Annotated in this window: 36 protein-coding genes, 1 tRNA gene and 1 pseudogene; 32 read left to right on the forward strand and 6 right to left on the reverse strand. The window is 41.1% G+C overall.

Features of this window, described 5'->3' with window-relative positions; all coding sequences use genetic code 11:
• Positions 1-73 precede the first annotated feature (73 nt).
• Positions 74-159, forward strand: a tRNA-Leu gene (locus LRA01S_RS05655).
• Between the two features lie 244 nt (positions 160-403).
• On the opposite strand, the gene LRA01S_RS05660 is transcribed toward LRA01S_RS05655, so the two are convergent.
• Positions 404-1,594 carry an MFS transporter gene (locus LRA01S_RS05660; protein ID WP_061774645.1) on the reverse strand — a complete coding sequence of 397 codons (1,191 nt, stop codon included), beginning with the start codon at positions 1,592-1,594 and terminating at the stop codon, positions 404-406.
• An 18-nt stretch (positions 1,595-1,612) separates the two neighbouring features.
• On the reverse strand, positions 1,613-1,909 hold the full coding sequence (locus LRA01S_RS05665; protein ID WP_061774646.1) for a hypothetical protein: 297 nt from the start codon (positions 1,907-1,909) through the stop codon (positions 1,613-1,615).
• Positions 1,910-2,267: 358 nt separating this feature from the next.
• Between LRA01S_RS05665 and LRA01S_RS05670 the strand changes: the two genes are divergently transcribed.
• The 8 genes and pseudogenes from LRA01S_RS05670 (at position 2,268) to LRA01S_RS05710 (ending at position 10,375) form a co-directional block, all read left to right on the forward strand.
• Entirely contained in the window at positions 2,268-3,170 is a 903-nt protein-coding gene (locus tag LRA01S_RS05670) for a LysR family transcriptional regulator (protein ID WP_061774647.1), read from the forward strand.
• Between the two features lie 182 nt (positions 3,171-3,352).
• Positions 3,353-3,652, forward strand: a complete 300-nt coding sequence (locus tag LRA01S_RS05675; RefSeq protein WP_061774648.1) for a YbaB/EbfC family nucleoid-associated protein — start codon at positions 3,353-3,355, stop codon at positions 3,650-3,652.
• Between the two features lie 298 nt (positions 3,653-3,950).
• A complete protein-coding gene (locus tag LRA01S_RS05680) occupies positions 3,951-5,159 on the forward strand; it encodes a YdcF family protein (RefSeq protein ID WP_061774649.1) in 1,209 nt (402 codons plus the stop codon).
• Positions 5,160-5,360: 201 nt separating this feature from the next.
• A complete protein-coding gene (locus LRA01S_RS05685; protein ID WP_061774650.1) occupies positions 5,361-8,024 on the forward strand; it encodes a valine--tRNA ligase in 2,664 nt (887 codons plus the stop codon).
• Positions 8,025-8,193: 169 nt separating this feature from the next.
• Positions 8,194-9,313 (forward strand): annotated as a pseudogene (locus LRA01S_RS05695) (MDR family MFS transporter).
• A 128-nt stretch (positions 9,314-9,441) separates the two neighbouring features.
• Positions 9,442-9,609: a 50S ribosomal protein L32 gene (gene rpmF, locus LRA01S_RS05700; RefSeq protein ID WP_003138753.1), complete on the forward strand. Its 168-nt coding sequence runs from the start codon at positions 9,442-9,444 to the stop codon at positions 9,607-9,609.
• An 18-nt stretch (positions 9,610-9,627) separates the two neighbouring features.
• Positions 9,628-9,777: a 50S ribosomal protein L33 gene (rpmG, locus tag LRA01S_RS05705; RefSeq protein ID WP_003135293.1), complete on the forward strand. Its 150-nt coding sequence runs from the start codon at positions 9,628-9,630 to the stop codon at positions 9,775-9,777.
• 121 nt (positions 9,778-9,898) lie between these two features.
• Positions 9,899-10,375 (forward strand): hypothetical protein, encoded by a 477-nt coding sequence (locus tag LRA01S_RS05710; RefSeq protein ID WP_061774653.1) that lies wholly within the window; start codon positions 9,899-9,901, stop codon positions 10,373-10,375.
• Positions 10,376-11,261: 886 nt separating this feature from the next.
• Here LRA01S_RS05710 and LRA01S_RS05715 read toward each other — a convergent pair.
• On the reverse strand, positions 11,262-12,590 hold the full coding sequence (locus LRA01S_RS05715) for a hypothetical protein (RefSeq protein ID WP_061774654.1): 1,329 nt from the start codon (positions 12,588-12,590) through the stop codon (positions 11,262-11,264).
• A 663-nt stretch (positions 12,591-13,253) separates the two neighbouring features.
• Here LRA01S_RS05715 and LRA01S_RS05725 point away from each other — a divergent pair.
• From LRA01S_RS05725 to LRA01S_RS10775, 11 genes are all read left to right on the forward strand, one after another.
• Positions 13,254-14,972, forward strand: a complete 1,719-nt coding sequence (locus LRA01S_RS05725) for an ABC transporter ATP-binding protein (protein WP_061774656.1) — start codon at positions 13,254-13,256, stop codon at positions 14,970-14,972.
• Positions 14,965-16,722 carry an ABC transporter ATP-binding protein gene (locus LRA01S_RS05730; RefSeq protein WP_061774657.1) on the forward strand — a complete coding sequence of 586 codons (1,758 nt, stop codon included), beginning with the start codon at positions 14,965-14,967 and terminating at the stop codon, positions 16,720-16,722. Before LRA01S_RS05725 ends, LRA01S_RS05730 begins: the two co-directional genes overlap by 8 nt.
• A 76-nt stretch (positions 16,723-16,798) precedes the next feature.
• A complete protein-coding gene (locus tag LRA01S_RS05735) occupies positions 16,799-17,245 on the forward strand; it encodes a dUTP diphosphatase (RefSeq protein ID WP_061774658.1) in 447 nt (148 codons plus the stop codon).
• 1 nt (position 17,246) lies between these two features.
• Positions 17,247-18,608: a DNA repair protein RadA gene (radA, locus tag LRA01S_RS05740; RefSeq protein WP_061774659.1), complete on the forward strand. Its 1,362-nt coding sequence runs from the start codon at positions 17,247-17,249 to the stop codon at positions 18,606-18,608.
• Between the two features lie 228 nt (positions 18,609-18,836).
• A complete protein-coding gene (locus tag LRA01S_RS05745; protein ID WP_061774660.1) occupies positions 18,837-19,910 on the forward strand; it encodes a PIN/TRAM domain-containing protein in 1,074 nt (357 codons plus the stop codon).
• Positions 19,907-20,587: a 2-C-methyl-D-erythritol 4-phosphate cytidylyltransferase gene (ispD, locus tag LRA01S_RS05750; RefSeq protein ID WP_061774661.1), complete on the forward strand. Its 681-nt coding sequence runs from the start codon at positions 19,907-19,909 to the stop codon at positions 20,585-20,587. Before LRA01S_RS05745 ends, ispD begins: the two co-directional genes overlap by 4 nt.
• Positions 20,588-20,642: 55 nt before the next feature.
• On the forward strand, positions 20,643-21,404 hold the full coding sequence (locus LRA01S_RS05755) for a TIGR00266 family protein (RefSeq protein WP_061774662.1): 762 nt from the start codon (positions 20,643-20,645) through the stop codon (positions 21,402-21,404).
• Positions 21,391-21,873 carry a 2-C-methyl-D-erythritol 2,4-cyclodiphosphate synthase gene (gene ispF, locus LRA01S_RS05760; protein WP_061774663.1) on the forward strand — a complete coding sequence of 161 codons (483 nt, stop codon included), beginning with the start codon at positions 21,391-21,393 and terminating at the stop codon, positions 21,871-21,873. Before LRA01S_RS05755 ends, ispF begins: the two co-directional genes overlap by 14 nt.
• A gap of 144 nt (positions 21,874-22,017) precedes the next feature.
• The gene (gene gltX, locus LRA01S_RS05765; protein WP_061774664.1) at positions 22,018-23,466 is read left to right on the forward strand and encodes a glutamate--tRNA ligase; all 1,449 of its coding nucleotides are present in this window, start codon (positions 22,018-22,020) and stop codon (positions 23,464-23,466) included.
• 2 nt (positions 23,467-23,468) lie between these two features.
• Positions 23,469-23,957 (forward strand): GNAT family N-acetyltransferase, encoded by a 489-nt coding sequence (locus tag LRA01S_RS05770; protein ID WP_061774665.1) that lies wholly within the window; start codon positions 23,469-23,471, stop codon positions 23,955-23,957.
• A gap of 170 nt (positions 23,958-24,127) precedes the next feature.
• Positions 24,128-24,274, forward strand: coding sequence for a putative holin-like toxin (locus LRA01S_RS10775; protein WP_373279975.1), 147 nt, complete (start codon positions 24,128-24,130; stop codon positions 24,272-24,274).
• Between the two features lie 202 nt (positions 24,275-24,476).
• On the opposite strand, the gene LRA01S_RS05775 is transcribed toward LRA01S_RS10775, so the two are convergent.
• Both LRA01S_RS05775 and LRA01S_RS05780 read right to left on the reverse strand, forming a co-directional pair.
• Complete coding sequence (locus LRA01S_RS05775) at positions 24,477-25,199, reverse strand: gamma-glutamyl-gamma-aminobutyrate hydrolase family protein (protein WP_061774666.1); 723 nt, start codon at positions 25,197-25,199, stop codon at positions 24,477-24,479.
• Entirely contained in the window at positions 25,196-27,508 is a 2,313-nt protein-coding gene (locus LRA01S_RS05780) for a Xaa-Pro dipeptidyl-peptidase (RefSeq protein ID WP_061774667.1), read from the reverse strand. Before LRA01S_RS05780 ends, LRA01S_RS05775 begins: the two co-directional genes overlap by 4 nt.
• A gap of 270 nt (positions 27,509-27,778) precedes the next feature.
• Here LRA01S_RS05780 and gla point away from each other — a divergent pair, with 270 nt between their 5' ends.
• Positions 27,779-28,678, forward strand: coding sequence for an aquaglyceroporin Gla (gene gla, locus LRA01S_RS05785; protein WP_061774668.1), 900 nt, complete (start codon positions 27,779-27,781; stop codon positions 28,676-28,678).
• An 84-nt stretch (positions 28,679-28,762) separates the two neighbouring features.
• Here the strand turns inward: gla and LRA01S_RS05790 are convergent, their stop codons facing one another.
• Positions 28,763-29,473, reverse strand: a complete 711-nt coding sequence (locus LRA01S_RS05790; protein WP_061774669.1) for a CPBP family intramembrane glutamic endopeptidase — start codon at positions 29,471-29,473, stop codon at positions 28,763-28,765.
• 270 nt (positions 29,474-29,743) lie between these two features.
• On the opposite strand from LRA01S_RS05790, the gene LRA01S_RS05795 reads away from it, so the two are divergent.
• From LRA01S_RS05795 to LRA01S_RS11215, 11 genes are all read left to right on the forward strand, one after another.
• On the forward strand, positions 29,744-30,412 hold the full coding sequence (locus LRA01S_RS05795; RefSeq protein WP_061774670.1) for a CppA N-terminal domain-containing protein: 669 nt from the start codon (positions 29,744-29,746) through the stop codon (positions 30,410-30,412).
• Positions 30,397-31,413 (forward strand): serine hydrolase domain-containing protein, encoded by a 1,017-nt coding sequence (locus LRA01S_RS05800; protein WP_373279976.1) that lies wholly within the window; start codon positions 30,397-30,399, stop codon positions 31,411-31,413. Before LRA01S_RS05795 ends, LRA01S_RS05800 begins: the two co-directional genes overlap by 16 nt.
• 274 nt (positions 31,414-31,687) lie before the next feature.
• Positions 31,688-34,792 (forward strand): DEAD/DEAH box helicase, encoded by a 3,105-nt coding sequence (locus LRA01S_RS05805; protein ID WP_239519121.1) that lies wholly within the window; start codon positions 31,688-31,690, stop codon positions 34,790-34,792.
• A 135-nt stretch (positions 34,793-34,927) separates the two neighbouring features.
• Positions 34,928-35,539: a hypothetical protein gene (locus tag LRA01S_RS05810; protein ID WP_061774672.1), complete on the forward strand. Its 612-nt coding sequence runs from the start codon at positions 34,928-34,930 to the stop codon at positions 35,537-35,539.
• A 268-nt stretch (positions 35,540-35,807) separates the two neighbouring features.
• Positions 35,808-37,142 (forward strand): UDP-N-acetylmuramate--L-alanine ligase, encoded by a 1,335-nt coding sequence (murC, locus tag LRA01S_RS05815; RefSeq protein ID WP_061774673.1) that lies wholly within the window; start codon positions 35,808-35,810, stop codon positions 37,140-37,142.
• A 100-nt stretch (positions 37,143-37,242) separates the two neighbouring features.
• The gene (locus LRA01S_RS05820) at positions 37,243-37,731 is read left to right on the forward strand and encodes a GNAT family N-acetyltransferase (RefSeq protein WP_061774674.1); all 489 of its coding nucleotides are present in this window, start codon (positions 37,243-37,245) and stop codon (positions 37,729-37,731) included.
• 161 nt (positions 37,732-37,892) lie between these two features.
• Positions 37,893-38,828: a class I SAM-dependent methyltransferase gene (locus LRA01S_RS05825; protein WP_061774675.1), complete on the forward strand. Its 936-nt coding sequence runs from the start codon at positions 37,893-37,895 to the stop codon at positions 38,826-38,828.
• 308 nt (positions 38,829-39,136) lie between these two features.
• Positions 39,137-40,330: an acetate kinase gene (locus LRA01S_RS05830; RefSeq protein ID WP_061774676.1), complete on the forward strand. Its 1,194-nt coding sequence runs from the start codon at positions 39,137-39,139 to the stop codon at positions 40,328-40,330.
• A 239-nt stretch (positions 40,331-40,569) separates the two neighbouring features.
• A complete protein-coding gene (gene pyrH / locus LRA01S_RS05835) occupies positions 40,570-41,289 on the forward strand; it encodes a UMP kinase (protein ID WP_061774677.1) in 720 nt (239 codons plus the stop codon).
• A 30-nt stretch (positions 41,290-41,319) separates the two neighbouring features.
• A complete protein-coding gene (gene frr / locus LRA01S_RS05840) occupies positions 41,320-41,877 on the forward strand; it encodes a ribosome recycling factor (protein ID WP_061774678.1) in 558 nt (185 codons plus the stop codon).
• 166 nt (positions 41,878-42,043) lie between these two features.
• A partial coding sequence (locus LRA01S_RS11215) for an FmdB family zinc ribbon protein (RefSeq protein ID WP_218003135.1) occupies positions 42,044-42,283 on the forward strand: 240 nt, incomplete at its 3' end.

The following is a 42,283-nucleotide window of genomic DNA, read 5'->3' on the forward strand; positions in this document are numbered from 1 at the left end:
AAAAACGTCAATATTTTTCAAAAAACTCTTGACGAGTGTCAGCTACTTTGATATACTAATAAAGTACTGTTTCGCGGAGATGGCGGAATTGGCAGACGCGCAGGATTAAGGATCCTGTGACCTACTTTGGTCGTGAGGGTTCAAGTCCCTTTCTCCGCACTAATAACCGAGCCTAGCGCTCGGTTTTTTTGTGTTTTAGGGTTCATATCAGAATTTTTTCACCGATTTCGCATTGTTTTACCAAAAGAATACCGATTTGGTATTATCTCTTGCAACATGATCATGCTACTTTACAATGTATCAAAAAGCTATACAAAAATAGCCTATGGTCAATTCCAATTAATATTGAAGATTGCTCATAGCCTTTTTTTGAGGACTTTTGTCCTAGCGTCTTGATAGTATCTTATAGTGCTGCTTTGACAGCTTTCTTAGACGTATAAATTTTGTAAAGTACCATACAAATGATTGGTAAAATACTTGCAACTAAGTAGATATTTTGGAAAGATAGGAAAGTTCTTAATTCCCCTAATACATAAGGACCGATACCCAAACCAAGGTCTAGCCCAATAAAATAAGTAGAGAGGGCGACGCTGATCCGATGCTCGTCTTTAACAGTCTTTAAAGAAACGGCTTGTCCATTTGACATGAAAGTACCGTAGCCTAGACCAATGACGCCACCTGAGATTAGGAGCAACCAACTGCTGGTTGTCATGCTCAGTAAAATGAGACCGGCACTTAAAAATAAGTAGCTAGGATACATGACAAATTTTTCGCCAAGATTATCAAATATTTTGCCTGAAAGTGGTCGAGTAAAGGTGATGACCAAGGCATAAACAACGAAAAATAAAGAGCTGACCTGTACTAAATCAATGACTTTAACATAGGATGATAGGAAAGCGAGGACACTTGAGTAAGAAAGTCCCATTAAGAAGGCCATAAAGGCAATAAATAATGCTTTTTTTTCAATGAAGCTATCGAAAGAACTTTTATTAAGTGCTTTGATGTGTTCTTCTGAAAGTTTCACGTTTTTAACTGGGAATAAATAGCACATTATTGTGATAATCAAAACGAGGACAATTGAAAAAGCGACAATAAAGTGAAAATCGGTTGTATTTAATAGAATCAAACCAAGAAAAGGGCCAATCGCTGCAGCTAAACTTGTACTCAAGCCATAGTAGTTAATGCCTTCACCATGTCGCGCTTTTGGAATATAAGCTGTGACAATGGTATTTGTCGCAGTTGATAAAGCACCATAGCCAAAACCATTTAAAAATCTGACAAGATAGAGCACTGGAATGACTGGGACGTAAAGGTAGGCAATTGTTGTAAGCAAATAAAACAAGGCGCCATATCTTAAGGTAGCTTTCCTGCCGATTAATTCTAGTTTTTTACCAATGAGTAATCGCGCAAGTAGTGTGCCGATAATATAAATACCAGATGCTAATCCAGCTTGACCTAGGGAGGCATGCAAGTTACTTTGTGCGATCACAGCAATGATGACCATTAAAAGGTAGTAGACTAAGTAGACAATAAAGTTAATAAAAGTAATCGCGATGAAGCCTTTGTTAAATAATTTTTCATTCGTGTTATTCAATGGTTGGTAGACCTCTTCCTAGACGTTCGTTGACATATGACCATTTAAGTCATGCAATTTTTGAATTTGGCAAGCCACTTGGGCATAATTTTCAGGATAGCGATCGCTTAATTCATTGATAAACAAATCTCTGACTTCCATGAAAGAAGTTGCGAAGTTAGAGAGTTCAGCATCTTCATCAATGGCGTATTTTAATTTAAGGAAGAGCAAGTTTTGATAAGCGTCATTCAAGAAAACCAATGATTTTTCTTTTTCAAAACGTGCATTGTAGGCAGTATCTAAACGGTTAATAATTTCATTTGTCCAGTTATTCATGTGTAGAGCTCTCTTTCTTTTTTATCGCCATTTTTAGTATCAGAAGCATTAGGCTTGAAATTCTAAAAACGGTTGGTGCGTGTAGGCGTAAAATGAGTCGATTGACTTATTTTTTTAGACAGTTGTATCAACTGTCGACCCTTTATTTAAGTATGGTATGATGATGACCTGATAGCTACTCATTTGCTCCCCCAGAATTAAAATATTGATTACATGTCATAGTGTATCGCTTGAAGTAGTTTATAGTCAACTCGAATAGCTATCATATAATTTGCTTATAACCTATAAATTTTACAAAAAATTAAGCTAACATATTTTCTATAATATGCTAGAATGTAAAACAAGGGGAAAAGCCAAAATGAATTTAAGAGATTTCGAGTACTTTAGTTTTCTGGGTGATGTGCTGTCGTTTACACTAGTCGCCAAAAAATTTAATGTCAGTCAACCGAGTGTTAGTTATGCCGTTAAAAGGCTAGAAGAGTACTACGGTTGTAACTTAATAGAAAAGAGTTCTCTCCATCGCTCGATTCTCTTAACTAGGGAAGGGAAAATTCTGAAAAAACAACTGAAGAGTATTTTGGAAGAATTTAAGATGATTGAAAAAGCCATTGAACATGCGAAACAGCAAAAAGTCTATGTTGGTTTTCCGTCATTAATCAAAACAAGAGTTTTCTCTAAACTCTTTAAGACGGAAGATAATGTTGATTTCATTTCAAATTTTGAATTGATTTCAGGAAGTTCAACGGATTTACTCAGTAAGTTATTATCAGGTCAACTGGAACTCAGTTTACTTGGGAGTGTGACGCCCATCCAACATCCTGATTTGAATGTCAAATTACTCTACAGCTATGAGTTTAAAATTTATGTTTCGGAAGATAATCCCTTAGCTCAAAAATCTCAAATTACATTTGAAGAAGCACTGGCCTATCCGTTTATTTTATTGGAAGACGGCTTGTCGCATACCAAAGCCTTTGATCACTTAAATGATAAGCATCACGGGAAAGCCAAGGTCTTAGTCCATTTTTCTGATATTAATACAATAGGCCAACTCGTCAAATCAAATGTTGGCATTACGCTGATGACGCCTTATCTACCCTTTCAAAATATGAAAGGACTCGTTGAAATCTCATTAGTCTCAGAAGATCGAGAAATGTTCTATGTGCAATATGCTTTCTTGAAAAAATCGGTCATCAATGATAATTTCACCAAACTCATTCAAGTATTGGATAATCTGTCGAATAAAGATGGCTTGCTTTATTAATCCTTTGTTTTATTGATGTTTGTAGATTTACAAGCTATGTCTAACTACAAATTAAAGATAGAAAATGCTATAATTGAAATAGTGAGCTCGCTTCTATTGTTTATTTTATATAGTAGGTAATAGGAGGCGATAAAAATATATAAAGCCATCAAGGCGCGTGAATGAAGGAGATATAGATTACGATGATGAATATGCAAAAAATGATGAAACAAGCCCAAGACTTGCAAAAAAATATGAAAATTGCGCAAGCTGAAATTGAAGCGACAACTTTCTACGGGACATCTGCGCAAGACTTGGTTAAGGTTGCCTTCACAGGTGACCGTAAAATGACGCAGATTGACATTGCTTCAGACTTGATTGATCCAGAAGATGCAGAAACCTTGTCAGACATGATCACACAAGCTGTCAACGCTGCCTTGGTTGACATTGATAAAACAACTGAACAAAAACTTGGTAAATTCACTAAAGGATTGCCTTTCTGATCAAAAATTGATAGAATAAAGGAAACGAGAAGAGTTTCATGAGACCGCGTTTATCAAGAGAGTGGGAGGAAGCTGAAAATCCTACAAACGTCCTCATGATTGTTGCTTCTTGACAATCGTATACTCAATAGTTAAATGAGTATAAATAAAAAAATTGAGTGTCCAGACATATGATGTCTGGGAATTTAGGTGGTACCACGTGAAAGCGCCCTAATCATAATAGATTAGGGCGCTTTTTGTCCGCGCTCGGACAGTCACCATCGCCATCAACACGTTTACTTGATAGAAAGGCATCAGCATGGTTATCATCCCAGACCTTCTTTTAATTTTGGCACTTATCATTTATCTGGTTCTAGTTCGCATCAAAAAAGTCAGATTTCGTTTGACTGCGCTCGCCCTATGGTTAGGAGCAGTTCTGTTGGTCGACACAGTCATCACCTACAGCAAAATAGATCTAGGTGCCTTTTTCACCTTCATGCTAGTCTTGGTTCTAGGATCCTGGTTGATCTCTTATCTCATCATTCACAAAGATAAACGCCGCTTACTTACAGGCTATGTCTTTAATTTGAGTATCGTCATCACCATCGGTTACATCGTTATCCTCTGCTTTCCCTTCTCCACACCGCTCCCAATCATCCTTACCTTTGTCATTGGGATTATGGCCTTCGTCCTTATGTCCTTTGGCGGCTATGCCTTGATCATTTACCTCCTTTGGAACGCCCGCACCGTCTGGAAAAAAGAAAGTCGCTCGCTTGGTAACATGCTGACCCTTTTACTGGGCATCGCAGGCCTTCTCTTGATCCTTTTCCAACATTTCTTGCTCAAAGATGGCAGCATTTTCGCCTACATCTACATGGTGATTGCCATCTTCCTCATCTATTATTTCTTCAGCTTCATGACCATCCTCACCAGCAGCCTCCTCTTTAATCACCTCAAACCCAAGTTCGATCAAGATTATCTGATCGTCCTAGGCGCGGGGCTGATTAACGGCGAGACCGTCACGCCCTTGCTTGCAGGTAGAATAGATGCAGCCTTGACGTTTGCAAAGGAACAGCTTGCAAGAACAGGGAAACAGCCACTGCTCATCATGAGTGGGGGGCAAGGTCAAGACGAAAAACTGCCAGAGGCGGTAGGTATGGAAAACTATGCCTTATCACAAGGCATGCTGAAGTCTGAGATTATCACGGAAGAAAACAGTAAAACGACCCTACAAAATTTGCAGTTTTCAAAAGCCCTAATGGACGAAAGAAGCCAAGGCAAGCCGTATCATAGTACCTTTGTCAGTAATGATTACCACATCTTTAGAGCGGGTCTATTTGCTAAAAAAGTCGGTCTAAAGAGTGAGGGATTAGGCAGTAGAACAGCCAGATATTTCCTCCCCAATGCTTTCATCCGCGAATTTGTCGCCATCATCCTCATGCACAAAAAACGACATATTGCCTTTACCGTGCTGCTTTTGATATTGATTGCTGCGGTTATTGTGATTAATGTTAAGTTTGTGGGGTAGGTGATAAAAATCATTAACGGTCAACAGGAAATTTGAAATATTTCTATCCATTATTTTCACTTGAGTGAAAGTAATGTCAATAATTGTTTTCTATTTTCACTCAACTGAAAATAGTATCAATATTTCGGTGGTATTTTCACTGAATTGAAAATAATATAAAATAATTTAAAGCTATAAAAAACAAAGAAACAGGAGTATAACATGACAGAACTATCAACAAAATTCAACCCAACAGAAGTAGAAGCAGGTCGCTACGATAAATGGCTCGCAGCTGACGTCTTCAAACCAAGTGGCGATAAAAAAGCCAAACCCTACAGTATCGTCATCCCACCACCAAATGTCACAGGTAAACTTCACCTCGGACACGCTTGGGATACAACGCTTCAAGATATCATCATCCGTGCCAAACGCATGCAAGGCTATGACACACTTTGGTTACCAGGGATGGACCATGCTGGCATTGCCACACAAGCTAAAGTTGAAGAACGTTTGCGTGAGCAAGGTATTTCACGCTATGATCTCGGTCGTGAAAAATTCCTAGAAAAAGTCTGGGAATGGAAAGACGAATATGCCGCAACGATCAAAGAACAATGGGGCAAAATGGGGCTATCGCTTGATTATTCACGCGAACGTTTCACCCTAGATGAAGGCCTATCAAAAGCGGTTAAAAAAGTTTTTGTTAAACTTTACGAAAAAGGCTTTATCTACCGTGGTGAATTCATCATCAACTGGGATCCAGCAGCCCGCACAGCGCTTTCAGATATCGAAGTTATCCACCAAGATGTCGAAGGTGCGTTCTACCACATCACTTATCCTTTGACAGATGGTTCAGGCAATGTTGAAATCGCAACAACACGTCCAGAAACCTTGCTCGGCGATGTGGCAGTCATTGTCAATGCCAAAGATGAACGCTACCAAGATATCATCGGTAAAACTGTGACCGTACCTTTTGTTAACCGCGAAATCCCAGTCCTCACAGATGAACACGCGGACATGGAAAAAGGCACAGGTGTTGTAAAAATTACACCAGCGCATGACCCCAACGACTTTGATGTTGTTGAACGCCTCAACGCTCAAGGTCATAACTTGCCAATGATTAATGTCATGAACGATGACGGCACAATGAATGAACTTGCGGCAGAATTTGCGGACATGGACCGCTTTGAAGCGCGCAAACAAATCGTTGCCAAACTTGATGAGATGGGTCAACTCGTTAAAATCGAGAAAATGGTCCACAGTGTCGGTCACTCTGAGCGTTCAGGTGCCGTTGTGGAACCACGTCTATCAACGCAATGGTTTGTTAAAATGGATGAGCTGGCTAAAAATGCCATCGCTAACCAAAAAACAGATAACGCGGTTGAATTCTTCCCACCACGCTTCAATGACACTTTCACACAATGGATGGAAAACGTTCATGACTGGGTGATCTCACGTCAACTCTGGTGGGGACATCAAATCCCTGCTTGGTATAACGCAGACGGCGAGATGTACGTCGGTGAAACAGCACCAGAAGGTGACGGTTGGACACAGGATTCTGACGTTTTGGATACATGGTTCTCATCAGCTTTATGGCCGTTTTCAACCATGGGGTGGCCAGATGAGGAAGCCGAAGACTTCAAGCGTTACTTCCCAACGTCAACTCTCGTTACGGGATATGATATCATCTTCTTCTGGGTCAGCCGCATGATTTTCCAAAGTTTGGAATTTACAAACGAACGCCCATTTAAAGACGTTCTCATCCACGGTTTGATTCGGGATGAAGAAGGCCGTAAAATGTCGAAATCGCTAGGTAACGGCATTGACCCCATGGACGTTATCGAAAAATATGGTGCTGATGCCTTGCGTTGGTTCTTGTCAAATGGTTCTGCCCCGGGTCAAGACGTCCGCTTTTCTTACGAAAAAATGGATGCTGCTTGGAATTTCATTAACAAAATCTGGAACATTTCGCGCTACATCATCATGAACAAGGAAACACTCAGCGCAGCAGATACCTATGCCAATGTTGATAAAGTAGCGCAAAAAACAGCAGGCAATGTGACGGATCGTTGGATCTTGACCAAACTCAATGAAACGATTGACCATGTCACGAAAAACTTTGATAAGTTTGAATTTGGTGAAGCAGGCCGTGCCCTCTATAACTTCATTTGGGAAGACTTCGCCAACTGGTATGTTGAATTGACAAAAGAAGTCCTTTACAGTGAAGATGAGGCAGAAAAAGATGTGACACGTAGCGTCCTTGTCTATGTCCTAGACCAAATCTTGCGTCTTCTCCACCCAATCATGCCATTTGTGACCGAAGAAATTTCGGAAAACCTTGGCTTGATTGAGGGGAGCCTAGTCGTTGCGGCCTATCCAGAAGTTCGTCCAGAATTTTCAGATGAAGCAGCCGTTCGTGGTGTAGAAGTCTTGAAAGACATCATCAAGTCAGTTCGAAATATCCGTGCTGAAGTGAATACAGCACCAAGCAAAGCCGTGCCAATGCTGATCAAGACAGAAAACGCTGAAATCAAAGCCTTCTTGAAAGAAAATAGCAACTATTTGACACGTTTCACAAATCCTGAAACCTTAGAGATTTCAGCTGACATCACAGCACCAGCGCAAGCCATGACTGCGGTTCTATCAAACGTTGAAATTTACTTGCCACTTGCAGGATTGATCAACATCACAGATGAAATTGCCCGTTTGACAAAAGAATTAGCCAAATGGCAAAAAGAATTGGACATGGTCTCACGTAAACTCTCTAACGAGAAATTCGTTGCCAATGCCAAACCAGAAGTTGTCGAAAAAGAAAAAGCTAAACAAGCCGATTATCAAACAAAATTCGATACAACACATGCACGGATTGCTGAGCTTGAAAAACTATAAGATACCAGAAAAAAGCCGACAAATAAGGCTTTTTTTGCTATAATTAAGCAATAACTTTAGGAATAGGAAGTTTTTCATGACAACATTTATGCGACTCAATCGGACGCTCAAACTCCGGATTCTCATGACTTTTATCGGGGTTTTGGGCTACAGCACCGTCGGATCGAGTATGACGATTTACTACAATCATTATCTAGGTGGGGCGATTACGGGTGTACTCCTCATTATTTCAAGTGTCTCTAGTTTTTTTATCGGTCTTTATGGTGGTCATTTGGCAGATCGGCATGGTAGGCGACCAATTCTCCTTATCGGCTCGACAATCTCAGTAGCGGGCGCCTTAATTGCGGTGTTCTCAAATAGTCCGATCTTCCAAAATCCTTGGACAACATTTGTTGGTTTTTTTTCTTTTAAATTTTGGTTTTTCTTTTGAATCTGCGGCAGATAACGCCATGATCATAGATGTCTCGGATGAAAGCAACCGAAAATATGTCTACAGTCTGAGTTACTGGATCATCAACGTCTCGACTACCTTTGGGGCAGCACTCAGTGGCTGGCTGTTCAGAGATTACTTGTTTGAGTTGCTTTTAGGTTTGCTAATCGCGCAACTGATTAATGGCAGTATCAAGTATTTCTTAATCAGCGAGAGTTTCGTGCCAGCACCCAAAGCCAAAAAAGAACGCGAAAGTTTCATTCAAAACTATGGCGTCGTGGCACGGGATAAAATCTTCCTCTTGTTTATCGGCGCTGTCATCTTAAACAAGGTGATTTTTGGCAATATTGACTTCTATCTTCCAGTTCACTTGTCAGACAGTTTCAAAACAACGACGATTTTTGGCTTTGAAATTTATGGCCAGAGAATGTTGACCATATTTGTCATGTTAAATACCCTCATCATAATCTTCAGCATGACCTTTGTCAACCAACTCACCACCAAGTGGTCGGAGCGAAGAAGCCTCACCACCGGAGCCTTATTACAAGGGCTAGGATTTGCTGCCGGCTTTTTAATGAACAGCTTCATATCGCTTATCTTAGCATCCATTGTCATGACGATTGGTGAGATGATCCTCGTGCCATCCTCGCAAAGCCTGCGCGCCGACCTGATGAACGAGGAGAAAATCGGGACTTACTCAGGCTTCGTGACCATCACAGATCCGATCGGAAGCGTTCTGTCTGGCAGTCTGGTCAGTTTTTCGGTTTACATTCATCACACGGGCGTCGCCGTGGTCATGGTCGTGGTGACGGTATTGCTGGTTTTATGCTTTAATCAAGTGATGAAGATGAAAACTTAGGCTGAAATCGCGTCAAGTAAAAATACTTGACAAAAATGCTTGATTTCTTGTCTAGACTTTGATAGAATAGATAAGTATTGAGAAATCAAGGCAACATTATCTAATAAAACCAAAGGAGATTTAAGACAATGGCAGTACCTGCACGTCACACATCGAAATCTAAGAAAAACAAACGTCGTACGCACTATAAAATGACAGCACCAACAGTTTCATTTGATGAAACAACTGGTGATTACAGCCGCGGCCACCGTGTATCCCTCAAAGGATATTACAAAGGTAAAAAAGTTACAAAATAATAGAAAGGACAAACTAAGATGCGCGTAAATATTACTCTTGAACACAAAGAATCTGGCGAACGTTTGTACCTGACTCAAAAAAACAAACGTAACAACCCTGACCGTCTTGAACTTAAAAAATACTCTCCAAAATTGCGTAAACACGTTATTTTTAAGGAAGTTAAATAATTCAACATTGAAAAAGCCCTAGAAACTCATGTTTCTAAGGTTTTTTCTTTGTGAATAACATATGGCAATCAATAACCGTTACGTACGTGGAGATGAACGGAAAGGTAAGGATAAGTAACGCATGGGTAAACTACTAGAAGACATTAAGCAGTCTTTAGAAAACGAACGAGACTTTAATAAAACTATAAATATTTTGAAACCTCTTGATGATGAGGTGTTACGAGAAGCGTTAATTTGGTTAGCAATAGATTCGCAAAACATGAGTTACTACTTCTTAATTTTACAACTTATTCAAGAAAATAAGACATGGACACATCATTTAACTGCTTCAAGAGTATTAAGTGTAAGTCTCGTATCATTTGAGGGAGCTGAAAATATTGCTTTGAATCATTTAAGGCGTGCAATAGAACTTGATAATGACAATGTTGAACTAAAACTAGAATTAGTGTCATTTTTTGAATCTCCCGAAAAATTGGTATCAGAAGAAGAAGTTAAATTCATTATAAAAAATTATTATAGATTTGCTTCAAAAGATTTGCAAGAACGTATAGATAATATAGTAAAAAGAAGAAATTGGGAATCAAATAATTTGTTGTAAGATATTTTGGATAGATTTTTAAAAGCAAAGTGATTATGATGTGGCTTTGTTTTTTTGTTTCATGCTAATAAATCACAGCTTAAAAGTAACTTTTGAAAAGTAAATTATTCCTTGATATAATCAATATAGCCTATTAAATGAGTAGTAGAAAAAAATTTTTTTCTGTTTTCGGCATTTTTGTAGAGCTTATCATGGAGAATGAATAACATATTTACCACATATCAAACTTGGTATAAGTGATATTTGGTAATTATTGATGATTATATACTTTTCCAGATATGCCGTAATAGCAACGGTTTGAACAGTTATGAAAAATGATAATCAGCACAGCTTCTTTAAGGAAGTTAAATAAGACTTAGAAATAGTAACCGATTGGTTGCTATTTTTTATTGCTTTCCTAACACTCCTGAAATCAGTTGTAACATTTCGAATATATCGCCTATTTTCTAGTTTTACGGTGCGAATCAAACGTTTAATAAAATAGAATTTTTTAGTTATAATTATTTTTTATTGCGGCACTATTCCTAATCACTTTTTACAAAAGACTTAAAAAGCAAAAATAAACGATGCCAAGACGCATTTGACTTATCTATAAAATGAGGTTGGGACAAAAGTCCACAAAAAATAGACTATGAGCAATCTTCAATATTAATTGAAATTGGTCATAGTCTATTTCTATATAGTTTTTTGATACTTTGTAAAATAGCATCATCAAGTTGTGATAAACAATTCGAAATTGGTTAAAAAATCACTGATTTTATACCAAATCGGTATTCTTTCTGGGAAACAGTATGAAAAAAGAGAAGAGCATACTGGCAGTCTTGATTCTATTGCCCAGTTTGCTTTTCTCTTTTAGAGACTGAAGACTTTTATCCCAGACTATTTTTTAGTGTTTCTTTGGCCGTAAATAAACAGCAGCATAAATCAAAATAAGCAAGATAATAAGCGACGTTGCAATCAGATTCCACGACGTCATCAGTTGCATACTTCTCAGTGTGGGAACCGGCGTACTAGTGATGACAAAGAAACTTCTGATAGAAAAGCCATCCTGAAGAATAATGAATGACCCCAAAAGCATTAAGAGAAACTGATGCAAAATGCTCCCGATATTCTGCAAGCTATATTTAACCCAAATCCTTTTATCTTCAGAAATAGTAGCAATCCCCTCATACTGCGCAGTAGTCCAGGCATTTAAAGCCCCCTTAAACGTACTCGTCAAAAGGACACCCACTGGGAATAGAGGCGTAAACGCAATAACACCTAATCCCAGCACGACACCTAATAAAGCATATTGCATCACGTTTCTACCCAACAAAGTCCTAACCCTAGCTGCAAGAATGATCCCCAAAATGTAGGGCAAGTAAAACTGCAGAAACAACTGCTTATGACCATAATACCCAGCAGCATATAAAGAACAGAATAAAAACAAATAGTTACCCACAGCCCCATTGAGATAAGTTAGGTAAGTTAACTTAGATGCTATCTTTCTATGAATCTTATCCTTGAAAATGCTAGAGACAATCATGTATAGGATAATTAGGAAAAAGAAGCCGTAGATGAAATAGTCAAATTCTACATTATTAAAGAGAAGACGACTAGCCCTTAAAAAGAAAATTAAGCAAGAAAAGATAGCAAAGAGAACAAGATATTTGTAAGATACGCCTTCTAAATCATCTGTCTCAACTTGGTAATCAGTCAGCTGATCCATGTTACGGAAAGAAAATAAATAGAGGATGCCATATAAAAGGAAGAACCCTAAGTATTTAAAAGGAGCCGGAAAGAATAGAACGCAACCAATCAACAGAAACATCCCAAGTAAAAGTGGCAGATGAGTCTGTGTTAACCGATGATTCTTTTTGAGAAAGTAAGTGATTGACGTGTTAGACATCGGTAGCCAAGCACCGCTTAAGCCTAATAAAAACCCAGAGATGATATATAAAGGAAAATAAAGTGATCCCAATGCTCCAAGTAAACACCCTAGCGCACCGCAGCAGAGTGAAAATTTTAATAGCGTGTAACTATTAAAGCTAGTCTTAATCCCCCTGATTAAGAAAATACCTGTCATTCTGAAAGTGTAAAATAAAACAAAAGGTAGAACAGCAAGAAGCGAACCTTTGCTAGCGATTTGGATAAAAATCATAAATGGCAGCACGACAATGGTGCTATTGATGATTGAGAGTGCAGATTTTCCGATTTTATTCAGTTGATTAGTCATTTTTCCCCCATAAAAAATTTTGTTGTAAAGCATCAGTTAGCACCATTATAATGCAAAAGTGATTAAAAAGACAGGAGTAACAGTATTAAAAGTTAAATAGAAAGTGATTTTAAGCTATGTAAGATGATATCATTTTCCTGTTTTGAAAAATATGGTATAGACTAAATAAAAAATAATTTTTTTATGGAATATTTAGCAATTACATAAGCTATAAGTAAAAAATAGTATAAATTGGTATATCTTTAACGAATTCGTGAGCTATCATATCAAGTAAAGTAGGAAAAAACTGATGCATATATTGACACTAAATCCATCTTTAGTTTTCGCTGCTGAACTTGTAGCTTTCACAACCATAGCCACTAACCTACAACATAATTCATATCAAAAGTTCCTGATAACTGAGTTTTTCGAAAGTCGGTTTTTTTTGCTTTTCAAAACTCAATTTTTGTATTTAGAAAGAGAGACTTGTGGTGATGGGCTGTTTCAGGATGGCTTATGATATCCTGAAAATATGAGGGATAGCTGCTGATTTGCTGTCAGCTTTTTCTATTGTATGCAGTGGTTTGGGAGAGTTTAGGGCATTAAATTCACAGAAAACTTTTTTGCTATCCACTAGTAATTGAGCTACAATAGAGGTAATTAGGAAAAGATAGGGGAATTTTTTTGATACATTTATTGCGTTATGCAAAGGCATACCGAAAGCAGATTATTTTGGGTCCCTTTTTCAAATTTTTAGAAGCCGCCTTTGAATTGGTGTTGCCATTATTCATGGCGCGCTTGATTGACCAAGGGGTGAGGGCCGGGCATCAGGCGACCGTTTGGCAGATGACCGGCTGGATGGTGGCTATGTCAGTCATCGGGATGATCTGTGCGGTGATCTGCCAGTACTATGCCTCAATCGCATCACAAGGTTTCGGTACTGAGCTCCGCACCCAGCTCATGAAAAAAATCAATCAACTGTCTCATCAAGACCTGAACCAGTTCGGGACAGATACCTTGATTACACGCCTAACCAGTGACATCAACCAGCTTCAGCTCGCCTTAGCCATGCTGATTCGTTTGGTTGTTCGGGCACCATTTTTGAGTATCGGCTCTGTCATCATGGCCTTTTATATTGATTGGCAAACAGGCTTGCTCTACCTCATTTTGCTACCAATTTTTTGCATCATCTTGTTTTTCATCGTGCGCTACAGTGTGCCACTCTATAAACGCGTCCAAGAAAAGTTAGACCAGCTCAATGAACTGGTCAACCAAAACCTTAGCGGGGTGCGCGTCATTCGTGCCTTTGCCCGCCGAAAAGAAGAGGTCAAACGTTTCGATGACGCAACCGATGATCTGGCAAATGTCTACCAACGCGTGACCAATCTGTCGGCCTTGCTGTCGCCTGCAACGACACTAGTCATGAACCTCGGCATTGTCGCCCTGATCTACATCGGCGGTTTCAAGGTCAATACTGGTAACTTAGCACCAGGTGAAGTCCTCGCCCTCATCAACTACATGAACCAAATGCTCCTCGCCTTGATCGTCGTCTCAAACTTGGTCGTCATCTTCACACGCGCCGCCGCCTCTGCCGCACGCGTCAACCAAGTCTTCGACACGACACCTTCATTAACCCAACCTGATCAAGCCCAAACCGCACCTAGTCAGCCAGACTTCATCCGCTTTGAAAACGTCGACTTCCGCTACGATGCAAACGGTGGTCTGGCTCTACAAGACATCAGTTTCAACCTCCAACCAGGCGAATTCCTCGGCATCACCGGTCCAACCGGTAGTGGTAAATCCACCTTGACCCAGCTCATCCCTCGTTTTTACGACGTAGCTGCAGGGCGGATTACGGTCAATGGTTTAGATGTTCAAGCATGGGACTTGGCGGCTTTACGCCACCAAATAGCTTTCGTTCCGCAGACCGCAGTCCTCTTTCATGGCACGATCCGTGAGAACTTGCAGTGGGGAAAAGCAGATGCAACAGATGAAGGCTGTTTCCAAGCCTTGGAGACAGCTCAGTGTCGAGAATTTGTCGAAAAACTACCAGAAGGCTTGGATACCATGGTCATGGAAAATGGTAAAAACTTCTCAGGTGGTCAACGCCAACGTTTAACCATTGCCCGGGCCTTGATCCGCAAACCACATCTTTTGATTTTAGATGATTCGCTTTCTGCCTTGGACTATCAGACAGATTTGGACTTGCGTCAAGCATTAGCACGTGATTTAGATAGTGCGATGATCATTATTTCTCAGCGTGTTCGCTCGATTCAGCAAGCTAAAGAAATCTTAGTCTTAGACAGCGGCCGCTTAGTTGGCAAAGGGACTCACGAAGCGCTTCTTTTAAGTTCATCAGAATATCAAGCGATTGTTGCATCACAGGAGGAGGAACATGACTAAATCAAAACAAACAGCCTCATGGCGTTTCTTCTTACCTTACTTACTTGCCTTTCGCCTAGAGCTCATCTTGTCCATCATTTTTGGCTTAGTCAGTGGGATCACCGTCGTTTTGATGACTTATTATATCGGCCTTAGCGTCGATCAGATGGTCCATCGTGGACAAGTTAATTTTCCGATTTTGAGACACATCTTAGTCTTGCTCGTCGGTGTCTTAATCGTAACAGTCATCAGCCAATGGCTCATCCAGCGCCTCAGTAATCGCCTGGCCTATCGGTCGGTTGCTGTCCTGCGAAAGGATGCTTATGAACACCTGAACCAGTTACCACTACGCTATTATGATCAAACCGCTCATGGCAATATCGTCAGCCGTTTCACGAATGATATGGATAATATCTCAGTCGCAAGTGCTGCCGTCTTTAATCAACTCTTCTCAGGGATCACCGTGGTCATTGTGGCCTTAGTCTTTATGCTCTATCTCAGTCCGATTTTAACCTTGGTTGTCTTGATTTCAACACCGATTATTTTCTTGGTCTCATGGCTCGTTGCGCGAGCATCACAGCAAGACTTTGTGAGTCAACAACAGATTATCGGAGACATTTCGGGTTATATCACGGAAATGATCGGCAACCAGAAAACGGTTAAGGCTTTTCAACGAGAAACAGCCAATCAAGCCCAATTTGAGGACTTGAACCAAGACCTCTATGTCAAAGGTCAGAAAGCACAGTTTTCTTCTGCTTTGACCAATCCCCTGTCACGTTTTGTAGACCATTTGGCCTATCTGTCAGTGGGCTGTGTCGGTGGTCTCATGGCGCTCAACGGCTCAACCGCAGTCACGATTGGTGTCATCTCTAGTTTTACCATCTATGCCAGTCAGTTTTCTAAGCCTTTCATCGAGATCTCAGGGATTACGACACAGATTCAGACTGCATTTGCTGGCTTGAGACGGACTCAGGAACTCATGGATCAGCCGATTGAAACACAGGACGCTCCCGATGCGCATGTCTTAACGCACGCCAAGGGTGACATTGATTTTCAAGATGTTAGCTTTGGTTATAATCCTGGTCAAGCTTTGATTACTGACTTCTCACTCAAGGTAGCACCGGGTGAGATGATCGCTATTGTCGGAAAAACAGGGGCCGGTAAATCGACGTTGATCAACCTTTTGATGCGTTTTTACGATGTGGATAAGGGTGCGATTTTAATAGATGGAACTGATATTCGTGACATGACGCGCGATAGCTTGCGCCAAAGTTTTGGCATGGTTTTACAAGAAACCTGGTTATTTGGTAGTTCACTGCGTGCCAATCTCTGCTATGGTCGTGAAGATGCGACAGATGAAGAAATCTACACCGCCTTGAAAGAAGCACACATGTACGACTTCGTCATGCGTTTGCCAGATAAGTTAGAGACACAAGTTGGGGCCCACGCTCTCAAGATTTCTGAAGGTCAGCGTCAGCTTTTAACCATTGCCAGAACCATGATCAGCCAACCAGATATGCTGATTTTGGACGAAGCGACAAGTTCCGTGGATACTTTGACGGAGCAAAAGATTTCGCAGGCTTTCTTAAAGATGATGACGAGACGCACCAGTTTTGTCATTGCCCACCGCCTGTCAACGATTAAAAATGCCGACAAGATTTTAGTCCTCAATCAAGGTCAAATTGTCGAAATTGGCAGTCACGATCAACTGATGGCGCAACAGGGCTACTACTACCAGTTGCAACAAGCCCAGTTCGCCAAGTCAAATTGATAGCGAAACAAGTCTGAGATTTTTCTCGGCTTTTTTCGTATAATAGAATATAGACATTATAAATATTGGAGAAATCATGAAAACAAGAGGATTTGAACTGGTCACAGCCTATGAAAACGCAGGCATTGACCTTCCCGCTAGAAGCACCGCACATGCAGCAGGCTACGACTTCATCGCAGCAGAAACGATCAGCCTAAACCCAGGCGAGATTAAACTCATCCCGACTGGTATTAAAGCCTATATGCAGGCAGGAGAAGTACTTTATCTCTACGACCGCTCATCAAATCCGCGCAAAAAAGGTTTGGTATTGATCAATAGTGTTGGCGTTATTGACGGCGATTACTACGGCAATTCTGACAACGAAGGCCACATCTTCGCTCAAATGAAAAATATCACCGACCAAGTCGTTGAAGTTGCCAAAGGTGAACGCATCGTCCAAGGTGTTTTTGCACCATTTCTCTTAGCAGATGCGGACAGTGCTGAAGGCACACGCATCGGTGGCTTTGGTAGCACAGGGGCATAAGATGGCGAAAGCAAAATCAAAATTCGTCTGCCAATCCTGTGGGTATCAGTCGCCCAAATATCTGGGGCGCTGTCCTAATTGTGGCGCCTGGAACTCTTTTGTCGAAGAAATTGAAGCCAAAGAGGTCAAAAATGCGCGCGTGACCCTGACTGGGGAGAAAACGCGACCTGTTAAGCTAGGAGAAGTCGAAAGTCTAGATACACCCCGTGTTTTGACAGAGATGGGCGAGTTTAACCGCGTTCTTGGCGGTGGTGTTGTACCGGGTAGCTTGATTCTTATCGGTGGTGATCCAGGGATTGGGAAGTCAACCATTCTCTTACAAGTTTCTGTGCAGCTGGCAAATCTCGGGCGTGTCCTTTATGTGTCAGGCGAGGAATCAGCCCAACAAATCAAGATGCGAGCTGAACGTTTGGGTGATTTGGATTCTGATTTCTACCTCTATGCAGAAAATAATATGCAAAATATCCGAGCTGAAATTGAAAAATTGCAGCCAGATTTTCTGGTCATTGACTCCATCCAAACCGTCATGAGCCCCGAAATTACAGGCGTACAAGGCTCGGTCAGTCAAGTTCGAGAAGTGACCGCAGAACTACTCCAAATCGCAAAAACCAATAATATTGCTACCTTTATCGTCGGTCACGTCACCAAGGAAGGCAGCCTTGCCGGCCCGAGAATGCTAGAGCATATGGTAGATACGGTGCTTTATTTTGAAGGGGAGCGCCAGCATACTTTTCGGATTCTTCGTGCGGTGAAAAACCGGTTCGGCTCAACCAATGAAATCGGAATTTTTGAGATGCAATCTCAAGGACTGGTCGAAGTGACCAATCCCAGCGAGATTTTCTTGGAGGAACGTTTAGAAGGTGCAACTGGCTCAGCTATTGTTGTTTCAATGGAAGGGACCAGACCTATTTTGGTAGAAATCCAATCGCTTGTCACACCAACGATTTTTGGTAATGCTAGACGGACAACCTCAGGTCTTGATTTTAATCGCGTCAGCTTGATTATGGCAGTGCTTGAAAAACGTGCCAATCTATTGCTCCAAAATCAAGACGCCTACCTCAAATCAGCTGGTGGTGTCAAATTAGATGAACCAGCCATTGATTTAGCCATTGCGGTTGCCATTGTTTCAAGTTATAAAGAAAAACCGACAGCACCAGATGTCGCCTTTATCGGTGAAATTGGCTTGACAGGCGAAATTCGCAGGGTCAACCGCATCGAGAGTCGAATCAATGAAGCAGCTAAACTGGGCTTTAAAAAACTTTATGCCCCTAAAAATTCCTTGGCTGGTTTAGAAATCCCACCATCTATAGAAGTCATTGGTGTCACGACTTTAGCCGAAGTCTTGCAGAAGGTCTTTTCTTAAACAAGGTATTTTTAAGCTAAGTATGATAAAATAAGGATGTGTCCCATTTGGCGACACGTCTTTATTTTTCTAGTATGGTAGCGCAACCAATTTATCATACGTACGCACTTGAGTTTCGGCTCCTTGAGACTAGGAAAATTGAAAGTTCACAGGAACATTGTTCATAGCTGTTTTTCCTATTTTTCATAGTCTCAAAGTAGTCGCCTCAACATCTTAAAGGAGGAATGTATGAAAAGAATCATCATTCACGCCTTGATGGCTATTGTCGGCGCAACGCTTGGCAATACGTTTCTACCCGAATTTTGGGTACTCATCCATCAAAGGCAATTTGAAAACAACGCAGTAGTCAATAGTTTAATTGGCGCAATTATTTTTCTGATTTTTTCTTTTATATTTATCAGACTACTGTTGAATTTTGTCGAAAAAATTGACCAAACGATTGCAACCATCAATATTCCAAAAATCACATGGGGATTTTTGGGTGGTGTGATTGGTCTTGTTATTGGCGCCATTGCAAGTATTCCGCTGTGGATTTTACGGACACCGATTTTATCAACGATCATTCCGTTTTTATTGATGATGTTGACTATTTATGTTGGTTATAGTATTTCTTCAAAACGAGAAGCTGATATTTTCAAATTTTTCAGTCGGAAAAAAGCAGCGGTAACTGAAAAACCGGAAAAACATGATAAAAGAGACAAGCGTAAAAATAAAAATTACGCTAAATTATTGGATACCAGTGTCCTGATTGACGGTCGGATTTTCGATATTCTTAAAACAGGCTTTTTGGATGGCGAAATCATCGTTCCAAATTTTGTCTTGTTAGAGTTGCAACTACTGTCTGACAGTAATGATAATTTAAAACGTGCCAAAGGTCGCAGAGGCCTTGATTTAGTCAATGACATGAAAGAAATTGCCAAGGTTACAGTGACAAGCAAGGACTATTCTGATATTCATGAAGTGGATACCAAGCTTTTGCGTTATGCGTCTGAAACTGGTGCAGCACTGGTTACTAATGATTTCAATCTCAATAAAGTCGCTGAAATCCAGGGTGTTCAGGTTTTGAATATCAACGATTTGGCAAATGCAGTGAAGCCGCAGTTGATCGTCGGTGATACACTTGACATTCAAATAGTGAAAAAAGGGACGGAGCGTCGTCAAGGAATTGGTTATCTGCCGGACGGTACGATGATTGTCGTGGAAGAAACAGCTGATTTGATTGATAAAACGGTTAGAATCGAAGTGACTAAGTCGCTTCAAACCTCAGCTGGTCGTATGATCTTCGGAGAACTAGCACGATGATCGGGCAGGTTCACAAAGCATATAGTGCCGTGCTTTTGGCTGCTGGTTCAGGCAGTCGAATGGCAGCTGATCGTAATAAAATTTTTTTGACACTAGCAGACAAAGCGATTTTTCAATATGCGCTAGATTTATTTTTGTCAGACTCAGATTGCAAGCAAGTGATTTTGGTCGGGAAAACTGAAGAAAAAGCCTACTTTACGGATTTTTTGTCAGACCGCGTGTGCTTTGTTGTAGGCGGTGTTGAACGACAAGATTCAGTTAGACATGCACTTGCGCATGTTTCGGAGGCTGCGGTCATGATTCATGACGGGGCACGCCCATTTGTCACGCTATCTGAGTTGGCTGCCCTAAAAGCCCATAATAATGCGATCTTAGCTGTACCTGTCAAGGATACAATTAAGCAAGTAGATGCTGACAGAAACATTAGTCAGACAGTGCCACGCGATAATCTTTGGGGCGCACAAACACCTCAATTTTTCGAAACCAGTCTCATCCAAGAGGTGCATCAAATCGCTCATTCGAAAGGCTTTCTGGGCACTGACGATGCCAGTTTGGTCGAGGTCTTTTCAGAAATGCCTGTGACCATTGTCCCAGGGTCTTATGAAAACATCAAAATCACGACGCCGGAAGATTTGATTTTTGGGCAAGCGATTTTGGACAATCGGTCTAAGGCCTGACGTATTTGAGAAATACTTTTGCTAGAATATAATCAAAAGATTGGAGTGGAAGATTATGCCTGATAACAAAATGAAGTACACCATTGACAGCAATATGCAATTTCCGATGATTGAAATTGCACTGGAAACAGGAGAGTTTGCCTACATTCAGCGTGGCAGTATGATTTATCATAATGCTGCGGTTACGCTGACGTCTGAGCTGAATGCCAAAGGTAGCGGAATTGGCAAGTTGTTCAAAGCGGCGGGTCGCGCCATGACATCTGGTGAGAGCGTCTTTATTACCAAAGCGGTGTCAAGCAATGACAACGGTATTATCGCACTTGCACCTTCAACACCTGGTCAAGTTATGCCCTTAGACCTTGGAGCTAAACAGTACCGACTAAATGACGGTGCCTTTCTAGCACTTGATGGTAGCGCTCAGTATACCATGGAGCGTCAAAGTGTCGGGAAAGCTTTCTTCGGTGGTCAAGGGGGTCTGTTTGTGATGACCACCAACGGTATTGGCACACTTCTAGTCAATGCCTTTGGTAGCATCAAAAAAATTGAGCTCCAAAGTCAAGAAATCACAATCGACAATGCCCATGTTGTCGCCTGGTCAGATACCTTGGATTACAATATTCACCTAGAGAATGGTTTCGTCCAGTCCATCGGAACAGGCGAAGGCATCGTCAACACCTTCCAAGGTACTGGTGAAATCTACGTGCAAAGTCTCAACATTGAAACTTTTGCCAACATCATGAAAAATTATATCGTAACAGACGGACGCTCAAGTTCATCTGGCAACCCGCTAGGAGGACTATTTGATGCCCTCACTTAAAATCGGTCATGGCTATGACGTTCACCAACTTGTAACAGGTCGTGAGTTGATTATTGGCGGTGTGAACATCTCGCATGAGACTGGGCTTCTAGGCCATTCGGATGCAGATGTGCTTTTACACGCCATCACGGATGCTATCATTGGGGCATTGGGTATGGGTGATATTGGTCATGCTTTTCCGGATACTAATCCAGAAACGGAAGGCATCGCTTCAACGCAAATCCTAGCTGACATCTATCAAAAAATGGTCGAAAAAGGCTATGAAATTGGCAATATTGACGCCACGATCTTAGCAGAGGCTCCAAAAATGGCACCACATTTACAAGAGATGAAACAAAATATCACCAGAATTTTACAGACAGATATTACCAATATCAATATCAAAGCAACAACAACTGAAAAACTAGGTTTTGTCGGTCGTCGTGAAGGCATGGCTTGTGAAGCGGTCGTCTTAATTAGTCAAGTTTAGCATCTTGAGTTAGAGCCAATAAAATGAGGAAAGCGCAGTAAGAAAGTTAGCGCTTTTTTTAATATTTTGGTAAAATAGGAATGACGATTGAAACAAAAGTTTATAAACCAATTCTGGTTTATAAGTTAGATTAAGGACGTAAAAATGACAAACAAAATTCGTGTGCGTTACGCACCATCACCTACTGGCTTATTGCACATCGGAAATGCGCGGACTGCACTTTTTAACTACTTGTATGCCCGTCATCATGGTGGCGATTTTATCATCCGTATCGAAGATACAGACCGTAAACGCCACGTTGAAGATGGCGAGCGTTCGCAGCTCGATAACTTGCGTTGGCTTGGGATTGACTGGGATGAATCACCTGAAACACATGAGAATTACCGTCAATCTGAACGCTTGTCACTTTATCAAACCTATATCGATGAACTACTCGCATCAGGTAAGGCTTATAAATCATACAAAACAGAAGAAGAAATCGCAGCTGATCGTGAAGCACAAGAAGCTAAAGGTCTACCGCCAGTTTACATCAGCGAATACGCTGGTTTGACTGAAGCTGAAATCGCTGATTACATGGCGCAGCGTGAAGCTGACGGCATTGTGCCAACGGTTCGGATCAGAGTACCAGAAGGTTCTATCTACAAATGGCATGACATCGTTAAAGGCGATATCGAGTTTGAAGGTAAGAACATCGGTGGTGACTGGGTTATTCAAAAACGTGATGGTTATCCAACTTATAACTTCGCAGTTGTTGTTGACGATCACGATATGCAAATTTCTCATGTCATTCGTGGGGATGACCATATTGCCAACACACCAAAACAATTAATGATTTACGAAGCGCTCGGTTGGGATGTGCCTGAATTTGGTCACATGACCTTGATCATCAACTCTGAAACTGGTAAAAAATTATCTAAGCGCGATACCAATACCCTGCAATTTATCGAAGACTATCGTAAAAAAGGTTACTTATCAGAAGCCGTTTTCAACTTTATCGCTTTGTTAGGTTGGAATCCTGGTGGTGAAGAAGAGATCTTCTCTCAAGCCCAATTGATTGACTTGTTCGATGAAAATCGTTTGTCTAAATCGCCTGCAGCATTTGACCAGAAGAAACTGGACTGGTTGGATAACGACTACATCAAACATGCCGATTTGGATAAAATCTTTGACATGGCGAAACCATTCTTAGAAGCTGCTGGTCGTTTGGATGACAAGTCGAAACATTTGGTTGAGCTTTACCAACCTCAGTTAAAATCAGTAGATGAAATCGTGCCCTTAACGGATCTCTTTTATGCTGAGTTCCCATCACTTTCTGATGCTGCAAAAGAAGTTTTAGCTACTGAGACTGCACCCATTGTCATCAAAGCCTTTAAAGAAAAACTTGAAGGTTTGGCGGATGTGGATTATGTTAAAGACAACATTTTCCCGCTGATCAAGGAAGTGCAAAAAGAAACAGGTATCAAGGGGAAAAATCTCTTCATGCCGATCCGAATCGCCGTTTCCGGTGAAATGCATGGTCCTGAGTTGCCAGATACGATTTACCTTCTAGGCAAGGAAAAAGCTGTGAATCACTTGGCACAGTTTATCAAATAAAAATGTTTCAGTATCTATTGATTGAAACTGATGAAAAATATCCTGAGATTTTGGCACTCTATGAGCGCAATCAGGATTTTTTTGCATTGAGTCAGAGCAGTGCCGTGACTTTAGCACAAGTTGATGCCGATGTGCATGCGGGACCAGAAAATCTTGCACCAGAAAATAAGAAATATTTCTTGATTACGGATGACAATGAGACGCCGATTGCCGTTCTGGACTATGCGCTGGGTTATCCTGATGACCAAACGGTGTTCATTGGTTTACTTATCGTGGATAAGATTTTTCGGGGGCAAGGGTTAGGACATAAAATTGTAGCGGAGCAGTTGGGTCATTTTCGCAGTATCGGGATGCGCAAAGTTCGAATAGCCGTCCTTGATAATAATCCTGCAGGTCTTACTTTTTGGCAAGGACTAGGTTTTGAAATTATTGAAAAGAATAAACACTCAACTGATGGTGATTTGGTTCACGTTTTGAGTTATACTTTATAAAATGCTCTTGTAGAGCTTGTGCAGTTTTTCTATATTTTATATTCTAGTAAAATCAAAAACGGTCTTTGTGAAAACAGAGACCGTTTTTGATTTGCAGTGGCGAACGTTTATTTATAAATGATTAGCTTTTATGAAAAAATGTTTTTAATCTAACATTATAGTTTAAGATAGTGGCTGTCTTGAAAAGAGATGCTTGTTTGTCAGAATTTGAAACAATTCAAGTCTTATTTAGCTTTGGTATGTTTACCATTGCTTTGATTGGCTTAGTTGTGAAACTGCATAATCATGACGAAAAAAATAACCGTCTCTCACTTTAACGTAAGTTTGACAGTTATCCTTTAACTATTTATCAGCTACCGTCTTAAACGGTACTACTGGAAGCGCGTGCTTTTTTAGACTTTGATTATAGCAAGCAGCAAAATATTTGTCAAATTATCAGAATTGCTATTATTCTGGATCCAATTGACTGACGATATGTTAAGATACGTTAAAGAAAGGTAAGGTTAATTTTTCTTTGATTTAAAGCGAATTGACAAAAAAGTCAAAAATCGCACGTTCATTAGGAATCGTACCCCAAGTCCCTTCTGGATGCCATTGGACACCTAGTAAACGTTTGGCTTTGCTTTCGACAGCCTCGATAACGCCATCACTAGCTTTGGCAATGGTTGTCAAGTCATCAGCCAACCGATCAATCATCTGATGATGATAAGAGTTGACATGGTACGTTTCAGGTAGAAAGTTAAGACTTGAGGTTGGATCAACTTCAATAAAGTGTGATGTAAATTGAGATTTAGTCGGAGCTTGCAAGTGTTTTAAGGTAGCAGTTTCTGGATTATGATAGAGACTAACGTCCTGATGCAAGGTACCACCGAGCGCCACGTTAAGTAACTGATGCCCACGACAAACACCGAGTAAAGCTTTTTCTTGCTTGATGACTTCGTGGATAGCTGTAATCTCAAAGCGATCACGCTCTGGGTTGATTGTACTCAGCAAGGGATGAGGATCCTGACCATAAAAGAGCGGGGCAACATCTTCACCACCCGTCAAGAGAACCTTATCCACCAACTTGATAATGTCAGGAAGCTTATCCAAGTCACGATCAATCGGGATCATGATGACATTAGCCCCCACACTTTGTAGGGCGTCGATAAAAGCAGTCCGTGTATAAGTTACAGGAAATTGATGAAAGGGCAGCTCAGGTGTACTTAAAAACTGAGAGCCCAGAATGCCGATAGTGGTCATATATTAATTCTTTCTTTTTTCGTTTTGGGAATATAAAGGCGTGATTTCTCAAGATTAATGGCATAGCTAACCTCACGATTATCACGAACCGTATGCTCAAAGTCCGTGCTATAAAGCGCAAGGCGTAGTGTATCACCAGCCTGAAAATCATAAATCGTTGGCTGCAAACGCAACTCAACTCGGAACCAGTCATCTGCGACAACCGAATTAACCTCCGTCAGTTGCTGACGATTCTGCAAATTCATGAAGCCCTTGGTCACCACTTGATAAGGTTTATCCACCAAAGTCAGATCACGCAAATCATCCAACATAAAGTTCCGCCCGCGGTCAATGGTCTTGGGCTCAAGCATCGTGCTGACATCCGTCAGACGTTTCTTGGGACCAAAATCTAAAATCTGCGCCGATAAAATCCCTTTTGTATCATTGAGTTTCAGCCGCAAATCAAGTACGATCTGACCATTGACCTGTAAATCTTCAGGAAGATGAATATCAATGACAGCAGCGTTTGCCTTATCTTCAAACAAATCAGCTTTAAAGGTTTGGAAATGCTTGCTGTAAGCATCGAAACGTTCAGCAGGATAGTGATTCTCAAACTGATCAACTTCACCCGTAAAACCAAGGGGTAAGACTTCAATATCATGTCCGCCAAATTCAGCCAGACTTTCAAATGATTGTGCGACATTGTTTTTCTGCCAAATGACAGGTGGTAAATCAAGGGTCAGGTCACGGTCTAAGAGCTTAGCTGAAAAATAAGCATTGATGGTTTCAGAAAAATCAATGGACTGCCAGTTATTCATGTAGATATGGCTACCTTGATGTAGAAAAGCATGTTTGGTCACGTGTTCAGGGAGGGCATGCCAAAAGTTAAAGGCGTGTGACGGCGTCACGTTGAAATCTTGTAAGCCATGGACGATGAGGATGTCAGCCTTGACCTTGTCAACATGTGGTAGGTAATTTCTAGCGTGCCAGTAGTCATTATAATCGCCAGAGGTTCGATCTAGCGCCTGGCTCATGTCAGTGAGCCGAGTTTGGTAGGCTGGATTATTGACCAAGAAATCTGCGGCATCGAGGTTTCGCGAGTAAGTGAGCTCCGCTAGGACGTCGAGATCTTCTCCAGGATAGCCACCAGGGCTACGGACGAGGCCGTTTTCGCGGTAGTAGTCATACCAGCTCGTGATGCCGGCTTCTGCTAGGATGACGTCTAGGCCTGCGACACCAGTCGTTGCGGCGCCATAAGCGAGCGTGCCAAGATAGGATTTTCCGGTCATAGCCACGTGTCCATTGGCCCAATCGGCGGTTAGCCGGTGTGTCTTTTGACGGGTTGTAAAGGCACGCGTGCGACCGTTTAGCCAGTCGATAACTGCAGTTACGCCCGCGATCTGCTGGTAATCCCCAGACGTTTGGAAACCGTCAGAGTTTCTCGTCCCGACACTTGCGACATAAATCGAAGCAAAACCGCGGGCGAGGAAGTAGTCGTTAAGGGAATAAGTCCAAGTATGGGTGAAGTGCTCGGTAGCTCGGTTGTTTTCAGCAAGTGGTACTTCAGTAGCTGGATAATCAGGGAACGTGAGGCTTGGCTCAGCCAGTTCGATCCTGTTAAGGGGTTTCTCAACTAAGTCAAGGTTCATGTCATGTAGCTTATCGTCGTTGGCCTTGATATTAGTGCCAAAATGATAAGGGCTAGCCGTCATAACTGCGGGCAATTTACCGTCAAATTGTGGTCGGATGATCTCGACTTTGATCAGATCATAGTGACCACGATTTTGTGTGTCAACCGGACTTTCGACATAGACCACCTCACGGATAAGTTGGCTCGTGTCAAAGGTTGCTAGGCTCTTATCATTGAAAAAATGGTAGTGGTTATCAAGCGGTAGCAAACCTTCTGACACCCAATGTTCGACTAAGGTCATGCCAGTCTGGCGTCGGGAATTCATGACGAGATAGATAGCAGATATCAGGTGTTCTGTAGATAGCTCAGCAGATAAGTCAGTTAACGGTAAGTTGACGGACTTGGCAAAAGGAATCGCATCAGTCAGTTGAAAATCAAAAATGGCCACAAAATCAAGCAGCTGTAAACTAATGGCATAAAAAATATCCCAAGTTAAAGGTGTCTCAGAATCCAGAAAGTCACAGACCGTCTCTTGGTCAGTGGCAGCTAAACTTGTCATCGCAATCGGCGCAGTTTGAAGCCAATTTTTAAGATTAGATTTGGCAGAAAGTGCGGTATCAAATTTAAAACCAAGGCCAGCCAAATCGCTCAGCACTTGATCAAATGGTTTATCAATAATAGAAAAGTGATTGAATTGCATCGTATCTCCTTAATAAGCATATTGCATCGTTCAGTTTGTCTGAGTCAAACAAGCGTTCTATAAAATTATAGCAAAAAGGTCAATCAAAAGGTCTTAAACGAACCTTAAACTTTCATGAAAATGTTCAGTATGACTTTACACGTCTTGTATTTTCTGATAAACTTATAAGGTACTTATCATTAACAATTGAGTTTTTGAATTTTGAGGCTTTTTTTTTAAACCTCAGATCAGTTGGCTCAATCAACTTAACAAAGGAGATTACGCACAAAAATGGACGTATCATGGATGACAAAATACCTTGCTGAATTCCTCGGAACAGCAATTCTCATTATTCTCGGTAACGGCGCGGTCGCAAACGTTGACCTCAAAGGAACTAAAGGATTCGCTTCAGGTTGGATGACCATTGCTTGGGGTTATGGTTGTGGGGTGATGATCCCTGCTTTGATGTTTGGTAATGTTTCAGGTAACCACATCAATCCAGCCTTCACGCTTGGTCTTGCCGTTTCAGGCTTCTTCCCATGGGCACACGTGGCGCAATATATCGTGGCACAAATTCTTGGGGCAATCGTTGGTCAAGCAGTTATCGTAATGGTTTACCGCCCTTACTACTTGAAAACAACAAACTCAAATCATATTCTTGGGACTTTCTCAACAATTGATAACGTTGATGATGGGACTGCGACTTCACGTCGTGGCGCAACGATCAATGGTTTCTTAAATGAGTTCTTTGGATCATTTGTACTTTTCTTCGCAGCGCTTGGTTTGACTAAAAACTTCTTTGGTGCTGAAATTATTCCTGCTATTGACAAATTATTGGCAGCACAAGGTGCTAAAGGCGCTGCAACAAAAGTTGCGGACATGGATATTGCAACTAAAGTACAACAAGGGATTGTCGGTTTAACAACTGGTAATGCTGGTTCACTTGCAGTTGCTCACTTGGCACTTGGTTTCCTTGTGATGACACTTGTTGCCTCACTTGGTGGTGCTACAGGTCCAGGTCTTAATCCAGCGCGTGACCTTGGTCCACGTATCCTTCATGCTATCCTTCCAAAATCAATTCTTGGCGAAAGCAAGTCTGATTCTAAATGGTGGTATGCTTGGGTTCCTGTCTTGGCACCAATCTTGGCTGGTATTTCTGCCATCGCTTTGTTCAAAATCATTTTCATATAAGCTGTTAATGTCTAACTGACAACGCATGCAAAAAATCCCTGGTCATATCAATTTGACCAGGGATTTTTGAATCATAACAAGTAATTACTTAAGAAGGAAAAAGCCAATCATGCCCAAGGCATTCCAGAGAAAATGGACGGACATATTGAGATAGAAATTACGATATTTGGCATATAGACCGGTAAGAACGAGACTCATCAGACCATAGGTCATGAAGCTTGCAAAGTCTGTTGGACCATGTGCTGCAGTAAAGAGTGCCCAGGCAAAAATAGCGGCAAGCTTAGGCCATTTATTAAAGAGGAGTTCAAATGGACCTACTCGGAAGATCAGCTCTTCAAAAAATCCAGCAGACGTTGTCATAATGACAAAGACAAGTGGTGGTAGCACTTTACCGATGCTGTTAATGATATCTTGATTTTCAGTACCATTGGTCCCAGTTAAGTTCATGATCATGCCTGAAATTAATGCAGAAACAAACATCAGTCCGAAGCCAGCAGCGATTTTCCCGAGCTGGAAGTAGCGCCAGTTAATTTTGGGTATTAGATGATATCTGAGTGCCCAGATGTATGAGAGCCAGACACAAGCGGCAAAGAGTAGGAGGAAGAGGCCGATTTTCCAGAGCTCGAAATGGCCTTGTCGATTCATCGTGATGGCCGGTAAAGCTGAAGAGGCTTGCCAGAGTACCAAAGCCCAGATGAAGGTGAGTCGTGTTTTCCAAGTCTGACCGGGTGTTTCATGTGGCGGTAATAGAGGCTGTTGCTTGGCAGTATTTTGAGCGATTTCTAAATAATTCATGTTTACAAGATACCATATTTTAAAATTTTTCACAATGATTTGCCTAAAATAGTCGTACCGGCGTGAGATATGGTTAAAGTAGAAATAGCAAAAACTTTGTTTCTGGTCGTCACCCATCAGTTAATTACCGTAAAAAATGGTAAATTTTTGTAAAATGGGGCAGAGTTGACTATAATAGAGATAACAAAAAATACTTAAAACCAAAATTGCCTCTGACTTAATGTCTGAAATGACCTTAATGACGTGAGAAAGATAAGAAAAAGAGAGAAAATGAAGACAGTTTTTGATAATATCAAGAGAGCCGTACCAGTCATCCGCGTCAACAATCGTGATTTAAATCTGGCATTTTATAAAGAAACATTGGGACTAAAAGTGATCTCAGAAGAAAATGCTTTGGCTATGCTCGGTAGCAAATCAGCTAAAACACGCACTGATACCAGATTGATTTTGGAAGAATCTCCAAGTATGCGGACACGTGCAGTAGATGGCGTAAAAAAATTGCGCAAAATCGTGATTGAAAGCCCAGAATTTACAGAAGGGTTTGAAGCGACATCACCAGAAGGCGATGTCTTTGAGATTGTACCAAGCCAGTCTGACACACAGGATATTAAGATTACTGAGATTCAACTTAATACTAGCAACTTAAAGGATGTTTTGGCTTTTTATGTTGAAGGTTTTGGTTTGAATGAAAAAAATCAGATTGTTCAATTTCCCTTTGGTCAAATCTCGTATTTTGAAGCGCAAGGCTCTGATTTGTTAACCAATCCAGAAGAAGTCTGGGATATTGAGATCATTGAATTTGAAGTGGCGCCAGAAGTCGATTTGCACCATATTGCGACGCAATTAGATGACTTAGGACTAGCCTATTATGTTGATAAAAAAGGCAAAATTTTGACCTTAACAGATGGTCAGAATCTAGAAATATGGTTTATGAAATGATTGACGCGATGCCGGACAATCCTATTGAACTTGTAAAAGCTTATGTCGCATCTGGAATTTTTCCAGGTGCTTCTTTTGCGATTGTCAACGGCTCGGATGTGCAAAAACATGTTTATGGTTATAACCGCTTGAAGCCTGAGCCGGTTCTGTTACAAGCTGATATGGCTTATGATCTAGCTAGTGTCTCGAAGGTGGTCGGCACGGGTACCCTGATGATTAACTTAATCTTGTCGGGGAAAGTCGGACTTGACGACTTGTTAACGACTCAATATCCTGAATTTGAAGGGTCAGGTGGGGCCTCCCTAACTATTCGCCAACTTTTGACGCACACCTCAGGGATTGATCCCTTTATCAAAAATCGTAACACACTGCCTTATGACGCGCTTCGGGCAGCTCTTAATCAAGTCACCGTCACAGCAGATAAAACCTTCCATTATACAGATGTAAATTTTATTTTACTAGGCTTCATGTTAGAGACTATTTACGCTCAAGACTTAGCAGATATTCTACAAGAACAGGTCTTCACGCCTTTCAAAATGATCCATACAGGATTTACAGCACTCGACAGGACAGTAGCAACAGCCTGGGATCTCCCTCAGGGCCTTGTTCATGATCCTAAAGCCCAGATATTACGACGACACACAGGATCAGCTGGACTTTTTTCGGATTTAGATGACTTGGTTGCCTTTGCTCAGGCCTATTTTGCCCATCCCGCCTATCTTGCTCTGCTGCAAGACTATGCACATGCTGACAAACCTCGCAGCCTAGCTTGGGATTTGATCGACCTTGAAACGCCCTCAAAATCAAGGCAAACCCATTTTGGACAATGGTTACTGCACACAGGCTACACAGGTACTTTTATTTTGTTAAACTTGAAGACGCAACAAGCCGTGATTTTTCTGTCCAATCGCGTCCATTTACGGGATGAACGCAAGCAATGGATCAAGGATCGAGATGTTTTAATCCAAGCTTTTTTAAATATGATGAAAGACTTTGAATGAACGGACAGTCGCGAATGACCCTGATTGGTCGGAGCGTAAGCAGAGGTCAAGTTGTAAGAGTTCACGAAAGTGAAATCTTGTAAGACATAGAAAATCTCTGAAATTTTCTAGAAAATATGGTATAATAGTGCCAAAATTTAAGCGCATTTGGCAAAAAAATAATAACAAAAGAAGCAAGAAAATCATGCCAATGCCGACTAAAATAAAGATAGGAAGTTTTGAGTATTAGCCTTTTGAGAAATGCTTTGAAGATGGGACAAATGATATGAGTCGAATGATGCCAGCACGCATCCGTGCTGAAGGTGCGGAACTTTTTGATAAAGGGCTGATGACCGATGTGTCTGTCAGTGAAATGAAACTTTCGGCTGATGTTGATGGTGAGCAAGTCGTTTATGACTTAGATGGTCAAAACGACTTGTGTTTTTGTGATGTCTTCCAACGCAATAAACGTTACTGTCGCCATATTGCGGCGGTCGAAGAATATCTAAAAAAAGCGGATACTGAGGCAGTTGAGGAAGAGAAGAAAGCTTATGAAGCTGAAGTCGAAAAATCAAAAGAATTGCAAGCATCTGCTGATTTTTTAGCTAAAGTCAACGATGATAAATGGGCAAATCAATTAGAGAAATTGACCTTAGAAGTCGAAGTTTCAGATCCCAAGTTGATGGAGTCCTTTTACTATAGTGGTAATTTTTTGGCCTTTACTTTAAAGATTCGTTTGACAAATATGTCTAGGGCCTACATTATTAAAGATATTCCACATTTTATTATGCTGCTCAGAAAAGGTGGTACTTATCTGATTGGGAGCTCACACTATGTAACCCTGATGCTGTCACATTTTGATAAGGTGAGTCAAAATTTTTTAAATTACCTATTAAAAATCACGCCAAGCCAGGAAGAAATGACTTTGACGAACCTGTTTCGTAAGTTGGGTCGATATTTTGTGCCTCATGCTGGTCTATTACCTGAGCTATTAGCCTTGACTGAAACCATGGATTTTTCGATGAAAATTTCTGAGAAGTCGGTCAAATATTTCAGCGTTTTGCCATTAGATGATGAAGGTGACTTGTATCAGTTCGAGGTTAAACCTCTGGATGATGTCATTGAATTAACGATCAAAGAGATGCCACATCAAACTTTCTTTGAGGGAGAAATCATCTATCGTGATCATGTTTTTTATCAGCTGGATGCTGAGCAGTTGGAGATTTTAAATCTCTTATCCAAGTTACCAAAGGCTTCAGATGGTATGAAAATGATCCATTTTGATTATGATGACAAAGATAAATTAGCTCAGGCTTTACAAATTTTCGAAAAATTGGGTTATGTTGACGCACCTGATGCTTTCAAAATTCGCCCTTTTAAACCTCGATTTAGCTTTGACTTGGACCGTTTCTTAACCTTGCAGATTGCTTTTGACTATGGTGATTTTCAGATTACGAGTTTTAGAGATCTAGATACTCTTGATTTTTCACGGCATTTACGTCTAGAGAAATGTATTTTTGATTTGCTCAAACGTTCTGGCTTTTCAGTTGGCTTTGAAACGCAAGTTAACCAACCAAAAGGTGAGGAAATCTATGCTTTTTTCACTGAAATCCTCCCACAATTTGCTAAATTAGGTGAAGTTACCCTGTCACCAAGCGTCCAAGAACTACAAATCACAGAGAATTTTGATATTGATATTGATCAAAATGGTGGCTTGCTAGAAATTAATTTTAGCTTGCCCCATGTTCCTGAGCAAGAATTTTCAAAACTCGTTGCACGACTACAGGAAAATGCGGGTTACTATGTGACTGAATCGGGTCAGCTCATTTTACTAGACGAGCAATTCGATTCTGTTAAACAAGTCTTGAATGATATGTCAGATGCGGTTCAGGTCGGTGCAGGTAAAATTGCTGTTCCAACTTTTAAAACTTTCCAACTCTCTAAAATTTTTGGAGATCAGGATGGGGTCTCATTTTCAACAAAATTTGAAGCCTTGTATGATAATTTGACTAATCCACACGCTTTTCCTTATGAAAAACCAGAACAGATTAAAGCGACTTTACGCCCCTATCAAGAAGATGGGGTGCGTTGGATGAGTATGCTCAGTAGTTATCATATGGGCGGTGTTCTTGCGGATGATATGGGACTGGGTAAAACTTTACAGTCAATCACTTATCTTGCAAGCAATCTGGCTCAAAGTGACATTGCCTTGATTGTCTCACCGTCAAGTTTGATTTATAACTGGTCAAGTGAGTTTGCGAAATTTGCGCCAGACCTTGAAGTTGTCGTTGTTGACGGTACCAAACAAGAGCGTTCAGCGTTATTAGGCAATTCTAAAACACAGATTTTTATCACCAGTTACGGTAGCTTTTTGAAAGATGTGAACACCTATCAAGAACTACAGTTGAATTATTTACTGATTGATGAAGCGCAAACGGTTAAAAACTTTAACTCTAAGACTAACAAAGCCCTATCTCAGCTTAAGGTGGATCATATCTTTGCCTTATCAGGTACACCAATTGAAAATCGGGTCGATGAGATTTGGGCGATTTTCCAAATTATTATGCCAGGTATCTTAGGGGACCGTAAGAAATTTCGTAAGCTGAAGCACGATGCGATTTCACGCATGATTCAGCCGTTTGTCATGCGTCGCCGTAAGGAAGATGTCCTTCTGGAATTACCAGATAAGCTGGAAATGATTCAGTATAGTGAACTTGAGGAGTCTCAAAAAATTATCTATCTGGCGCAACTTGAAGCCATTCAAAATCGTGTGAGAAATATGAACGACTATGAATTTTCACGTTCTAAGATAGAGATTCTTGCTGGGATTACGCGTTTACGCCAAATCTGTGATACGCCAGCCCTATTTATGTCAGATTACACTGGTACATCTGGCAAACTCAAAAGTCTGGCAGAGCTCTTGCAGCAAATCAAGGATGCTGGCCACCGACCACTCATTTTTTCACAGTTTCGAAAAATGTTTCCACATATTGAAAAACAATTGGAGGAAGCTGGGATTTCTAGCTACCAGTTGACAGGATCAACGCCGATTAAAGATCGGATGAAAATGGTCAAGGCTTTTAATGCGGGATCGCGTGATGCGTTTTTGATTTCACTCAAGGCTGGCGGGACCGGTCTGAACTTAACGTCTGCTGATGTCGTCATTTTGGTAGACTTGTGGTGGAATCCGTCAGTTGAAGAGCAAGCGATCTCACGTGCTCACCGCATGGGGCAAACCAAAACGGTGGAAGTGATTCGCTTGATTACACGTGGCACGATTGAGGAAAAAATCATGGCGCTGCAAGATAGCAAGCGTGATATGGTGTCAACGGTCTTGGATGGTGGTGCGGATGATAGCACGATTTCTAAGGATGAAATGAAGTCGATTTTGGGGATTTAAAGGCGACAAATTCGCATAAGTCGAGATTATTCCTCAAATTTTTGGTACAATGTAAATGGTATCTCTTGTCGAGCGATAGATTAGCCGACAGATGCTATAAAACATTCTTTAACTCAAGTGAAAGTAAGGCCAAGTATGGAAAATTCGTATCCTAAAAATAAAATTACATTTCCGATTATGCCCGATGATGCGGTGTTAATACCAGATAATCGGGTGATCATGACCAATCAACAACTTTTAACCAAAAATCCTGATGCGGCGGTCGAGCGTTTCGAGTCGTCTGCTGGGAACAAAACAAATCATGCGACTGCTTCATCAAGCTTGATATCAGATGCTACAAACGAAGGGGAACAAGCGAGTTCCTTTGAGACACGTCTTCAAACACCAACGGTTAATGGCAAACGCCCATTGAGCAAAAATTTCAAGGCGACAGCAGATACAATGCCAATTAAGAAAAAATCAAGCTTGGTTGAGGATGCGAGGAAGCGTGCGCGTGAAAATGCGGTGGCACCTAAACCTGTCAAACCCTATGTCAATCCATTGGAGCGCGCATCGTCAGATGAACTAGGGATCAAAGGTCTGGCTAATAAAAAAGTGGCTCAAACGCAACACTCATTAGGCAAACCAGTCTCAGGTTTTGACAAAACAGCAGCACGTGAGTCAAATGGGTCTTTATTCGACGAACCAAAACAAGACTATTTTGCTAGTAAACATCAGCACCGTGAGGGGTTTGATACAGTTGATTAAGTCAGAGGTATCAAAACAGACACAAGCATGACAAATCGTTATCGTTAGAAAATGATACTGAAGGCGATACGACGACGTCGTAAACTTTTGTAGAAAATGAAGATGATGGTGTTCCTGTTTAGGTTCGCAAATTATCTATTTTCCTAAAAAGTTAGTCTGAAGTTCAAATAGAAAGGAATAGAGTTTCGTTAGGTTTAGAGGTGTTGGGGATTTCAAGAAAATTCTCATCATCTGTACCATTGCCCAACCCAACTTAAAGAGTAGACAAATGTCACAAAAAACTTATCATTTTATCGGAATCAAAGGGTCTGGTATGTCAGCACTTGCCCTTATGCTCCACCAAATGGGTCACAAAGTCCAAGGGTCTGATTCGACAGATTACTACTTTACGCAGCGTGGTCTAGAATTAGCGGGTATTCCGCTCCTACCATTTGATACGAAAAATATCACACCAGATGTTGAAATCATTGTCGGTAATGCTTTCCGAGATGACAACAATGTCGAAGTGGCTTACGCCAATAAAAATGGCTACAATTATGTTCGCTACCATGAATTCCTCGGCCAATTTATGACTAACTTCACATCAATCGGCGTAGCAGGTGCTCATGGTAAAACATCAACAACTGGTCTTTTGGCTCACGTCATGCGTCATGTGACAGATACCTCTTATCTGATTGGCGATGGGACAGGTCGTGGATCAGCAGATTCTAAATTCTTTGTTTTCGAGTCTGATGAGTATGAACGTCATTTCCTACCTTACCATCCTGAATATAGCATTATTACCAACGTCGATTTCGATCATCCTGACTATTTTACAGGAATTGATGATGTCTTTGATGCTTTTCAAACCTATGCTAACCAAGTTACCAAAGGCGTGTTCGTTTACGGTGATGATAAATACCTTCAAAAATTAACGGCTAATGTACCAATTTATCGTTACGGTTTCTCTGACAGCGATGACTATATTGCAAAAGACGTGACACGGACGACCAGCGGTTCAAAATTCACGGCTTATTTCCACGACGAAAAAATCGGAGAATTTGTTGTGCCAACATATGGTAAGCATAATATCTTGAATGCCTTGGCTGTTGTTGCCGTAACTCACCAAGACGGTTTTGATGCTAAAGAAATTGCTAAGTACATGGCGACGTTTGGTGGCGTTAAGCGCCGATTCACAGAAAAACGGATTGACGATCAAGTCATTATTGATGATTTTGCCCACCACCCGACTGAAATTGAAGCAACAGTGGACGCAGCGCGTCAAAAATATCCGGATAAAGAAATTGTCGCTGTCTTCCAGCCCCATACTTTCACACGGACAATCGCCCTGATTGATGAATTTGCGACAAGCTTGAACCAGGCTGATGCTGTTTACTTAGCACAGATTTATGGGTCAGCACGTGAAGTCGATCACGGTGATGTTAAGGTTGAAGACCTAGCTGTGAAAATTGAAAAACCAGCTAAAGTGATTACCGTGGATAATGTTTCACCCTTGCTTGACCATGATAATGCAGTCTACGTCTTCATGGGTGCTGGTGATATTCAAAAGTATGAGTATGCCTTTGAATCACTTTTGTCACAATTGACAAGTAATGTTCAATAGACTCAAATCAACTCAAATCAAAAAAGACAAACGCCAATTTTATATGAAATTGGCGTTTGTCTTCACAATCAATCTATCGTAAAGGGGATGAGAATAGACAATGAAAATCAGACAAGTTATACCAGCAGACTTAGAAGCTGCTTATAAGATAGAAGCCAGCAATTTCTCACCAGAAGAAGCTGCCAGTTATGAGGCGGTCAAATCACGAATTGCTAAAATTCCAGACACGTTTTTAGTGGCAGAAATTGACGGTCAAGTTGCGGGTTATATTGAAGGACCAGCGGTCAATGTCCGCCATTTAACAGATGATCTGTTTCAAACAGTTGTAGAAAATCCAGCAACAGGTGGCTATATTGCGGTTACCAGTTTATCTGTGGCAGAAGACTTTAAAGGCCAAGCTGTTGGAACGAAATTAATCGCAGCCTTGAAAGACTTAGCGCGCGAGCAAAAGCGTGATGGCATTACCTTAACTTGCCATGATTATTTGATTTCCTATTATGAAAAAAATGGCTTTACTAACGATGGTCAATCACAATCTACACATGGTGGTGCCGTCTGGTATGATATGGTTTGGGAAAATAAAGCTTAAACTAGAGAAAACTCGTAGGCTATCCATGCCTACGAGTTTTCTTTAAGGGAGTTATTATGAAAAAATATTTTAGGAATGGCTTAAGTATAACCAAGTAAACTTAAACGAGCCTTAAAGCAAAGCTTGAAATTCGAATTCAGGAATGTGGTATAATAAAAGCTATGAATATGGAAAAAATAGAAACGGCATTTGGCCTATTATTAGCCAACGTTCAGCAACTTGAAACACGCTTGGCAACACATTTTTACGATGCCTTGATTGAGCAAAATGTGAGCTATCTCGGTAAAGCTGTATCAGAAGACTTGCAGCAACGCAATGAGCAGTTGCGTGCGCTCAATTTGACAAAACAAGAGTGGCAAAAGGTCTATCAGTTTGCCTTGATTAAGGGTGCTAAGGACATGCACCTGCAAGCCAATCATCAGTTAACACCGGATGCAATTGGGTATATCATCAATTTCATGATTGAGACCTTATCTACCGAAACTAACTTGTCTATTTTGGAATTAGGGGCTGGGACAGGTAATTTAGCCGAGACATTATTGACTAGCATGTCAGATAAAGCACTAACCTATACTGGCTTTGAAGTTGATGATTTAATGATTGACCTGTCGGCTAGCATTGCCGATGTCATGCAAACTTCAGCCCAATTTTTGCAGATTGATGCTGTGCGCCCTCAGGTTATCGAACCTGTGGATCTGTTATTGTCAGATTTACCGGTAGGCTATTATCCAGATGATGCGATTGCGCAACGTTCAGTTGTTGGCAGTCAGAGTGAGCATACCTACGCCCATCACTTGCTGATGGCGCAAGGATTCAAATATCTAAAAGCAGATGGTTATGCGATTTTTATTGCACCGAGTGATTTGTTGTCTAGTCCGCAATCCGATTTATTAAAAAAATGGTTGCAGGATTATGCCAGCGTCGCTGCTGTGATTACTTTACCAGAAGACATTGTCACTGAAAATCATACTAAGGCAATCTTTGTTTTACAAAAGTCTGCACAAGGTAAAGCACCCTTTGTTTTTCCTTTGATAAGTCTAACCAATCCTGAAATTGTGCGGTCTTTCATGACGCAATTTCGTCAGAATATGATATAATTTAAGGGAAAACGTTTTCAACACGGGCGTTTTAGCGGGCAACAAACGATATCTGAATGTGTTACTTTAATACCTTTTGGGGAAAGATGTTTAGTTGTATAAGAAAATACTACTAATACAGTCGCCTCAACATCTTAAACTAATTGAGTTTCGGCTCCTTGGTGTTAGGAAAATAGATAAAAAGTACGCAGACACTATCGTGTCTTTACGTCTTTTTCCTAATTCACTCCTGCGATTACTCGTCGCGGAAAAGAATTCTACACACCAAAACAGTCGCCTCAACATCTTAATCTAGGAGAGAATGGAAAATGTCAAAAACAATTGCGATTAATGCCGGTAGCTCAAGCCTTAAATGGCAGCTTTATCAAATGCCAGAAGAAACAGTAATAGCTAAAGGCCTGATTGAGCGGATTGGCTTGCCGGAGTCAGTTTCGACAGTTAGTTTTGAAGGCGATAAACATGTTACCGTTAAAAACATTCACAATCATACAGAAGCTGTCGCGATTCTGATGAATGACCTCAAAGCCTTGAACATCATTGCGCACTTTTCAGAAATCACTGGCACGGGTCATCGTGTCGTTGCAGGTGGTGAGTTGTTCAAGGAATCAGTTTTGATCACCAATGATGTTGCAAACCAAATCGAAGCCTTATCTGATTTGGCACCCCTCCACAATCCGGCCAATGCTGCAGGGATCTATGCTTTCTGTGCCTTATTGCCAGAAGCGACTCACGTGGCTGTCTTTGATACCGCTTTTCATACGACCATGCCTGCGGTTGCTTACCGTTACCCTATGCCAAACGAATACTACGAAAAATATGCAGTTCGCAAGTATGGCGCGCACGGTACTAGCCATATGTACGTGTCACAAAAAGCGGCTGAATATCTTGGTAAAGCACCCGAAGACCTTAAACTCATCACTGCGCATATCGGTAATGGTGTGAGTTTGACAGCCATTGATGGTGGAGAGTCAGTTGATACTTCAATGGGCTTCACACCACTTGCAGGTGTGATGATGGGCACACGGACTGGTGAGTTAGATGCCTCAACCATTCCCTATATTATGGCTAAAACGGGGATCACGGACGTTGCTGAAGTCATTGATACTTTTAATAAAAAGTCTGGCTTAGCAGGCATTTCTGATATTTCATCAGATATGCGTGATATTATTTCTGCTCGTGAAGCGGGTGATGAAAAAGCAATCTTAGCTTTTGATATGTTTGTTAACCGGATTCAAAAATTTATCGGACAATATTTAGCAGTGCTGAATGGCGCGGATGCCCTTATTTTTACTGCTGGGATTGGTGAAAACTCTGGTCCTGTTCGTCAAGCGATTGTTGATGGTTTGTCATGGTTTGGCTTAGACATTGATGAAAGCAAAAACGTTGTGGGTGCGGATGGTATCATCTCAACACCAAATGCCAAGGTGAAAGTACTTGTCATTCCTACGGATGAAGAACTTGTCATCGCGCGTGACGTTGAAAAATTTAAGGCAAAAGCCTAGTCATAAATGAAAACTTCCTTGACACAAATGATATTCAAGGGAGTTTTTATTGTTATCAAACACAATAAACTTCCTTTACCAATGATTGAATAGTCCTGAAAGATATCATGTTAAGAGTTGGCACCATCAAATCAACTTGAAATTAACTTAGAAATCCGACGGAGATTTTTTAAAATTCATCAATTTTGTGGTAAAATGGATAAGATAAAGTATGAAACGAACAGTATGAAAGGTGAATTATGTCTCAAGTAAAATATAAACGCGTCCTCATCAAACTTTCCGGAGAAGCATTAGCTGGTGAACGTGGTGTCGGCATTGATATTGCGACGGTTGAGGAAATCGCTGGTGAACTGAAAGAAGTTCATGATTTAGGGATTGAAATTGCCTTGGTCATTGGTGGTGGTAATCTGTGGCGTGGTGAAGAAGCTGCAGCAGCAGGGATGGAACGTGTACCTGCTGATTATACAGGGATGTTAGGAACAGTCATGAATGCCCTTGTCATGGCAGATGCCCTTGAGCGTGCCGGTGTGACAACACGTGTTCAAACAGCGATTAATATGCAACAGTTGGCTGAACCTTATGTTCGTGGTCGGGCCTTGCGCCATCTTGAAAAAGAACGCATCGTAATCTTCGCTGCAGGGACTGGATCGCCTTATTTTTCAACGGATACGACGGCTGCGCTCAGAGCAGCTGAAATTGATGCGGAGGCCATTCTCATGGCTAAAAATGGGGTTGATGGCGTTTATAATGACGATCCACGTACCAATACTGCAGCAATCAAGTTCGAGGAGTTGACGCATATTGAGGTGTTAAAACAAGGCTTGAAGATTATGGATTCAACAGCTTCGAGTTTGTCGATGGATAACAATATCGACCTTGTCGTCTTTAATCTCAATGAAACTGGTAACATCAAACGTGTTGTTTTGGGCGAACATATCGGAACAACCGTTTCAAATTAATTTTAAAAGAAATATAAAAGGAAGACTATCATGACAAATGACATCGTAAAAACAGCGCAAGACCGTATGAAACAATCTATTGAAAGTTTGCAACGTGAATTTGGTAGCATCCGTGCTGGCCGTGCTAATGCGAGCTTGCTTGACCGGATCACTGTGGAGTATTACGGGGCACCAACACCGTTGAACCAATTGGCTGGGATTTCTGTTCCGGAAGCGCGCGTGCTTTTGATCACTCCATTTGATAAAACGGTGATTAAAGATATCGAAGCGGCGCTAAACGCAAGTGATTTAGGGATTAATCCCCAATCTGACGGCAATGTGATTCGTTTGGTGATTCCAGCGCTGACTGAAGAACGTCGGAAAGATTTGGCAAAAGAAGTTAAGAAAACAGCTGAAGGTGGCAAAGTAGCCATTCGTAATATCCGTAAAGATGCCATGAATGATGCCAAAAAATCTGAAAAAGCCAAAGAAATTACTGAAGATGAGTTGAAGACACTTGAAAAAGACATTCAAAAAGTGACAGATGCTGCTGTTAAAGAGATCGATCAGCACACTGCCAATAAAGAAGAAGAACTTTTGACTGTTTAATGGTATAAACAAACATCAGGCGTTGACTTGACGCTTGAATGCCTACCTTAATTTTGAGGCTCTATAATAAATCGTGTGGGAAAATTTCCCACACGATTTTTTTGCATAAAAAAATCCTTCCTTCTATAATGTGAGTTACTACGCAACACAAAACGGAAGGAAAGACATGTTTAATTATATCTTAAGTCATTACCATTTACAAGAAAAAGATTGGTTATTTTCAGATCCCTCCCCTGTTCAAGTCGGTCATCACTTTGAACTTAAGGTTAAGCTAAGTCAACCAGCGACTCAGTGTCCAAGATGCCAAGGGATAAACTTTCATAGGCACGGTACCACACCGCACCCAAGAAAGGTACAGCTGACAGAATATATGGGATTACCGTGCTTTCTGATGATCACAATTGAG

The organism is Pseudolactococcus raffinolactis NBRC 100932, assembly GCF_001591765.1.
Lineage (GTDB): Bacteria > Bacillota > Bacilli > Lactobacillales > Streptococcaceae > Pseudolactococcus > Pseudolactococcus raffinolactis.

What these genes read in the sequence shown, in the direction of transcription:
- LRA01S_RS05810 (WP_061774672.1), top strand. Translation starts at nt 34,928, where the DNA reads ATGGAAAATTCGTATCCTAAAAATAAAATTACATTTCCGATTATGCCC.
- LRA01S_RS05805 (WP_239519121.1), top strand. Translation starts at nt 31,688, where the DNA reads ATGATGCCAGCACGCATCCGTGCTGAAGGTGCGGAACTTTTTGATAAA.
- LRA01S_RS05775 (WP_061774666.1), bottom strand. Translation starts at nt 25,199, where the DNA reads ATGACCACTATCGGCATTCTGGGCTCTCAGTTTTTAAGTACACCTGAG.
- rpmF (WP_003138753.1), top strand. Translation starts at nt 9,442, where the DNA reads ATGGCAGTACCTGCACGTCACACATCGAAATCTAAGAAAAACAAACGT.
- LRA01S_RS05685 (WP_061774650.1), top strand. Translation starts at nt 5,361, where the DNA reads ATGACAGAACTATCAACAAAATTCAACCCAACAGAAGTAGAAGCAGGT.
- LRA01S_RS05675 (WP_061774648.1), top strand. Translation starts at nt 3,353, where the DNA reads ATGATGAATATGCAAAAAATGATGAAACAAGCCCAAGACTTGCAAAAA.
- LRA01S_RS05790 (WP_061774669.1), bottom strand. Translation starts at nt 29,473, where the DNA reads ATGAATTATTTAGAAATCGCTCAAAATACTGCCAAGCAACAGCCTCTA.
- LRA01S_RS05665 (WP_061774646.1), bottom strand. Translation starts at nt 1,909, where the DNA reads ATGAATAACTGGACAAATGAAATTATTAACCGTTTAGATACTGCCTAC.
- LRA01S_RS05710 (WP_061774653.1), top strand. Translation starts at nt 9,899, where the DNA reads ATGGGTAAACTACTAGAAGACATTAAGCAGTCTTTAGAAAACGAACGA.
- LRA01S_RS05715 (WP_061774654.1), bottom strand. Translation starts at nt 12,590, where the DNA reads ATGACTAATCAACTGAATAAAATCGGAAAATCTGCACTCTCAATCATC.
- LRA01S_RS05670 (WP_061774647.1), top strand. Translation starts at nt 2,268, where the DNA reads ATGAATTTAAGAGATTTCGAGTACTTTAGTTTTCTGGGTGATGTGCTG.
- ispF (WP_061774663.1), top strand. Translation starts at nt 21,391, where the DNA reads ATGCCCTCACTTAAAATCGGTCATGGCTATGACGTTCACCAACTTGTA.
- rpmG (WP_003135293.1), top strand. Translation starts at nt 9,628, where the DNA reads ATGCGCGTAAATATTACTCTTGAACACAAAGAATCTGGCGAACGTTTG.
- gla (WP_061774668.1), top strand. Translation starts at nt 27,779, where the DNA reads ATGGACGTATCATGGATGACAAAATACCTTGCTGAATTCCTCGGAACA.
- LRA01S_RS05800 (WP_373279976.1), top strand. Translation starts at nt 30,397, where the DNA reads ATGGTTTATGAAATGATTGACGCGATGCCGGACAATCCTATTGAACTT.
- LRA01S_RS05770 (WP_061774665.1), top strand. Translation starts at nt 23,469, where the DNA reads ATGTTTCAGTATCTATTGATTGAAACTGATGAAAAATATCCTGAGATT.
- LRA01S_RS05745 (WP_061774660.1), top strand. Translation starts at nt 18,837, where the DNA reads ATGAAAAGAATCATCATTCACGCCTTGATGGCTATTGTCGGCGCAACG.
- pyrH (WP_061774677.1), top strand. Translation starts at nt 40,570, where the DNA reads ATGTCTCAAGTAAAATATAAACGCGTCCTCATCAAACTTTCCGGAGAA.
- LRA01S_RS05730 (WP_061774657.1), top strand. Translation starts at nt 14,965, where the DNA reads ATGACTAAATCAAAACAAACAGCCTCATGGCGTTTCTTCTTACCTTAC.
- LRA01S_RS05755 (WP_061774662.1), top strand. Translation starts at nt 20,643, where the DNA reads ATGCCTGATAACAAAATGAAGTACACCATTGACAGCAATATGCAATTT.
- frr (WP_061774678.1), top strand. Translation starts at nt 41,320, where the DNA reads ATGACAAATGACATCGTAAAAACAGCGCAAGACCGTATGAAACAATCT.
- LRA01S_RS05735 (WP_061774658.1), top strand. Translation starts at nt 16,799, where the DNA reads ATGAAAACAAGAGGATTTGAACTGGTCACAGCCTATGAAAACGCAGGC.
- LRA01S_RS05825 (WP_061774675.1), top strand. Translation starts at nt 37,893, where the DNA reads ATGAATATGGAAAAAATAGAAACGGCATTTGGCCTATTATTAGCCAAC.
- LRA01S_RS05780 (WP_061774667.1), bottom strand. Translation starts at nt 27,508, where the DNA reads ATGCAATTCAATCACTTTTCTATTATTGATAAACCATTTGATCAAGTG.
- LRA01S_RS05830 (WP_061774676.1), top strand. Translation starts at nt 39,137, where the DNA reads ATGTCAAAAACAATTGCGATTAATGCCGGTAGCTCAAGCCTTAAATGG.
- gltX (WP_061774664.1), top strand. Translation starts at nt 22,018, where the DNA reads ATGACAAACAAAATTCGTGTGCGTTACGCACCATCACCTACTGGCTTA.
- LRA01S_RS05680 (WP_061774649.1), top strand. Translation starts at nt 3,951, where the DNA reads ATGGTTATCATCCCAGACCTTCTTTTAATTTTGGCACTTATCATTTAT.
- murC (WP_061774673.1), top strand. Translation starts at nt 35,808, where the DNA reads ATGTCACAAAAAACTTATCATTTTATCGGAATCAAAGGGTCTGGTATG.
- LRA01S_RS05820 (WP_061774674.1), top strand. Translation starts at nt 37,243, where the DNA reads ATGAAAATCAGACAAGTTATACCAGCAGACTTAGAAGCTGCTTATAAG.
- radA (WP_061774659.1), top strand. Translation starts at nt 17,247, where the DNA reads ATGGCGAAAGCAAAATCAAAATTCGTCTGCCAATCCTGTGGGTATCAG.
- LRA01S_RS05795 (WP_061774670.1), top strand. Translation starts at nt 29,744, where the DNA reads ATGAAGACAGTTTTTGATAATATCAAGAGAGCCGTACCAGTCATCCGC.
- ispD (WP_061774661.1), top strand. Translation starts at nt 19,907, where the DNA reads ATGATCGGGCAGGTTCACAAAGCATATAGTGCCGTGCTTTTGGCTGCT.